Consider the following 57,671-nt stretch of genomic DNA (forward strand, 5'->3'; position numbering starts at 1 on the left):
AGAGGAATTTTAACATTAGATGATATAAGGCCTTATCTTTTCACGAATGATGAGGTTTCGGTAACCATTGCTCAGATTATGAAAGCTCCTCCGGCGGTTATCCATCCTGAAGATCAGCCACTGAATATTCTTCAAACTTTCGATGATACAGGAGTCTGGAATTTACCTGTTGTAGATAACAATAATCAATTTATCGGGTTTATTTCTAAATCTTCTATATTAATGAGCTACAGACAACTCTTGAAAGAATATTCCAGTTAATGAGTTTTTTACAAATGTCTCCATGCTAATCATCAAAAATCACCTTTGTTATGGAGCATCACAGAGATGAAATTCTTCAGGATTTTCCCAGAGATAATTTTCAGAAAAAATTATTATGCTGACGTTTTTCGAAGGCTTTAAGGATAAAACGGAAACCACATTGGGAAATATCAAAGCGAATGTCGATTTCTAATTTTGAGAGGAAAACTTCTGCAATCGTATTTTGCATTCTCCGTTGGGCGAGAAGCACCAAACCTTACCGATTAAGTTAAAAAATATTAAATCCTTATCATTGATGAGTATTTTTTGTCTTCGAAAGAAAATTATATTTACTTTTGGTAAAATTAACTCAACAAAAAAAATATGTTAACAGTTAAAAATCCGGTCTTGGGTATTTTTTGTGCAATCGGTTGCATTGTTGCGGATGGTTTGAGGGCACAAACTTCTGTTCAGGTAAAAAATGTCCTGGATTTTTCAAGAAATGAGGTCGTTTCAATTCCTGTTTCAGATTTGAAATCTTTTTTAAGCAAAAACAAAGAAAGCGATCTCAGAATCAAAGATCAGTATGGAAAATCTCTTCCCGTTCAATGGATCGATTATAACGGTGACGGAAAAAATGATGAGTTGCTTTTTCAAGCTGCTATTGATCCTAAAAAAACAAATACCTATTCCATTTTTACCAATGAAAAAACACCTGTTCCCGAAAGTAAATTAACAACCTATTCGAGACTGGTTCCCGAAAGAGCAGACGATTATACCTGGGAGAATGATAAAATTGCATTCAGGGTGTATGGTCCGAAAGGTCAGGCTGAAGCATTGGCGGGCGTAAAAGGCAGCACGTTATCGAGTGGTGTTGATATCTGGCTGAAAAGAACCGAAAAATCTGTCATCAACGAATGGTACAAAGGATATTTAACCGATCCGATGTATTATCATAAAGATACAAGAGGGGAAGGTTACGATCCGTATCATGTCGGAGACAGCCGCGGAACGGGAGGAATCGGAATCTGGAAAGATGAAAAGCTGCAGGTTTCAAAGAATTTTATCAGCTCCAAAACCATTGCAGAAGGTCCGCTGAGAACGGTTTTTGAATTAACTTATGCGCCATGGAGTGAATTCGGAGTGGCAGAAAAGAAAATCGTTTCATTAGATTTAGGTTCTAATTTTTCAAAATTTGAATCTGATTTTAAAGCTGAAAAGCCGGTTCCTAACTACACTGTCGGAATTACTTTGCATAAAAATGAAGGGAAATCAGAACTCAATGATAAGAACGGCTATTATCTTCACTGGGAAAAAATAGATGATGCTTTCGTAGGCGAAGGAATTGTAATTGATCCGAAAATTGTTCAGACGTCTATTGCTTTCAAATCTGAAACACCGGATCAAAGTAATTTATTGGTCGTGACAAAACCTCAGCAAAAACTGACGTACTATGCAGGGTTTGCGTGGCAGAAAAGTGGTCAGATTACAACAAAAGAAGATTGGGAAAAGATATTGCAGAAGCAGGCCCAAATCATTGCCAATCCTTTGGTGGTAAAAGTTAAATAATTTTTAAAAGATGAAACTAAAAATATATACATTCGCTCTTGGGTTAATGGCCATTAACCTTTCCGCTCAGGTAAAAGATACCTTAGCCGAAAAAATGATGGTTTACCAGCTTCCGAACGGAGGTTGGGGTAAACATACAAGCGATAAGCAAAACGTAGATTATACAAAGAAGATAGATCCGAAACTTTTAAAAATAATCAAAGCGACCGATAATGATTTTGCAACGATTGATAACAATGCAACTTCACGGGAAATCAATGGCTTGATTAAAGCTTATCAATCAACTAAAAACGCCGCTTATCTAAAATCAGCAGAAAAAGGAATTGGATATTTGCTGTCGATGCAGTATGAAAACGGCGGTTTTCCACAATATTTTCCGAACACAGGGCTGTACAGAAAGCAGGTAACGTATAATGACAATGCGATGATTAATGCATTAACGGTTTTATACAACACAGCAGAAGGAAAAGAAGGATTTGATGCAGTGGATTCAAAATTGAAAGAAAGGTCGAAAATTGCCGTACAAAAAGGAATTGATTGTATCTTAAAAACTCAGATTGTCCAAAATGGTAAACTGTCAATTTGGGCAGATCAATACGATGAAAATACTTTAAAGCCTGAAAAAGCGAGAGCTTTCGAACCTGTTTCCTTAGCAACCGGAGAATCAATCGGGATTATAAAATTTCTGATGATGCAGCCTTTAACGCCTGAAATTGAAAAATCAATTAAATTTGCGGTAAAGTGGTTTGATGAAAGCCGGATTCAAGGATACACGTATGCTGTTTCTAAAGTGAACGGAAAAGCAGTACGTACTTTAAGCAGGAAGGAAGGTTCGTCGGTATGGGCGAGATTTTATGATATTGCCACCAATAAACCTATTTTCGGAGATCGTGACGGAAGCGTGAAATTTAATTACGAAGAAATTTCCGAAGAGCGTAGAATGGGCTACAGCTGGTACAACGAAGCCGGAACAAAACTGATAGAAAGCGACTTCCCAAAATGGCTGAAGAAGAACAAAATTTCTCAGTAAAAATAAAATCCTGATGTTTTTGGCATCAGGATTTTTATGTAAAAAATTAAAAATTTTATTCCTTTCTTGAAATAGCAAAATAAATTACATACAACCACCCAAAAATTCCGTGAATGATTGCCCACAGTATAGACCTGTTTCTATCCCAGGAACATACGACTGCAATCACAGAACCCAAACCGATCCCTGTTTGGGTAACCGTATTTGTTATTTTATTGGTAGATTCTGCATCTGTATGAGTTTGTGCTGCAATAAAGCAGATTGCGAATAAAATGAAGGCAAATGAAAATACTTTCCTTGTCATAAATGTTTACTTAATGCGTAAAAATAAAAAAGAGATTTTAATTTTTCGAATGTTTTTTTTAAAATTATTTCACTTCAAACCTATAAACACCACCTTTCTTCGTTTCAAAATCAAAAACCTGAGTTTCCGGAACCGGATAACCTTTCAGTTCCGCTTTCTCTGAAACCAATGGTGTTTTAATGGAATTTACCTGATAATATTCGTTGGGGTTTTCGCCATTCGCCTCAGTTAATTTATTTTTAGATTTAAACTGGATATCCTTCGCCATTCTGATTCTGGCATTTCCGCCCAAAGTTGATCTTACCACTAATTTCGTAAGCTTAGAATTCTTCCAATCCATATCGATTTCAAAACCGCCTCTCGCCTTTAATCCTTTTACAGAACCTTCTGGCAGAGCATCAGGAAGAGCAGGCAGAAGGTAAAGGTAGCCGTCATAACTTTGCAAAAGCATTTCTGCAATCCCCGAAGTACAGCCGAAATTTCCATCAATCTGGAATGGCGGATGCGCATCCAGAAGATTAGGATAGGTTCCTCCGGATTCTCCTTTATTATCTAGCGGAGCGGGTGTTAATTGATCTGAAATCAATTTAAAAGCTCTGTTTCCATCCAATAATCTTGCCCACCAGTTTACTTTCCACCCCATCGACCAGCCCGTAGATTTATCACCTCTGTACGTCATCGAATTTTTTGCGGCTTCCGTTAAATCAGGATTTCTAAATGGCGAAATCTGTCCTGAAGGAAATAATCCGTACAAATGAGAAATATGTCTGTGCTTATCAGTTGTTTTGTCCATATCTTGCAGCCATTCCTGCAACTGTGCGTATTGGCCAATCTGCATCGGAGGCAATTTAGCTAAAGCCGTTTTTACCTCGTCCGAGAGGTTTTGATCTTCATTTAAAACTTTTGAGGCATTGATAAAATTGTTAAATACATCAAAAACCAACTGATTATCCATCGTTGTTCCCGCAGTAATTCCGACACCTTTGAGGTAGGTGTTTTCCGGTGACATGGACGGTGAAACCACCAGATAATTACCCGAAGGATCAGGCTGTAAAACATCCAGATAAAACAAAGCTGAACCTTTCAAAGCAGGATAATATTTTTTTAAAAACTCTTTATCTCCGGTGTATAAATAATGATTCCAAAGGTGCTGAGTGAGCCAGGCGCCACCCATTGGCCACATTCCGTAGAAACCACCGTCAACCACTCCCGTTATTCTCCACAAATCGGTGTTGTGATGCATATTCCAGCCTCTTGCGTGATACATTTCTTTGGCAGATTCCTGTCCGGTCTCTGACAGATCCTGAATCATATCAAACAAAGGTTCATGCATTTCGCTGAGGTTGGTATTTTCCGCAGGCCAATAATTCATTTCCGTATTGATATTGACTGTATATTTACTGTCCCAAGCCGGATTCAATTGATAATTCCAGATTCCCTGAAGATTGGCAGGCTGAGTACCCTGTTGTGAAGAAGAAATCAGGAGATAACGACCAAACTGAAAATACAAAGCCACCAAATCGGGATCACTTGAGTTCCCAAATTCGTTAATTCTTGCATCGGTTGTTTTTTGCGCCTGTTCTGTTGTTCCTAAATGTAAGCTCACACGGTTGAAATATTTCTGGTATTTTTCAACGTGGCTTTTGAGTTCATCGTTATATTTTTTATTTAAGGCTTTATTCAGATATTCAGCGACTTTTGCATGTGGATTACCGGAAAGATCATTGTATTTTTTGAAATTGGTCGCAATCGAAACATATAATACCACTTCATCTGCTCCCGAAATATTGAGTTTATCTTTTGTAGAAGTGAGTTTGCCACCTCTTACAACAGGAACCGCAACGGTTTTGAATTTAATTTTTCCAATTTTATTATCCACAGAACCACTTGTACCATTGATGATCAGTTGGTTTTTATCCGTGAAAACCGAATGGATCTTGTGTGGGGTAGAAGCGTTGACTGAAAAATTTAAACTTCCTTTTTTGCTGGAGGTCAGTTTAATCACAATTACATTATCTACAAAAGACGAGAAAATTTCGCGCTTGTAAGTTACGCCGTTTACCTCGTAGGAAACCGTGCTTACCGCTTTTTCGATGTCCAGAGTCCTTTTGTAATTTTTAAAATTGTCATGACCTTTGAAATCTAAAAACAAATCGCCCATGGTTTGATATGGCATCCCATAGTTCAGATCTTTCGGAGCCTGTCTTGGGTAGGTTATATTAGATAGGTTTTGGGCCTCCTCAAACTTTCCGTCATTCAAGAGTTTCCGGATTTTCTGTATGCTGTCGAATGTATTTTTCGGGACATTATTTCCCGGTTCTCCTGCCCAAATTGTTTCTTCATTCAGCTGGAGGTGCTCCTGAATGGCGCCTCCAAAAACCATAGCTCCTAATCTTCCGTTTCCGATGGGTAAGGCTTCGTTCCAGTTTTCTGCGGGTTTGTTGTAGATTAATTTTAAATTCTGCTGGGCGTACGCTGAAACCGAAATAATCGTTCCGCAAGCCAATAAAAAGATTTTATGTTGAATAGTTTTTATCATTTTTATTTTTTTTGAATGATTTTTTTTAACCGTAAAAGTTTTAAAAGATTTCTTCATGCTTTTCTTTTGAATCTTTTGTGGTAAAAATAATTTTTAGATTTTAATTAAAGATCTTTATTCATTACCAATTACTTATTGCTAATAGTTTTAAGCCAGTCTGCGCACACTTTTTTCCAGTTGTCCGTCAGTTCGGTTTTATTGGTAATTCCGATACTGTGTTCTCCCTTAGGGAAAATAAATAACGCCCCTTTTACTTTATTTTTAATCATGGCTTCATAATACAACATACTGTTAATGACAGGTACTGCATTGTCATTTTGAGCATGAAATAAAATTGTAGGTGGTGTTTTTTCTGTTACCCGATTCTGCATGGAATACTCTGAAATCTTCTGTTGCGAAGCATTTTCTCCCAATAGATTGTCACGGCTTCCTTTATGAGCAAATTCTCCCAAATCAATAACCGGAGAAACCAGAATTGCAAAATTTGGAACTGTGGAAATTGTTTGCCAATCACCCTTTAATTCCGTATAATCTGTAGAAATATTACTCACCATTGCTGCTAAATGTCCACCTGCAGAAGTTCCCAAAACTCCAATCTGGTCGGGAGAAATTCCATATTGAACGGCATTTTTTCTGATTAATTTTATCGCAGCCTGAATATCCTGTAACGGTCCGATTTCTCTTTGTTTTAAGTCGGGAGAAGTAGGCAAACGGTAATTCAGCACAAAGGCGGAAATCCCTAAAGTATTGAGCCATTTTGCGTAAGAATATCCACCCAAATCGTAGGTTAAATGTCTGTAACCACCGCCGGGAATGACAATGACTGCCATTGGTTTTCTTTCTTCTTTGGCGGGTAAAAAAGCAAACAGCTCAGCTTCCTGAATCTGAGTGATTCGACCTTCTTTTTCTTCAATGGTATTTAATTTTAAACCTTTAGAATTGGGCATTTCTCCTTTCGGCCAAACTGTAATTTTCTGTTGGGCAGAAATTTGGCTGAAAAGAAATAGTATGATGATGAAAGTTATCTTCTTCATTGAAATTAAATGGTTTAGGTTAAATCGCAAAGGCGCAATTTTTTTTTTTGATAAAATACTGTTGTTAAGGCGCAAAACACTTCGACAAGCTCAGTGTAATAACATTATTAATTACTTAAAGCATTTTTAAAATTACTCATTACCCATTATTTATTACTGATGGTTTCAAGCCAGTCTGAACACAGTTTTTTCCAGTTTTCGCTCAGTGCATCTTTATCGGTAACAAAAAAACGATGTCCACCTTTCGGAAAAATGAATAATGAACCCTTCACTTTATTCTTTGTCATGGCTTTATAGTACAGAATACTGTTCATTGGCGGAACAGCTGTATCATCTTGATTATGAAACAGAATTGTGGGTGGCGTTTTTTCAGTCACTCGGTTTTGCATGGAATATTCCGTGATTTTTTCTGCTGAAGCATTTTCTCCAAGCAAACTTTCACGGCTTCCTTTGTGAGCAAATTCGCCAAAATCAATCACCGGGCAAAATAAAACGGCAAAGTCAGGAATCGTGGAAATTGAAGCCCAATCACCTTTTAAATCGGTATAATCTGTGGAAATATTGCTTACACTTGTTGCTAAGTGACCACCAGCGGAAGTTCCCACAACTCCTACAAGATTAGGAGAGATATTCCATTGTGCCGCATTTTTTCTGATGTATTTAATCGATGCCTGAATATCCTGCAACGGAGCGATTTCTCGTTGGGTTAAATCGGTTGAAGTAGGTAATCTGTAATTGAGAACAAACGCTGAAATTCCCAGCGTATTCATCCATTTGGCGATCTGAAATGCACCTTCATCATAAGTCAGTTTTGAATAGCCGCCACCGGGAATGATGATCACCGACATTTGCTTTCTTTCTTTTACAGGAGGAAAAAATGCGAAAAGTTCTGGTTCTTTCAATTCTGCAAGGATTTTCTTTTTCTTGGTTTTTGAAGCTAAAATTTTCGAATTAGGCATTTCGCCCTTTGGCCAGAACATTAGTTTTTCCTGAGCCGAAATTTGCACGAAAAAGAAAATGAGAAATAAGAAAATGGCTTTTTTCATAACTTTAAATTTATTATTTTAAAGTGTATTAAAAAAAACCTAACAGGTTTTTAAACCTGTTAGGTTTGAATATTTGTGAATTAATCTTTCAAAAAATCCTCTCTGAATGGGGTAAAAGCATCGATCAATTTTCCCGCTTCTAAACATTTTACTCCATGAAAAATATTGGGTTGGGCAAAAAATCCGTCACCTTGCTGTAATATTTTCGTTTCACTATCAATGGTGACCTCAAATTTTCCTTCTGCTACATAGGTTATTTGCGAATGAAAATGTTGATGCAGAGTTCCGATGGCATCTTTTTCAAATTTTACAATCACCATCATGACCTGAGAGTTGTATCCTACAAACTGTCTGGAAACACCGTCTCCTAAATCTTCCCACTCGGAATTACCGTCGAAAAATGGTTCTTTTTTAAAATTCATTTTTATTTTATTTGAATTTTTTAAATTAAATTATTTATGCTCACTGTCATTCTGAGCAAAACGAAGTGGAGTGAAGAATCTATTTTATCATTTAGATCATTTTATTTGTTGAGATTCTTTGAACTTCGTTCGCATCCCTTCAGGCTGTGTCAGAATGACAAAGTAACGTTTATTTTATTTCTCGCAGATTTAACAGATTAAGCAGATTTTTTAAGTTCTCATCTGCTTAATCTGTTAAATCTGCGAGAGTTTTTATTATTTAATATATTTCTCCAAACCTGTTTTCAGTTTTTTCAAATCTTTTACCGCCAATTTTGCAACAGATTCTGCACCTAATCTTGATAAATGGGTGTCATCTGCTTTATCTTTATCATAAAATGGATTTTCCCCTGCTTTGAAATGTAAATGAAGCAGTTTTGATTTTTCCGGACCGTAAGAAATTTCTAACTGTTCAGTTAATAACTGCATGTCCACGAAAGCAACTTTCATATCGTCAGCAACCATTCTTACCACTAAAGGATATTCCTTATGCGTGTCGATTAAAACTCCGTTTTCATTAAAATTTCTTCGGGTAATGGACGTCATTAAAATAGGTATTGCGCCTTTTGCTCTGGTTTCATTCACATATCTTTCCAGATTGGCTCTGTATTGAGTGTAAGGATTGGTAAATTTTGTAGAATCTTTGAATTTCTGATCGTTATGCCCGAATTGAATAATGACAAAATCACCTTTTTTCAATTGTTTTTCCACTTTATCCCATCTTCCTTCCGTTCTGAAGCTTTTTGAACTTCTGCCGTTCATGGCATGATTTTGAATTTCAATTCCTGTGGTGAAAAACTGTGGTAAAACTTGTCCCCAACCGTGTTCTGGATTTTTATCGGGATTTTCTTTGTTTGCCATTGTAGAGTCGCCGATGAGGAATAAGGTTGGTTTTTGCTGAGCAAGAATTAAAGTTGAAACTGCTATGCTAAATAGTAAAAGTATTTTTTTCATTTTAAATAAATTTTTATTAATGTTCTTTTGTCTTAAAACAAAAGAACCAAAAGTTCAAGACTTGGAAACTTCCGCTAAGAATAAATTCTGTTCTCTAAAAATTCTAAAATTGACTCTCTTCGTTCGCCGAACCACTTTGTTAGGTTTCGCGCGAATTTTATATTAGTTTTTCGTCTCAATATTTGTGTCGCGCTCAGACAGTAGAATTTTTTTAACGTTCACAGAATTAATTTTCTTAACGCTCCATTTTCCTAGGTCGATTTATTGAGGTTATCATTACTCATTACCGATTATTTATTACTCATGTTCGGGTCCCAATCATTAAAAATCTTTTCTAAAGTATAATTTTTTAAATCTTTTTTCGTCAATTGATGCGACCAGCTCACACGTTTTGAAATGTTTCCGCCTTCTCCTTTACTTCCGAATTCTCCGTAATAAGCCGTTTTTTCTTTATCCGGGAACATTTTATCGCCTTTCCACGGATTCCAGCCTTCGGGAACAATGTGTTTTCCCATTTCTGTGTTGATGAAAACTGTTTTTGCATAAGATCGCCATGGTCTTCCTAAATATACTTTTGTGATGCCTTCTTTTGCAATTAATTTACAATCAAAAAATACAAAACCATATTGTCTGTCGGCTTCTGTTGCCGCTGCGGTGATATAAGAATCGGCTAAGCTTTTAATAATACAATTTTTAAAAACAACCGTTGCCTGTCCGAAAATAAAATCGGTTGTTCCTTCGATATAGCAGTTTTCAAAATATTGTCTGCTGTGATTGGTTGCCGAATAAATTGTATCCTGACAACCTAATATATTTGAATTTTTAATCACAAAACGGTCACCTTCTACATGGAGAGAAACCGCCTGCCCTTCGTTGCAGGAAGAGTTTTGAATCGTTAGATTACTAACTTTAATATCGTCACCCATCACCAAGAAAGTGTAAGAATTGAACGTTGTCATTTTTTCATTAAATGAATCCAATTTCCCTGAAAAATCATTGTTGGTAATGATCGTGTTGTCTTTATTTTCACCTTCTAATGTGATTTTATGTTTTGAAGAAGGAATTACCACTTTTTCATTATAGATTCCTGATTTAATAAAAACCAAAGCTTCCGCAGGACCCAAATCTCTGATTGAATTAATCGCCTTCTGAATTGATGTAAAATCTCCGCTACCATCTTTGGCAACGGTAATTTTAATATACGGATCATTTCCTGCAAAGAGAAAATTAGCCATTGAAATGAGAACAATTAAAAATAATTTTTTCATAAAACTTTTTTTAAATTAGCCTTAACCTTAATCTCAACCTAAATTTATTTTAAAACTTTATCTAAAAAATCAACAGTCAAATTTAAAGTTTCTGTAAACCAAGGTTCTGCTGACCAGAATGAATGCGGCGTATCTTTGATTTCATGAAACTCTGTTTGAATATTATAACCCTTCAATTTTTTCATCATATCATCTCGACCTGCGTGAAAACGGGGTTGTGAGCTGTTGATGAAAAGGGTAGGAGGGGTATTTTTATCCACATATTCCAAAGGTGAAGCCTTGGTCCAGTTTTTTAAATTACCCTCTTTGTCGCCGTCAAGCCAATACGCAGCGTAGGTACTTTCCTCGGCTTCAGGATGAATAAATGAAACGATTCCGTCTACATTGACGATAGCCTGAATTTTATTCTTTTTCTTCACACCAACCAAAGTCGCAATTTGTGCTCCTGCAGATTCACCCAAAACGACCATTTTCTTTTTGTTTAAAGAATACTTTTTATGGTTTTTCTTCAGCCATTGAATGCCGGTTTCAATATCTTCAACTCCGGCAGGATATTTTGCGACATCGGCTAATCGATAACCGATTGCGATCACCACGTACCCTTTTGAAGCCAGTTCCATTGCCATGAATTTTTCATTTTCCTTGCTTCCTGAAATCCAACCACCACCGTGAACCATTGCAATTCCCGGATATTTTTTCGATTGATCAGACGGATAAAAAACATCTGCTTTTAAAGAAAGTCCGTTGATATTTGCATATTCCACATCTTTATCAACTTTGATGTTTTGCGGAACTGATCGGTCAATTGGGGTAATAAAAGGATACTTTTTCTTGAATTTTTCGAACGTACCTTCGTTCGTGTAAGGAGTGGCATTCGGTCTTTTTATCTGCCCGAATGCCATTGTCCCCACAAAAAAAATAGAAATATAAGTATGTTTTCTGTTAAAAATCATTCGCTTATGGAATTTTTTTAATACTGCTTTATTTTTTGTTGTTGGTTTTTCGCAAAGACGCAAAGCAATTTACTGTCTTTATGTTTTAAGGCGCAAGGACTTTATCTTTGATAAAATTTAATACTCAATACTTTGCTGAAAATCTTTGATTTTCTTATGTCTTAAAACAGTGTTTAAATCAAAAAAACTTTGTGTCTTTGCGATTAACCAACTATTTAACTGCATTTTTCGCTACATCCGTTCCGATAGAAAGTGAATTTTTATCAGATGTTACTTCTTTCGGCAACAATATTGCTCCCGTTTTATTTCCTAATATTTTTACTATAGGTTTACCTGCTGATTCAAACTTTACTGTTGAAAGGTTGATATTTTTGCTGTTGTAAACGGTTGCTCCCGTTCCTTCAGCATATTTCAATTTTACGTTTTTCAATTGAATTCCGTCTGCATCTACGATGGTTAAGGCTTTTCTTGTATCAAACTGAGAATCTTCGATTATAATATTTTTTAGGTTCATTTCAGCTAAACCGAACAATGTAATCGCTTCATCAGAATTTACTGCATTGATATTTTTAAAGAAAATATTTCTGAAAATCGGAGTTTCTTCTGTAACCGGATAAATCTTTTCAGGTGTTTTATTGCCTTCCTGTTTCTGTCCGTCTTCCAAAACAGGAGATGCACCTTCATAGAACATATTGAAGCCGATAACCTGAGTCGGAATATTAATCATATCAATATTTTTGATGTAAATATTTTCAACAATTCCACCTCTTCCGCGAGTTGTTTTGAAACGAAGACCGATATCCGTCCCGATAAAAGTACAGTCGGAAACATGGATATTTCTCGCTCCACCAGACATTTCACTTCCGATGACAAAACCTCCGTGACCGTGGTAAACCACGTTATTTTTAATAATGACATTCTCAGTCGGCATTCCTCTTTTTCTTCCATCCTGATCTTTTCCGGATTTAATACAAATCGCATCGTCACCAACGTCGAAAGTATTATCGTAAATCAAAACATTTTTACTGGATTCCAAATCTACACCGTCGCCGTTTTGAGAAAACCACGGATTTCTAACCGTAAGATTTCTTAAAATCACGTTGGAACACATCAAAGGATGAAGATTCCAAGCCGGAGAATTCTGGAAAGTCGGACCGTCTAACAATACTTTGTCACAACCCACCAAACTTACCATTACCGGACGAAGGAAATCCTTAACCGTAGTTAATTCATCCTTAGAAATTTTATCAGGAACATTAAAGCTTGAGCTGCTTTCAAATCCTTTTTTATAGCTTTCCGATGGGAACCATGTTTTACCGTCTGCAGATAATAATCCGCCGGATTTTACGATGTTTTTCCATTCAGATTCTGAAACTTTGCTTTTTTTGATGGCTCTCCAAGCATCACCGCTTCCATCGACTACACCTTTTCCTGTGATGGCAATATTTGTTGCATTTTTTGCTGAAATAGGAGATTGGCAACGGATTGTATTTAATCCTTCAAAACTTACATCCACCAAAGGATAATCATTTTTATCTTTACTGAAGATAATCATGGCGCCTTCTTCTATGTGAAGATTAATGTTGCTTTTTAACTCAATAGGACCTGTTAACCACATTCCACGAGGAACAACCAGTTTACCGCCACCTTTTTTACTTAAATCTTCAATAGCTTTTTTGAAAGCTTCTGTATTTTTTACATTTCCGCCCGCAACACCGCCGTATTGTGTGATGGAAACGATATTGGCTGCAAATGAAGTTTCTGCAACCTGAGGCATTTTAAACTCAATGTTTTTATAAATATCAAGGTTCTGAGCATAGATTTGCCCTGAAAACATCATTGCTGCTACTAAACCGATTACTTTAAGAGACTTCTTCATTTTATTTTTTGAGTTTTAATTATTCTTAATTTTATTCGAAATCGAATGCTTATTTTTTCTCTTGCAGATTGAGCAGGTAACGCAGATGATTATAGATAACTTTTTTCATCTAAATTAAAAATCTGCGTTATCTGCCCAATCTGAGAGAGCTTTAAATCTTAATTTTTAGTAATTCTAAACCAATCAAAATCGACATATCCGCCGCGAGGTGCTTTTTCTGTGCTTACACTGTATAAACCGACTTTAGCGCCGATCCATTTTCCTGGTTTTGCCTGAAAAACATCGCCTACTTTTGTGAAACTTTTTCCGTTTTCGCTGTAGCTGAACTGGCATAAACCGTTTGGTTCGTTTACATTCACTTTTAAATAAGCTTCGTTTCCTTTTAATTTAGTTTCAAATAAAACCTTTTCTTCGCCGCCTTTATCTGCTTTTTCGGCTCTTCTTAATTGAAGATAAAAGCCGTCGGGTTTATTGGTGATCACGATTGATTCATGATCTAATCCCATCACCAAAAGTCCTGCGATCTTTCCTTCTTTAGCGTCTTCGGGTGTTAATTTAACTTTTGTTGAAGCTGCAAAATTCGGAGCCGGGAATTTTTGAGTTAATAAATTAGGAACGTTCCACAGATTTTTTTCACCTTCTGGAACTTTTATCGAAAATAATCTTAAAAATTTCTGTCCAGGAAGTTTAGATGACCAAACGATATTTTCGTTAGCGCTCCATTGCCATTGTAACCCTAATTTTTCACCATCGAATTCATCTGTTTCAGGAGGAGTGACGATAGAATAAGCTTTTCCTACATTTGGTTTTTTGTATGTTAAAACCGGTTCGCCGATTCCGTTTTTATTATTGTCAATGCCGATAACAGGCCAGTCATTTTCCCATTTCATTGGCTGTAAATGAACAATTCTTCCACCCGCATCTACGTCCTGAAAATGATAGAACCAATCTTCTCCGGAAGGCGTATCTACCCAAGCTCCCTGATGAGGTCCGTTGATTTTTGTTGAGCCTTGTTCTAACACAACTTTCTCTTCGTAAGGACCGTAAATATTTTTTGATCTTAATACCAATTGCCAGCCTGTTGCTACACCTCCTGCCGGAGCAAAAATGTAGTAATAGCCATTTCTTTTATACATTTTCGGACCTTCAACTGTTGGATGGGATTCGTGACCGTCGAAAACATGAACACCTTTATCGAGAACTTTTGTTCCTTCAGGATTCATTTTATTAAGAGATAAAATACTTTTTACTCCGGCGCGGCTTCCTGCCCATCCATGAACTAAATAAGCATTCCCATCCTCATCCCAAAACGGACAGGAATCGATCAAGCCTTTTCCTTCCATCACCAAAATCGGTTCTTCCCATTTTCCGAGCGGATCTTTGGTTTTAACCATATAAATTCCATAATCGGGATCTCCCCAATAAATGTAAAATTCTCCTTTATGAAACCGGATGGAAGGTGCCCAAACCGCATCTCCTCTTCTTGGAACTGAAAAATGTTCTTTAGGTAAAATATCCTGAATCGCATAATTCACCAATTTCCAGTTCACCATATCTTTTGAGTGAAGAATGGGTAATCCCGGAGCTTCATTGAAACTTGAAGCGGTCATATAATAATCTTCACCCACACGAATCGCATCCGGATCAGAATAATCTGCGTAAAGGATCGGGTTTTTGTAAGTCTTTCCCTGATCGGCAGTCCAAACTTCGGAAACGTAGTTTTTTTCCTGAGCATTTAAATAATTTGATGCAATTGAAAAAACTGTGATCGAGAGTATATTTAAAATGTTTTTCGTCTTCATAAATCAGATTTTTGGTCTGGCTTGTATTGATTTTTAACGTAAAGGGCGCAAAGGTTTCTTTTTCAAAACGTGATATATATTTTAAGTTTGCAAAGGCGTTTGACTTCGTCGAATCTTTGATTTCACTTAAATAAGATCTCAAAGTTTCTTTATTACAGATATTTATTTTTTAACCATTAAGATTTGATTTAAGGAGTTTAGAAAAATTAAGGTGAGCTTCGCTTTAAGTAATTAACTTAATAAAATCATAAATTTTAAACTAAATGAATCTTAACTTCTTAATTCTTCTTAATGGTTTTAAAGTATTATTTTTCAAATTCCAAACTTGCCAAAATGAATGGTCCTGTTCCTTTTCCGTCGTTGGAACGGATTTCTTCGTTTACATAATATTCATATGAACCGTCTCTGTAAGGTTTTCCTCCTAATCCGGCAACGGCGCAGCATTTATTTAAGTTTACCACTCCGTTTTCATCTACTGTAATTAAATTTTTGATAATTCCGTCATACCCTTTTTTAGCAGCAGCTTTGTACGATTTTGGAAGGTAACCTTCGTTAACAGACTTAATGATGGTATAAACAAACATTGCGGATGCTGTTGCTTCTTCATAGTTTCCTTTTTCCAAAGGCTTGTCCAGAATCTGATACCAAAGCCCTGATTTTTTATCCTGAACTTTAATTACTGCATCGGCGTAAGATTTTATATAAGAAATTAATTTTGCTCTTCCCGGATGGTCTTTTGGTAAATAATCCAGAACGTCTACCATTGCCATTCCGTACCAGCCCATTGCTCTTCCCCAGAAATTAGGTGAAAGCCCGGTCTCCTTATCTGCCCAAGCCTGCTCTTTACTTTCGTCCCAGCCATGATAAAGAAGTCCGGTTTTTTTATCTAACATATTTTTCTGAACAGACTCAAACTGGAAAACAATATCATCATACGCTTTCTGAGCATCTGCACCCTTTACGAAATCTTTTGTATAATGCGTGTAGAAAGGCATTCCCATGTACAAGCCGTCCAGCCAAACCTGATACGGATAGATTTTTTTATGCCAGAAAGATCCTTCTTTGGTTCTTGGTTGTCCGTCGATTTGTAAACGTAACGTTTGAAGTGCTTTTAAATATTTATCTTTTTTCTCTTTTTCATATAAATAAAGAAGAACGTTTCCGCTGTTCAGCATATCGATGTTGTACTTATCAAGGTCGTAGGTAAGAATTGTTCCGTCTTCTTTAATCAAATCTTTACCAAAATCGCTGATATAGTTGTAATATTCTTTTTTGCCCGTTTTGGCATATAATTTTTCTGCGCCATCCAAAACAATTGCGGATGGATAGGTCCATTTTGGACTTTTACTGAAATCCAGCATCCAGGCTTGCGGAAAACGGTGCATTTCAGAAAGCATCATTCTTTCAGACCATTTTAAGTTGGTTGGAACTACTTTTCCTGACTTGGAAGTTTCTGTCGCCGGTTTTGAAAAGGCTGCTGTTTTTGTCTGGGCACAAGCCAAGAACATTCCTGAACCTAAGATTGCAACAGCGTATGCTTTTATTTTATGATTAATGAAATTCATTTGTTTTAATTTTAAAGTTGATTGTTTTATCTAAAATTGTTCAAGTTTCATATTATTTATCTAATATAACTGATGTTTACAAATAAGTTTTCATGGTTATTATTTATTGTTTTTCAGTTATATTGTTAACAATATCGTTAAAATATACTTCAATATTATCGTAATTTTTATCTAAATCTCGCCCGTTAGCATTAGCTACTTTTGGATTTAATTGATGTTTAATTTCCCATTCATCAGGCATTCCGTCGTTGTCAGAGTCGGGTAGAGGTATTCCTTGTTTTAAGGTGGGAAAACCGCCGACATCATTTTGAGAATCGATGATTCCATTGGTACTTCCTTTCGAACCTTTGTATGTAAAACCTCCGTTTTTTACATCTTTTAAAATATTGTAATCGATTGCATCTCTTATAAAACTTGCTCCTCCGATCTGCAAAATCTTATCATAAGCTTCTTTGGGAGAATCTGTTTTTACATTATTCTGAATATCGTGAGGCTGATTTATTTTTATTGAATTTTTGTCTTTTTCCGTTACATTATAGGAAGTTTTCATTTGTGCAAAAACTCCCTGCGTCCAGTTGTCTTTTGATATTTCAGGATTTCCTTCGATTACATTTCCACTGATGTAATATTTTCCCCATATATTATAAACTTCTGTGTCAGGCTTTTGATTTTTATCAATAGCTGCAATTCTTTTTTTATTTAAACTTGCCGGTCCCGGTTTATAATAATTATTGATAATATTTACATTCATCCCTTCGCCGCCATAAATATTGTTGTGTCCCCAATTGTAAATGACATTATTTCTAAAATCCGTTAAATCAGTCAACGCAAATTTACTTCCTGCATACTCTCCCAATCGTGGATTTCTACTGTCATGGTTTGCATAAAGGTTGTGGTGGAATGATGCAAATTTTCCACCTGCGATTCCGCCATATCCATGAGCGCCTTTCTGATGAACTGAATTTCGAAGACTTTCTGCAATCACACACCATTGAAGCGTCGTATTTTCGTTGGCATAAATGGAAACAGTTTCGTCTGTTGACCAGCTCATCGAACAATGATCGACCATCAAATTCTTAATGAATCTTGCGCCTAATGCATCTCCTTCGAAATTCTTCTGATCACCCATTCTGAAACGCATATAACGTATGATCACATTGTCTGCGCCTACAAAAGTTTCGTAATTGGCAACGGTAATTCCGTCTCCGGGAGCGGTTTGTCCGGCAATGGTAACATTGCCTTCTTTTATTTTTAAAGGAGATTCTAAATAAATAGTTCCTCCTGTTTTAAACACAACGTATCTCGCTCCTTTTTGTTCTAAAGCATACCTCAAAGTTCCTTCCGAACTATCATCTGTCAATTTAGTTACAAAATAAACCTTTCCGCCACGACCACCTGTCGTATATCTTCCGAAACCTTCTGCACCAGGAAAACTTAACACATTTTGAGCGTTAATAATTGTGTAAATACCACATAAAATTCCTATCGTGAAGAGCTTTGTGAAGTGTTTTTTCATGATTGAAAATTTTTTGGTGTTGTTGAGGTTTAGATTAAATTTATTTCAAACTTTTTTTGATGTTCCAGTTGTCTTTTCCTTTAAGAATATTGTTTATCGTGTATTTTTTTCTTTCTTCTTTTGTTAATTGATGCGACCAGGAAACTCTTTTTGAAATATTCGCTCCGCTTCCTTTTGAATTATATTCTCCATAGAAAGTTGTCTTTTCTGCATCGGGTTTGCTCCAATTGTGCCAACCTTCCGGTTTTATTGTTGAATTGATTTTACAGTCGATGTAAACGGTCTTTGCAAAAGGTCGCCAAGGTCTTCCCAAATAGACCGAATTTTCCTTTGCATTACCAATGATTTTAGAATTAATAAAAACAAATCCAAATTCGTTTTCCTGTGGAGTAGAAGCGGCTGTAACGTAGCTTGCCGTTTCTTTTGAGTAAATTGTGCAGTTTTCGAAAACGGCAGTTCCGGCTCCGAAAATATAATCGGTGGTGCCTTCGATGTAGCAGTTTTTAAAATAGTTTCTTGAAGCTTTTGTTTTGTCTGGAGAATCTTGGACGCCTTTCAAGTATAAAGTATCTTGATTTCCTAAAAATCGGCAGTTTTCAAAAGCAATTCTGTCGCCTGAAGTCAAAACAGCAACGGCTTGTCCGACTCTTCCTGAACTGTTTTCAAACGAAATATTTTTCGCGGTAAAATCATTAGAGTAAATAAAAATTGTTGAAGAACCTGTTGTTCCGATATCTTTTCCTTCAGAATTTTTTTTTGAAGCAAAATCATCAAAAGTAATGATGGTATTTTGAGGATTTTCTCCTTCCAGTAAAATTGCACCTTTAGTTTCGGGAATAGTAATTTTTTCTTTGTAAGTTCCAGATTTAATTAAAATTTTTGTTCTTGTAGAAGAACTGTTTTCAACCGCATCAATGGCTTGTTGTACTGTTGTGAAGTGGCCTTTTCCGTCTTTTGAAACCACGATCGTTTTATCAGCAGTTTTAAAAGAAAGAATACTTAACAAAATGATTGAAAAGATTGAAAGTGATGTGAAATTTTTAAGAAAAGCGGAAGTTTTCATTGAAAAATTTTTAGTTAAAATACAGACTCCTCTTTTTACGGAAGAAGCCTGTATTCCTTTGATATGAATGTGAAATTTTTTATCTAGTAACCATAATCCTGGGTAAGATTGTAGTTAGAATTTACAACATCTAATGCTAATGGAAGCAATTCCTTTTTATTAGGCTGGAAATAATAGGCATAGCTCTTTACCGGATCACCACTGATGTACGGTTGAGTCATTGCCAATCTCCAGTTGACCTTTGTGTAACCAGAAGGTGTCGTCACACTCTGATTCGGGCTGTAGAATACGTCTGCCTTTGCAACTCCTGTTGTTGTGTAGAAATCGATGTCCGAAACGTTCTGTTGAGCCGTTTTTGTCTTGTCGTACGCTACTTTTTTATAGAAAATATATTCAGGAACGTTCGCATAAGCTCCTGTACCGTTCATGAACTGGGTAAGCTTTGTTCTTGTTTCATTGATTTTAGTTTCCAGTAAATTCCAACGGATAAGGTCATATTTTCTAAGTCCTTCACCACCAAACTCCAACTGTCTTTCTTTTACGATGTAATTGAAGAATCCTGTTTTATCTGTAGGAATCGTTCCCACTTGTCCTAAATTGCCTGCGTAAGCTCTCTGTCTTACCGACATCACGGCGTTGATGGCATCTGCGGAAGGTCCGTTGTGAAGTTCGTTATCTGCTTCTGCAAACATAAGAAGAATGTCGGAATATCTCAGTAAAGGCCAGTCGATACCCAAGTTCTGAGAAGTTCCTGTAATATTTGACCAAGATTTTCTGAATTTACCGTCATTCCAGTTGATAGAGGTCTGAAGTTCTTCCTGTTTAGTTGTATTTACTCTGAAGATAGCGATGTTAACGTCTCTTCTTAAATCATATTTCGTAAACTCATAGAAATATACAGGAATTGCGTTGATTCCTCCTGAAGATTTCCAGTCTGTATCATCGTGTCTCAAACCGTTGTAGTAACCGATTTTACTGTCCGTTCTTGAGTTTCCTCCGAATGCTCCAATGGCATAAATCACCTCATTTGTTGCATCCTGGGAATTGGTATGCAATGATCTGAACAATCCTTCGTAGTTCGGGTTTAGCTGATGCTGACCAGAATTAATAATATCTTTACACTCATCATAAGCGATCTGATAATATTTCTGAGGATTTGAACCCTGCAACATTTGCTGTGGAGCTCTTCTCAATGAATATCCTGCTCTTGCCAAAGCAATTCTAGCTCTTAAACCTTTTACAGCTCCTTTTGAAATTCTCTGAGCGGTTGTACCACCTTCAGATCTCCATGGAACAAGACTTTCTGCTTTTAATAAATCATCAAGAATTTGTTCATAAATTATATCTCTGTCTGTTTTTGGAAGATATAAATCCGTCAAGTCTGCCGAAGGAACGATCTGAAAAGGAACGTCTCCCCAGTTTTTAATTAGATCATAATAAAACTGAGCTCTTAACGTTAAAGCTTCTCCTAAATATCTGTTCATTAAAACCTTATCAGCTGCAGAGCCAGTTTGCATAACTGGTGAAAGCGGGATGTTTTTAATCACAAGATTCGCTCTTTCAATACCTGCATAAGTATCAAGAAAGGGTCTTAGAAGTTCTGTATTTGTTGGGATAGCCCCAAAACAGCTGATTCCTCTTCTGTCATTGGCATTATAGTCGCCGGAAGTTCTTAAATCGTCTCCGGATTGCGTAAGGATAAGGTTCATTCTTTGCCCGTAGGTATTGTCTCCCATGCTGGCATTGTAAACTCCCACCAAAGCTGAAAAAGTATCGGAAGCGGAGTCGAATTGCTGTGCTTCAGCAGTATTTGATAAACTTTCTACATCCAGATATTGTTCGCATGAATTTAAAGATATTAATCCTGCAATGGAAAATAGAATAGCTAAAAATTTATTTTTCTTCATAATATTAGGGTTTAAAAAGTGATATCAACTCCGGATAAGATAAATCTGCTGCGAGGATATGCAGCGTAATCTACTCCAGGTGTTAAAGGATTTCTTCTTGTATTGGCTTCCGGATCATATCCAGAGTATCCGGTAATTGTAAATACATTGTTCATCGTAAAATACAATCTGAAATTTGAAAGACCTAATTGCTTGGTAAAATCTTTTCCTAAAGAATAACCGATGGTTACGTTATTTAATCTTAAAAAAGAACCGTCTTCAATAGCATACGAATGTAAGAAATAGGCACCTGCAGGCGGAGTCCATCCTGTTGTATTGGCATTCAAGGCTGCAAGGGCAGTCGGATCGTTTACTTTCTGTCCGGCGTCATCAAACCATCTCCATCTGTCGGCAACTTCCGCCAACATGTTATTGTCTCTGTATAAATATTGTGTTGAATATTCGATTTTATTGGCATTATACACCTTATTTCCAACCGAGAAATTGAACATCATACTCATATCCCAGTTTCTGTAACGGAAAGTCTGGCTGAAACCACCATAGAATTTAGGCTGAGCATTTCCTAAATCTGTCATATCCTTATTATCAATAATTCCGTCACCATTCAGATCTGCAAGTTTAAGATCTCCCGGTTGTATTGCTTTTGCTCCGTTTGCCGCAGATGCAGAACTTGGAATACCTGCTTTCAACGTATAAACCTGTGTTGTAGGATTATAATCGAAATCACTTACTTCATATCTCCCGGCAGTTACATATCCCCAGAAAGTTCCTACTGGTTTTCCAACCTGTACCAGGAAATCATTCAAACTGTTTTGCCATCCGGAAGGATATAGGTAAGAGAAAGCACTTGGAGAAGCGCTATTTCCTAAGCTTTTGATGGTGTTTTTGTTGGATGAGATATTGGCATCCATTTTCCACGTGAAATTATCTTTGTTGATAATTGCAGTCCCAATTGAGAATTCAATCCCTTTATTGGTTGTACTTCCAGAGTTTTGATACTGATACTCGTAGCCTCTGTCTTTAGGAATTTGTGCTAAAAGTAAAAGATCTTTGGTGTCAGTCTGATATAAATCGATTGCACCATAAACTCTTCCTTTAAACAATCCGAAATCCAAACCAATATTTTTTGAAGTGGCTTTTTCCCAGGTTACATTTTTATTAGCCAAAATATTTCCTGTTGTAGCACCCGGTGTTACATTAGTTCCGAACGCATATCCGTAATCGGATGATGTTATAAAGAATGTATCATACAAGAAAGATCCGATCCTGTTATTTCCGGAAAGACCGTATCCTAAACGAAGTTTTAATTCGCTGATTGTCTGGCTGTCTTTTAAGAAATTTTCCTCAGTAATTTTCCACGCTGCAGAAGCTGCCGGGAAGTATCCCCATCTGTTTCCAGGTCCGAAAACACTGGATCCATCGGCTCTCATGGAAGCGGTAAGGATGTATTTGTTTTTGAAGATATAGTTGGCTCTACCAAAAAATGAAGCTAAACGATCAGGGTTTCTTCCGGCTCTCGGCGCATCCTGTACCAATCCGGCAGGCGGAGATGCCGACTGAATGTTAGCAAATGCTTCTTCCGCAGTTATAGATTTTGGAAACCATTTGATAGTCATTGCCGTTGATTCACCATCAGTTTTTACAATTTCCTGACCGACTAATAGATCCAATTTGTGATTTCCAAATGTTTTTTTGTAATTTAAAGTATTGGTATTTGTAATTCTTCTTGTCTGAGCTTTGCTTAAAAATACAACAGGCTGATCATTATTCTGTCTTGCAACAGACGTCACTGTTCCTGAGAATTGATTGATGAATTCATCTCTCTGCAAATATCCAATCACACTTCTGAAAGTAAAATCTTTGCTGATTTTATATTCTAAAGTTCCGTTTAATAACAAGTCATTTCTTCCATTTTCTTTAATCTCATTATTCGCTAAAAGAACCGGATTTACAAGATTGGTTTCATTGGCAAATAGAGGATCGAAATCATCTACGTTTACATTAGACCCTCCTTCGAATGGCTGATACCTCACAGCATTTCTCAATCTGTTCGTTCCCTGTGAACCAGTGGAAGAAGTTCCGGCTCCGAAAATCGTCTGTCTGCTGTATCTGGCGTTCAGGCTCATGCTTACTTTCTTCGAAAGGTCGTAATCATACTTGAAGTTTGCCATATTTCTTTTAAAACCGGAACCGATCATAATTCCGTCTTCCTGTACATTATTCAATGATAATGAAAATGATGAATTATCAGATCCTCCCGTTATGGCAAGATTGTGCGTAAAGTTGAACGCTTCTCTTCCGAATACTTCATCCTGCCAATCTCTCTTTTTTACATCTTTGTATTTAGAAAGCTCTTCATAAGTTCCATATCTGGCTTTGAAAGCATCAATGTCTGTCTGCACGCCACCTTTGTTGTACACCTCGTACTGGTAAAGAACATATTGATAGGGGTCTAATACATCAATCGTGTTCTGTATTTTTCTTACACCTAAAAATCCATTGTAGTTGATGGATGTTTTGGCTCTTTTACGGCCTCCTTTTGTAGTGATCAGAACCACCCCGTTTGCTCCTCTCGCTCCGTAAATGTTAGTAGAAGAGGCATCCTTCAGCACCTCAATAGATTCGATCTCTTTGGGTGATAAAATAGAAAGGGCATTATCCATCTGTACTCCGTCCACGATATAGAGCGGTGCATTACTCCCCGTGATCGAGTTACCTCCCCGGATGACAATATCCACATCAGCTCCCGGCGAACCTTCACTCAGCGAAACCTGTACTCCGGCCATTCTTCCCTGTATAGCTTCAGCAGCATTTGTGGATGGCATATCTTTGATAGCGTCTGCTTTTACGGAAGCAACGGAATTGGTAACGTCTTTTTTGGAAACTTTGGTATATCCCACCAGAACCACCTCGTCGATCTTGGTTTCTTTTTCCTTTTTGGTCTCTTTTTCTTGAGCCATTGCAAGGACAGGAAGTAGAAAAACAGTTAAATATAACCACTTTATTGACTGTACTTTTTTATCCATTTTGTATCCTTATAGTTTTAATTTTGGTTGAAAGTTTTTTCAATCTTTGTCTTTTTGGTGGATTTAAGTATTCTTTAGATTTTAGTGGAAAATATTTTCAAAATCTACACAATTCAAAGTGCAATCGATTGCGTGATTTTTTATTATAAAATATCTTGGCTCCTAAACTAATATTATTTTTTATTACACAAAGAAAAAAATATTATTTTTTCATTAATTTGGTGACTTAAAATTGTTTTTTTTGTAAAACTTACGTTTGTTAGATTTTTGTAATTAATTGAAAATTAATTGTTTGAAATTTTTTAAATTGTTGAGTGATATTGTTGATAAATTTTTAATTTTAACATTAAATACACATCAAAAACTTAAAAATTTCTTAAAAAAATCTATTTTTTCTTGTTGAAAAATTCCCCAAAATCTCATTCAAGAAGAAAAAACGGTTCGGTTTCCTGATTTTTGTCATCTTTTTGAAAGTAATTTCGGCTCAATTTTTTAATCGATAATAAATAACTGCAATATATATGGTATGTGTGGGAATTGTTAATTATTTTTGCTAAATCAACAGTGCATTTTTCTCCACTTTTTGGCACGATTTTATATTTAAAGTAGAGTTAAGTATTAATTTTGGTTAATATATATCCTCAATTTATTCTAAAAATATTCTTGTTTTTCATCCTGTTTTAATTTTTATGATTTGATTTTCAGTTAATTATTAATTAAAATTAATTTTTTGTTAAGTAATTGAAGAATAATTATATATTTAACCCACAGGTATTCTATTATATTTTAGTGTAATTTTATGCAATCGATTACGCAATATTTAACAGGTTTTGGTAAAACCGCAAAAAGAAAAAGTAGTATGACAAATTCAGAGTTTCGTTTCGCTCATCATCCGGAAGATGTAAAAAAATATACAACCGAGGACTTAAGAAGAGATTTTCTGATCGATAATTTGTTTAATGAAGAGCAGATTAACGTTGTATATTCTATGTACGACAGAATGATTGTTGGTGGTGCAATGCCTGTAAAAAGCGCATTAAAACTGGAGCCGACAGACGATCTGAAAGCTGAAAATTTCTTAGACCGAAGAGAATTGGGAATCATCAACGTAGGTTCGGCCGGAAAGGTAACCGTTGATGGTGAAGTTTTCGAACTGGGAAATAAGGAAGCTTTGTATATCGGAAAAGGAGCAAAGGATGTTGTTTTTGAAAACGGAAATGAAGGTCAGGCTTTATTCTATTTCAACTCTGCACCGGCTCATCATTCTTATCCTACAAAGAAAATCACCAAAAACGAAGCTGAAATTGTAGAATTAGGCGAAACAAAATACGCAAACAGAAGAACAATTAATAAACTGATAGTGAACAGCGTACTGGAAACCTGCCAACTACAAATGGGAATGACCGAACTGCACGAGGGAAGCGTTTGGAACACCATGCCTTCTCACACGCATACCAGAAGAATGGAAGTTTATTTCTATTTTGATCTGGAAGAAGGTCAGGCGGTAAGCCATTTCTTAGGTCAGCCAAATGAAACACGTCATATCTTTATGAAAAACAATGAAGCGGTATTGTCTCCGGAATGGTCGATTCACTCAGGTGTTGGAACTTCCAACTACACCTTTATTTGGGGAATGGCAGGAGAAAATATGGATTATGGCGATATGGACGCTGTTAAAACAAACGAATTAAAGTAATTTTTTCACATGAATTTATTCGATTTATCCGGTAAAGTTGCCGTTGTTACAGGCGGAACTCACGGATTAGGAATGGCAATGGCTGAAGGTCTTGCCGCTGCAGGAGCTGAACTGGCCATCACAAGTACAACACCGTCAAAACTAGACGAAGCGCTTGATTATTATCATTCTAAAGGATACAAAGCAACAGGATATATTTTTGACGTAACCGACGAACTGGAAGCCGCTCAGAAAGTAGCCTTAATGGAAGCTACTCATGGAAAAATAGACATCCTTGTTAACAACGCAGGGATCATCAAACGTATTCCGGCAATCGATATGGAAGTTGAAGACTTTAGAAAAGTAATCGATGTAGATCTTACAGGACCTTTCATCATGTCCAAATTAATTGGAAAACACATGATCAAAAGAAAATCAGGGAAAATCATCAATATTTGCTCAATGATGAGTGAGCTTGGTCGTGACAATGTAGTGGCGTATGCTTCTGCAAAAGGCGGTCTGAAAATGCTTACCAAAAATTTAGCAACAGAATGGGCGAAACATAATATTCAGGTGAACGGAATCGGTCCCGGATATTTTGCAACGTCGCAAACAGAACCAATCAGAGTGGACGGAAATCCGTTCAACGAATTTATCATCAGCAGAACTCCGGAAGGAAGATGGGGAAATCCTGAAGATCTTGCAGGTACAGCTATTTTCTTAGCTTCAGACGCAAGTAAATTTATCAACGGACAGATTATTTACGTTGATGGAGGAATTTTGGCAACCATCGGAAAGCCTTCAAACGAGTAACATTAGAATCAAACGACAATGAAATCTTTTATCACAGATAACTTTTTATTACAGAATAAATACGCTGAAGAATTATACTTCAACTACGCAGAAAAGCAGCCCATCATCGATTATCACAATCATTTGATTCCTAAAGATATTGCAGAAAATACCGTTTTCGAGAATATTTCTAAGGTTTGGATTGCCGGCGACCATTACAAATGGAGAGCAATGCGTACGATGGGCGTGAACGAAAAGTTCATCACCGGAGATGCTTCAGACAAAGAAAAATTCGAAGCTTGGGCTAAAACGGTTCCTTATACTTTGAGAAATCCTTTGTATCACTGGACTCATTTAGAATTGAAAAGATATTTCGGAATTGATGAATTGTTAAATGAAAATAACGCTTCAGAAATTTACGACAACATCAGCGCCCAGCTTCAGACTCCGGAAAAATCGACAAGAGGTTTGCTGGAAATGATGAATGTAGAATCTTTGTGCACAACGGAAGATCCTATCGATATTTTGAATTACCATCAGGATTTGGCAAAAAGTGACTGGAAAGTTAAAGTAAGTACCGCATTCCGCCCTGATAAGGCGATTATAATTGAAAACCACAACTTCGGAGATTACATTGCTAAATTAGGCGAGTCAGCAGGAATTGAAATCAATTCTTACCAGACTTTGTGCGATGCTTTATTAAAAAGGATCGAATATTTCCACGAAAACGGATGTAGGCTTTGCGACCACGGATTGAACAATATTTCTTTCGAGGAAGCTACAGAAGCTGAAGTTTCAACAATTTTCAACGATAAAATTTCAGGAAAAGTGATTGCTGAAAAGCAGGTAAATCAGTTCAAGACTGCCATTTTATTATTCTTAGGAGAAGCTTACCACAAATTCGCTTGGGTTCAGCAGTTCCACTTGGGAGCGTTGAGAAACAACAATGAAAGAATGCACAGAATTCTAGGTCCGGATACGGGTTGGGATTCTATCGGTGATTTTGTTCAGGCTGAAACTTTGTCTAAATTGTTAAACGCTTTAGACGGAAAAGATAAATTAACAAAAACAATTCTTTATAACTTAAATCCTGCCGACAACGAAATTTTTGCCACCATGATTGGAAATTTCAATGATGGAAGCATTAAAGGAAAAGTGCAATTCGGTTCAGGATGGTGGTTTTTAGACCAAAAAGACGGAATGATCAAGCAGATGAACGCCCTTTCAAACATGGGATTAATCAGCTGTTTCGTTGGAATGTTGACAGATTCCAGAAGTTTCCTATCTTTCCCGAGACACGAATATTTCAGAAGAGTATTGTGTAATCTTTTTGGCGAAGAAATGAAAAAAGGTGAATTGCCTGATGATATGGAGCATGTTGGAAAAATTATTTCCGATATTTGTTACCATAATGCCAAAAATTATTTCGATTTTTAAATTTAAATAAAATTAAATCTCTCGCAGATTGAGCAAATTTTGCAGATTTAAAATAATCTGTGTCATCAGCTAAATCTGCGAGCGATTCAAAATATTTTTAAACCATTAAGGATTATTAAGAAGTTAAGTTTTGATTAAGGTAAAATCAAATATTTTAATTCAGCAAAACGCTTAAAGCGAAGCTCAACTTAATTTTTCTAAACTCCTTAATAAAATCTTAATGGTTTAGATAAAAATAATTGAATATCTAAAAACTCTTTGTGGTCTTATTTAAGTGAAATCAAAGATTCGACGAAGTCAAACGCCTTTGTGAACTTAAAAATATACATCAAGTTTTAAAAAGAAAATCTTTGCGAACTTTGCGTTAAAACAACAGCAGATATTCAAAAAATTAAGGTTAGTAAAAACTTATGGGTAAAATACTTACTTTCGGTGAAATCATCATGCGACTTTCGCCTCCAGGGAACAGAACCATGAAGCAAAGCCATGAAATGGAATTTTTCTTCGGCGGTACTGAGCTTAATGTCGCTTCCTCATTGGCAACAATGGGTTGTGAAGTAAAGCATGTAAGCGCTGTTTCGGATGATTTTGTGGGAGAATCGGCTTTATCTTTTGTCAAAAGCTTTGGAATTGACACTAATTTTATTTCTAAAAATGAACATCCTTTAGGTCTGTACTTTTTAGAAGTAGGATCGTCGGTTCGTGCGAGCAGAATTGCTTACAACAGGCTGAACGGTTCTTTTGCCAACATCGAAGCAGAAAAAATCGACTGGAAAAAAGCTTTGGAAGGTTGCGACTATTTTCACTGGACGGGAATTAGTCCGGGAATTTCGGCATCAGCTTATGAAAGTTTGAAAGAAGGTTTGCAAACCGCCCGTGAATTGGGAATTGAAATTACAACAGATCCGGCTTACCGTTCCAACCTTTGGAAATATGGCAAAAACGGAAATGAAGTTTTGAAAGAATTGGTTTCTTTATCAACCATTTTCATCGGTGGTGTAAATGAAATCAACGAAATCTTAGGAACTCAGTTTTCACCAGACAAAAACGGATTTTTAGAAGCTTGTGAAGAGTTGAAAAAACAATGTCCATCCATTCATAAAATTTTCGACAAAATAAGAATCGGTGTTACCGCAAGTTCTCAGCAAACGCAGGGAAGAGCTTTGATTAACGGGAACTATTTTGAAACCAAATTTTTAGAAATAGACCAAGTTGTCGACAGAATCGGAACAGGTGATGCATTTGCAGCAGGTTTAATTTATGGCTTAAAAAACTTCGATGATGAAAAAGCCTTACATTTCGCAAACGCCGCCTGTGCCATCAAACACACCATTTTAGGAGACATCAACTATTGCAGCGCAGAAGATGTTCTCGAAGTAATGGCTGGAAATTCTGGTGGAAGAATCAAAAGGTAGTTGGCTTCTGGCGGATGGCTTCTTGCTAATAGCTTCTAGCAAATGCATATATTAAAGTTAGAAAATAGCGGACTTAGCTGAGTGAAACGCCTTTGCGAACGAAAAAAATATATCAAGTTTTAAAAGAAAATCTTTGCGCTCTTTGCGTTAAAAATTTATTCTTTATAAATATACAGCACACCAAAGGATAGACTTCATTCCATTAAAAATTATTTTTAAACAAGATAATTCAACAAAATGACAAAAATTCAAACCGTTACCAATGCCATCATCAATCAGGGGATTTTACCTCTGTATTACAATGCTGACGAAACGGTAACTATAGACATATTAAAATCGCTTTACAAAGCAGGAATCCGTGCGGTAGAATATACAAGCCGTGGCGAATCTGCGTTGAGTAATTTCACAAAAATGGTAGAAATCCGTAACGCGGAAATGCCGGAAATGCTTTTAGGAATCGGAACAATTAAAAATTTACAGCAAGCTGAAGAATATTACAAAGTTGGGGCAGATTTCTTTATCAGTCCGGGGTTTGTGCCTGAAGTGGCAGCATTTTTAATTCCAAAAGATGTTTTGTACAGTCCGGGTTGTATGACGCCGACTGAAATTATCACTGCAGAAGCAGCAGGAGTAACTTTCATTAAATTATTCCCTGGAAATGCTTTAGGCGCAGGATTTATGAATGCCATTAAAGATGTTTTTCCAAATCTGAAATTTATGCCGACTGGTGGAGTTGATACAACGAAAGAAAGCATAGAAAGCTGGTTCAAAGCCGGAGTTTCAGCGGTAGGAATGGGAAGCAAATTGGTAAGCAAAGATTTGATGGCTGCAAAAGATTACGCAACCATTGAAAATGAAACTAAAAAAGTGTTGGAAATTATCCGGACTTTAAAATAATAATTAAAAAGTTACGCAATAAATAGCTTCGTCGCCTTCGCTGAGTGAAATCGTAGATTCGACATAGTCAAACGCCTTTGCGACCGAAAAATATGCAGGAGTTTATTAAAAAAATCTTTGCGGACTTTGCGTTAAAAACAATAAAAAAGTAACTAAATTCTAAAATAAGTATGAGTTCGGTTAAGTCTCTTAAACCAAGTACATTCAGATGGACGATATGTTCGTTACTGTTCATTGCGACGACCATCAATTATTTGGATCGTCAGGTTTTATCATTAACGTGGAAAGATTTCATCGCTCCGGAATTTCACTGGAACAATAATGATTACGGAAATATCACGGCATTATTTTCCATTTTCTACGCAGTAGGAATGCTTTTCGCAGGAAAATTTGTCGATTGGATGGACACCAAAAAAGGTTTCCTTTGGGCCATCGGAGTTTGGTCTATCGGTGCGGTTTTACATGCATTCTGCGGAATTGCAACATCAGGAATTCTGACTGGAAACTGGTTTGCTGGTTTTCACGGTTCTAAAGAATTAATAGGAACAGTTTCCAATACCTCAGCGATTATCAGTACGAGTGTCACGTTGTTTATTTTTGCACGTTTCGTTTTGGCCATCGGTGAAGCAGGAAATTTTCCGGCTGCAATTAAAACGACAGCAGAATATTTCCCTAAAAAAGACCGAGCATTTTCTACCAGTATCTGGAACGCGGGAGCGACGGTTGGAGCTTTGGCGGCACCGGTTACCATTCCTTTCATTGCCAAATCAATGGGTTGGGAATGGGCGTTTATCATTATTGGTGCGTTAGGATTTGTATGGATGGGACTTTGGGTTTTCTATTACAAAAAACCTCACGAGCATCATAAAGTAAACGAACATGAATTAAATTATATCAATCAGGATCAGGAAGAGGTTGTTGTTGAAGAAGCTACACCTCAGACTGAGGAAAGAAAATTCACTTTCAAAGAATGTTTCAGCTACAGACAGACTTGGGCATTTGCTTTTGGTAAATTTATGACAGACGGCGTTTGGTGGTTCTTTTTATTCTGGACTCCGGCATATTTGAGCTCTGTTTACGGAATGGATTCTACGCAAAGCGCACTGCCGTTATTCGTATTGTACATGATTACTTTGCTGTCTATCATCGGAGGATGGCTTCCAAAATATTTTGTGGAAAAGAAAGGGATGAACGCGTATTCAGGAAGAATGAGAGCCATGTTGATTTTCGCATTTTTCCCGTTGTTGGCACTTTTAGCACAACCTTTAGGTGGAACAACGTACTGGATTCCTGTTTTGATCATCGGGATTGCCGGAGCTGCACACCAGGCATGGTCAGCCAATATCTTCTCGACAGTAGGAGATATGTTTCCTAAAAAAGCCATTGCAACGATCACCGGAATTGGAGGAATGGCAGGAGGAATCGGTTCTTTTATCATCAACAAATCTTCCGGAGTTTTATTCGATCATGCTCACAAAGCCTGGTCAACGGTTGACGGAACACCTTTATTGGAAAAATATCCTCAATATGTTAATGAAAGATTACCGGACGGATTCTTCGAGCAATTGGAAAAATCAGGAGTTGTAGTCGTAGATGGAATTGATAAAGGATACATGATCATTTTCTCAATCTGCGCCGTAGCATACCTGATCGCCTGGACAGTAATGAAAACATTGGTTCCAAAATATAAAGTGATTAAATAATTTTTAAACCATTAAGAACATTTTAGCAGTTAAGAAATATTAAGAATTTGCGAGCAAATTAAAGGCAATCTTAAGAAATTTATTTCTCTTAACTAAACTTAAATACTTAATAAATCTTAATGGTTAAAAGTATAATAGAAAGTAAATAAAAAACTCTTTGTTGTCTTATTTAAGTGAAATCGAAGATTCGACGAAGTCAAACGCCTTTGCGAACTTAAAAATATACATCGAGCTTTAAAAGAAAACTTTGCGTCCTTTGCGTTTAAAACAAACCAAAGTAATCGCAACAATATTAGAAAAGATGGAAAATCAGATAAAACAAAAATTGAATCGTGAATTAAACAATTCTCAGGAAAAACTTCCGATCAAAATAGTACAGTTCGGTGGCGGAAATTTCATGAGAGGATTCACAGATTATGTGATTGATAAATTAAACAAAGAAACCGACTGGAAAGGCGGAATTGTCAATTTACAGGCAACACCCAACGGCTCTATTCAGAAGATGGAAGAGCAGGACAATTTATATACACTTTTCACAAGAGGAATTAAAAAGGGTGAAATCCATGATGGAAAGCAGGTCATTTCTGCGATTCAGAAATCGGTAAATCCTTATGCAAACTACGATGAATTCTTAGCTTTGGCGAAAGAAGAAGAACTGGAGTTTATATTTTCAAATACGACAGAAACAGGAATTGCTTATGATGAAGCGGAAACTTCTTATGAAGGTCCGCACAAGAATTTCCCTGCGAAAGTGGCGGTTTTACTTCATGAAAGATTCAAGCATTTCAATGGAGCCGCAGATAAAGGTTTAAGAATTATTCCTTGCGAATTAATCGAAGACAACGCCTTTACATTAAGAGACATCATCATCAAATATGCACAACTTTGGAATTTAGAAGAAGGATTTGTGCAATGGATTGAACAAAATAATTATTTTCATAACACCTTAGTAGACAGAATCGTTCCGGGTTATCCGAAAGACGATGCAGAATCTTACGAAGACCAGTTGGATTACGAAGATCAGCTGATGGTTGTTTCAGAGTGTTTCCTACTTTTTGTAATTCAGGAAGCCGGAAATTTAAACGAAAGAATTCCATTCAACAAAATTAACGAACAGATTTTAGTCGTTGATGATATTCAGCCGTACCGTTTAAGAAAGGTTAGAATCCTGAATGGTGGTCATACTTTAATCTTGGCTCCTGCGATTTTGTCAGGAAAAGAACTGGTAAAAGAAGCGATTGATGACCAGTTTATCGGAACTTTTTTAAGTGATGCTGTTTTTAATGAAGTCAATCAGACTTTAGGTTTGGATATGACTGAATTGAAAGATTTTGCGGGAGAAGTTTTCGACCGTTTCAGAAATCCTTTCATTAAACATCATTTGGCGAGTATTGCTTTGTATTTTGTTTCTAAATTTAAAGTAAGGGTATTGCCAAGTTTATTGACTTACGTTGAAACTAACGGGAAATTACCGGTTAATCTTACGTTCTCTTTGGCAAGTTTAATCAGATTCTATCAGGGAAGTTATGGAGAAAAAGCTCTTCCATTGAATGATGAAGCAGGAATTATTGCTAAATTTAAAGAAATCTGGGCAAATGAAGATTACGAAAAAGTAGCTGAATTAGCACTTTCAGAAAAATCTTTCTGGGATACAGATCTGACCCAAGTGGAAGGCTTGAAAGATGCAGTGGCAAAAGCATTGTACGAAATCGATCACAATGACATGGAAACTGCGTATAACAATTTTGTACAATTCAATTCTTAGAAAAAAATGCAAAAGAAAGTACTGAAAGTAAATCCTAAAGACAACGTTATCGTAGCGCTGTTGGATTTGCCTGCCGGAGAATCGGTACATCTTGACGGTGCAGATTATACGGTTGTAAAAGACATTAAGGCTAAACATAAGTTTGCTGCCGTAGATTTTGAGGATGGCGACCATATTATCATGTATGGCGTAATCGTTGGAAAAGCAAACCAATCCATCAAAAAAGGTGAAGTCATTACAACTGAAAATGTAAAACACCAAAGTGCAAAAGTAGAAGGTAAAACTGAAACTTTAGGCTGGACTCCACCGAATGTTGATAAATGGAAAGACCGTACTTTCAACGGATATCACCGTGAAGACGGACAAGTGGGAACAGAAAACGTTTGGCTGTTCTTTCCTTTGGTATTCTGCGAAAACAAGAATATCGAAACGCTGAAAGATATTTTTGAAAAAGAATTACTTCACGATAAAGCCAGCAAACATCAATTGTTGTTAAGATCATTATTAAATGGCGGAGCTACTGATGTTGTTGAAGAAGAAAAAGAAGAAGATACGAGAATATTTAAAAATATCGACGTAAGATTCATCACGCACCAGGGTGGTTGTGGTGGAATTCGTCAGGACGCCGAAGCATTGGGAAGACTGTTTGCAGGCTATGTGAACAACCCAAATGTTGCAGGAGCAACGGTTTTAAGTTTAGGTTGCCAGAATCTTCAGGTGCAGATTTTTATGGATGCACTTCACGCTTTGGCTCCGAATAACAAAAAACCAATCGTCGTTTATGAACAGCAAAAATCGGGAACGATCGACGAAATGCTGACCGGCGTTATCAAAGATTCTTATGAAGGCATTAAGCAGGCTAATAATATTGAAAGAAAACCTGCGCCCATCACAAAACTGAACATTGGTTTGGAATGTGGTGGTTCAGACGGTTTCTCAGGAATTTCTGCGAACCCTGTTTTGGGTGAAGTTTCTGATATTATGGCGGCAGTTGGCGGAAAAACCATGCTTGCCGAATTCCCTGAATTGTGTGGAGTAGAACAGGAGTTGGTGAACCGTTGCATCAATGATGAAGATGGCGTAAAATTCCTTCAATTGATGAAAGATTTTGAAAAATCTGTCGTGGCAGCAGGATCAGGTTTTGATATGAATCCGTCTCCAGGAAACATCAAAGACGGTTTAATTACCGATGCCATGAAATCCGCTGGAGCAGCCAAAAAAGGTGGTGCAGCCCCGATTGTAGAAGTTCTTGATTTTACAGAATATGCTACAAAACCAGGTCTGAATCTTCTGTGTACTCCCGGAAATGATGCCGAATGTACAACCGCTTTGGTAGGTTCTGGAGCAACAGTGGTTCTTTTCACGACAGGTTTGGGAACTCCGATGGGAAATCCTATTTCTCCGGTGGTAAAGATTTCTTCGAATACGGTTTTGGCAGAGAAAATGCCGGATATTATTGATTTTAATGCAGGAACGGTCATCAGCGGAGATAAAACGATTCCCGAAGCAGCAGATGAGTTGTTAGAATACATCATTAAAGTAGCCAGCGGCGAGGTAAAAACCAAAGCCGACCTACTCAATCAGAATGATTTCATTCCATGGAGACGAGGGGTCTCTTTGTAATGGGTTAATTATATTAAATATTAGGGTTGAAAATGCTTCTTGCTGCGGTGGGGAGCATTTTCTTTTTAGATCTTAAACACAAAGATCACAAGTGTTTTTCATAAATACTTATATCAATAGGGATGAGCTTTAGCCAAAAATTACTTTTTAATAATTTCTAAATTCATCAGCTTTATCTTTGATTGCTTTTTGGAAATTATTTAATTGTTCTCTACTAAGAGCAATTTCTTTTAAATCAAAAACATAAGTCTTTTTTTGATCTGCACTGACCCATTTGCCAACGATTCTTTGTTTGTCAATTGTTCCTAAAAAAGTTCCCGTGAAATTTGCAGACGACATTTCTACCAGACTTATATTTCCATCATTATTCCTGTAGCCGTTTAGCAAAATATAATCTTTCATACTGTCATATTTATAACTGCCAATAATCGGATCTGCGTGTGTACCTTCGTCTAAACCTTGTAAATACAAAGTTATTTTAAAAGTATTATTGATGGTGCCTTTATAAAGTCGGGTTGACTGAGCAAATGTTTGACTGAAAATGCTCAGCATGAGAAGTGTACATATAGTTCGCATCGTTTTACAAGATTTAAATAGTGATGAATGTTTATAAAAATAATGACTAAGATATGTATCTTCTTTTAATGATGAATTAGATTAAATATTAAGGTTGAAAATGCTCCTCGCTTTGGTGGTGAGCATTTTCTTTTTTTGACTTTAATTGGTAAAGGGAAAGCGGAATATTGTTTATTTCCATTCGTTTATTATGTATTTTAAAAAACTATAGATTGCAAATCCATGACATCTATTCATACTTAGAGATGTTTACTTTTCTGATTAATAAAAAGTTTTAAAAGAAATCATTTGTATTGTAAAAATCACTAAATTAGGATTAATTAAAGCGGAATCCGAAAAGCTTATCAAAGAGTAGGAAAAAAAATATTATTTAATGAAAAATTTAAAGAAAATTTCGAGAGAACAATTAAAATCTGTACAAGGTGGAATATATAAAGCACCTGACTATATGTATGCCTGTGCAAATATTACATATTGTTATAATAAAGAAGGTGATGTTATGGGAGGTACTGAAATACCTACTTTTTATTATGGATCAGATGTTCCTGAAGGTGCAACTAATGTTAGAGTATGTGGATTTGAACTAATATTGCCAATTCCTGCTGGTTGCTAATGAGATTCCTGATTCAGTATTTATTACCTCATTAGTAGTGCTGGCATCATGCTCATCACAACAAAAAAGGGAATACTTTAATCAGTAGATGCAAGGTATCTCTTTTAATTTTGAGGGTAATTATATTAAATATTAGGCATGAAAATGCTCTTTGCTTCGGTAGGGAGCATTTTCTTTTTGTGCGGTAGCTCGGATTTGATAGTAATATTTAATTTCAAACTAAGATTTATAGAATAAAAGACTGTCTTTTCTAGACAGCCTTTTGGGTGATTTTATTATAGATTTTTTAGAACTGAAATTATTTCAGATGGCTTTGGTCTTTTTTATAGTCTTCATTTACTCAATCCGTGACTACAACTTAATACTGCAGTTTTGCCATCCATATCAATGATTTATCCCATAAAAACCACAAAAATATCCAAAGGATTATCGAAGTCTGCATAATTTCGTGCACTACTGAAGTAATAATGCTCAGGTTCTGTCACTATTTTCTGTTTCACAGGATTTTGATGAATGTAATTTATTTTTTCTTTAATCCATTTGTTTGAAAAAACTTCCTCGGCATGATATCCATCTTGCCAAACTTTGAATTTTTGTTCCCGAGATAAATGTTCGCAGGATTTTTTAAAATAATCCAACATCCATTCTTTTCGGCTGTCAGGTTCAGATTGTATGGTTTCAATAATTTTTTTCGAAGTAAATTTCTTAAAGTCACGCATGATTTCAGATAACGTATATTTTCCATCTGCTCTGCAGAAAATATGCAGGTGATTTGACATTAAACAGTATGCAAAAATAGAAAGATTTTTTTGTGCCTGACAGTATTTTAATGAATCTATAATTACCATTTTTTGTGATAATCTGGTAAATACATCAATCCATCCTACCGTAGTAATTGTGATAAAGTAAGCCTGATCAATATCTAATGCTTTGTATTTCGTAGACATTTGTGTTTTTGTTTAAATGTACAAAATATTTTTCTTTTAGATTCTATAGCTCGGGTTTGTAATTCGATATTTGTAATTCGATAGCGCGGATTTGTAATCCGTGCTTAGGATATCGTATATTGTAGAAAGTCACGGATTGTAAATCCGCGACATCGTTTGTCTAGTTGAACAATGAATTGGTTTTCTAGATTTTTACCTCCCGAAAATAAGTGTTAAATTCATTTTTTGCTCATCACTCAAAAAAATAATTTTATCTATGTATTGGTTAAGATTGTTGTTCACTATAAATCATTTTTAGTTTAAAATTATAAAAAACTATTCATGTAATACAAATTTGTGACATTTAACGATTATCAATGATATGTATTTTAAAATGATCTGAAAGCGGTCACAAGCGAGACGCTTTCGCCAGCAAAAACCCATCCTGCCACGTTCCCAACCCCAAATTTGACGTTTCCAACCTCTCCCGATACATGCAACACCCATCAGAATACGTTCTGCACAGGTCACGATACGTTGCCTAACCTATCCCGACACGTTCATCACATGTCCAGTGGGGTTATTGATGTCTCCGACGGGGTGATATATGTCTTCAGATACGTTATGTAGCCTATCCCGATAGGTTAAAAAGGGTTCCAGATGGGTAAAAGACCGCTCCAGGCCTTTCCCTGACGTATACTGAATGGTAAAAAACCTCATCAGACGATTAAAGAACGTCTTCGGGTGATTGAATGACGTGCCCGGACCTGTAGCAAACTTCTTTGGATGATTAAAGAACGTGAACTTATCATTAGAAAAGGTATATCAACAACTGAAAGAGAGGAAGAAGCTATAAAAATACCCCTCCGTAGAATGGGGAGGGGTAATTTGTGTATTGCTGTTTTACTTTTTCTCTTCAGGCGGGAGCGTAGAAGTGGAATTTTTTACAAAAAACTGCTTCAGATCTTTGTATTTATTTTCAAATCCCGGTGCTGAAGTTCCCGCTTTATAAGTGGTGTACGAATAATCCATCAATGCCGACTGATAATTGTCGTAATCATGCAGCGTTTTGGCATTATTCATTCTCGTAATCAGGCTTTCGAGTCTGCTGATCATGGTTTCCATGCTGTTTCGTGAGCTGTGGTCTTTGTTGAATTCTGCCCAGTCTACTTCGGGTGAGCTCAGATTAGCCTGACTCTGGTTGTAGTCGTAGACTTTGTTCACGAAGAGCTTGTTTTGCTCATTGATGCTTCCGTAGCGTTTACGGTCTTCAGGTGAAAGGTTAATAGCGATTTCAGCAAGCGCTGTTTCCAATGCCGCGATGGCATCCTGTGCGGCAGTGATCTTTGCACTGCTCAAATGGGTGGAGTTCAAATTTGTTAATCCCATCATTTTTGATTTTAAAGGTTAATACTTATTTATATAAAATCGTGTGTTTTTATTTTGGGAAAAACTAAGGTAGAAAAAAATTCAATACATGGGGAATAATAATTGAATTTTTTTAAATCGGTGATATCAGTAGAGTATTTTTATTTTATTGATAGTTACACAGACTTTTAATTCTTACTTACAAACTTTTACCGCTGGGATCAATTAAGATACTTCTTACTGCTTCGGCGATATCTTTTGCATAGATTGCTATATTATCGGCAGCTGACCATGAATCGGGTTTTTTCTCTACTAAAATGGGTGAAATTTTTATAGCAATTTCTATTACAAGTTTTTTAAACTCTTCGTCTGTTAAATGTTTCTTTTCCATATTTCAAATGTACTAAATATTGTTATTTATTAAATATTAAACAAAAGTAATCTGTATGGAGTACTTTTCATGAATACATCACAATTACAAATCTATGACATTGAAGAACATTAATTGTGAGTAGTTGTTGCTATGCTAATCCCAACTTTTCATTTCCAAAGGAGTCAAAATTCGCTTAGGGGTTTGAGAATTTAAATCGTGTACAGCTTGCAGATTGATATAATCAACAGAACCGTCGCCAGAGATTTTAGAAGCATATAATTTGCCTTCTTTGGTCGCAATAATCCTGTTTCTGTTGTCTACATCTGCCCATGTAATGTCATTGATTTTTATGATTTCTGTCTTTTTTACCAAATAAAAAGTATCAAAATTTTTTCGGTGTTCGGAATGATAAAACGTAATCATGTATAGTGAGACGTTATTTGAAATACTTTTTTTCCAGAGTTTTGGATGTATTGGATCTGCATTTTCATGATCTTTTTTTGACTAATCTTCACTGATCTTTTTTGCTGTTGTTTGCGCAGTCTCTTTTTGAACAAAATCTTCATCATCATGTTCTGTCCAACCGTTCATAAAATTTTGGCTTACAACAGTATCATTAAATTGTACTTCTAATCTTACATTCAAAAACAAGAGTATTTTTGCTATATCTTTATTTTCTAAAAAGTAAAATCCGCAAAAAAACAATTCTTTACGTATTTTTTATTGATGATCAATTTGATTTTTTAAACTTAAAGCTGTTTTCGCTTTGAAGACTTTCGGATATAGATTTGCGGGGCCAAAACTACCTTTTTCTCGGTAGACACTCCTGAACCATTCTCTTTTACACCTTCCAAAAATACCTGTCCTGCCATTTTACCCATCGTGACGGGAGTCTGGTCTACAGAACTGATCGGAAGCTCCATGAATTGGGTAAAAGGTTCGTTTGAGAAACCGATTACAGCTACTTGCTCAGGAACTTTTATTTTGCGCTTTTTCAGTTCCTGGCAGGCACCCAACGCTGCAAAATCACTGGAAGAAAAAATAGCATCGGGAACAGATTTTTGATTCCAAAGGGTTTTAATGGCTTCAATTCCTGCATCGATCGAACTTCCTGTTGTAATGATATTATCATCTTTTAGCGGTAAATTATAATCAAGAAGTGCTTGTTTATAGCCGTTTAAACGGTTCTGATAAATTTCAAGGTTCAGATCGCCGGAAAAATGACAAATGTTTTTGTACCCTTCTTTAATTAAATGTTCTGTTGCAATATATCCGCCCTGGTAATCATCTATCGTTACCGTACTGATTCCCTTGATATCCTTTTTACGGTCGAAAAAGATAATGGGGGTATTGGTTGTATCAAGAATGTGCTGAATATGATCTGTATTCAGTGTGGTTTTGGAAACTGACATGAAAATTCCGTCTACCTGAGCATTTAATAATGTACTCAGATGCTTCTTTTCAATCTGTACATCTTCGTGGCTCTGGCAGATGATGACATGGTAGCCGTGCGGAGAGAGTTCTTCCTCTATGCCGCGAATGACGGATGAAAAGAAATTGGTATTAACGAAAGGAACAATGATTCCGACGTTTTTAGTTTCCCCACTTTTAAGCGCTTTGGCAAGGTTATTCTGCTTGTAGTTCATTTCTTTTGCTGTTTTTACCACAAGTTCTTTGGTTGCCTGGCTGATTCTCGGATGATTGTTCAGTGCTCTGGAAACGGTCGCCACACTTACGTTCAGCTTTTTTGAAATATCATAAATAGTGGCATTTTTTTTTGTCATAGGTATCTCTGGAATAACATTAATTTCCCTTCAGCAATCCTTTTCGGGATAGATGTAAATTTAATCAAATTAAGCAAACGGGAAACTCCAAAATCATATTTTTATTAATTATTTGTAAATTTTATAGAAATGACAGCTGAATGAAGTTGAATCGTAATTTTACGACACTAAATCGTAGAATTACTACAAATTTGTAAAAAGTTATCAGAAAATTTTGAGAATTATTTTCTCTCGTTTTATCTTTGGAAAACAAAAATCAACAAATATTAACGAATTAAAATTTACGTATCATGGCATTAAATTCAAGAGGAATCTTAAAATTCAACGGCGGCGAAGGGCAGAAATTATTAAAGCTGAACTACAGCGTATCAAGATCTACGGATGTATCGGGTAGAGTAGCATCTGATCCTTCCAATGCAATCATTAAATTAACCATTGAGGCTACGGAAAAATCTGATATCCTTGAGACATTACTGAACGGAAAATACAAACCGACTACAGGTGAAGTTACTTTCAACAAATCTCACGAAGAAGGTACTTTGATTACTTTAAACTGGGAAAACGGTTATGTAATCCAGCATGAGGTAGACTTCGACGCAGTAGATGAAAACTCAATGCTAATCAGCTTTGTTGTTAGCGCAGAAAAAATCAATTATGGTAATTCTGCTTACGAGGGTATTTGGCCTACAAGCTAATATTGAATTATCTTTTCAGTATTATTATATACAAAGAAGACTGTCTTTAGGGGCAGTCTTTTTTCACAAAATGAGTGTTTTGATTCTGTAGCTGTAATAGTTTAGTATCAAAAAATCATCAATATTATTTTGCACATAAGATTTATTTGTCTAAATCCCTTGATGTTGAATAATATTTTATACATTTATATTCCAAACACAAAAAGCACACTTATATGAAAAGTTTCGAAAAATCGGAAGGGTTAATATTTCGGCCTTTCCAGAATGCATTGGCTGTTTCCGACAGTCAGCACCACGGGATCAACCGTTTAGTTAAGCTATCTTTGGTTGTCGAGGGAAAAGTAATTAAATATTACAAGCATTTCAAACTGACCCAAAGTACCCAAAAACATCACGAATTTATACTCACTTTAGCTCATGATACATTAGGTGAACGGCAAACCCATACTTTAGAGGAAGCTAATAAATTTTTAGGAAAAAAGATTAACAGTTGTCATTTCGTATAAAGATATTGAAAACAGCCCTGAGCGTACTTTTGTTGGCGTCATTACCGGAGTAGGATTCAGTCAGGAAAAAATGAGTCTGGGAGATATTGTTCTTTCGGGTTACAGTCCGACTATCTTGTTAGACGGAGCTCCGCATGTTCAAAGTTTTGGGGGAAATCAGGCCGTGAATATGGGAATCATTGCCGAAGAAGTCATTAAACAAGGTTTAGATAAAAGCAATTTTGATATCAGGATTGATACGAACGATCATTCCCAGATTATTTACAGCAGTCAGTATGACGAGACCCACTATAATTATCTGGCGAGAATGGCCGAAGCGTATGGCGAGCAGTTCTATTATGATGGTGAAGTTTTGCATTTCGGGAAGCTTCCCCCTGCTAATACTCCTATTAAATTAGTATATGGAAGCAGTGTCAATAATATTAAAGTTGCATTAAAAGCGACTCATATCAAGCCTCAGTTTTACGGCTACAACAGCAGTAAAAATGAAAAATTGACTGCAGATCTTACACCTATTCAGCATGTGGGAGATCTGGCAAAAATTGCTTATCAGCACAATGACAGCATCTACAAAACACCTTCTTTAAGAGTAGCACCGATCAAGGCAACCACTCATTTGGATGTTGAGTATTCACAAAAAAGTGCCTCAGGAAGTGAAGCGATGAATGTCTTTACTCTTTCTGGTTCTACAACCATTCCTTTTTTACATCCGGGATGTTCTGTAGATGTTGAAATGCGAAAGATTGATACCAACGAAACCTCGTATTTTACAAAAATTATGGTTACCGAAACCACCCATGAAATTGATACGATAGGACATTATACCGGAAGTTTTAGCGGAATTGCTTCTGATACCGGCTATTTGCCTAAACCCGAATTTACAATGCCCATTGCGCAACCTCAGATGGCAACCGTCATTTCAAATACTGACCCTGAAGGGCAGGGAAGAGTTCAGGTAAGATTCGATTGGCAGACCCATGATACTACTCATTTTATCAGAATGATGAGTCCTGATGCAGGAGGGACGGATCAGATCACTCAAAACAGAGGTTATGTGGCGATTCCCGAAGTTGGAGATCAGGTGATGGTGAATTTTGTACACAATCATCCGGACCGGCCGTTTGTCATGGGCGGAATGTTTCATGGAGGTGTGGGACTTGGCGGTGGGATCAACAATCACATGCGGTCTATCCAAACCAAAAGCGGAATTAGGGTTTTAATGAATGATGATGAGAAAAGTGTGACCATTTTAGATCCCAGCGGAAATACTTACTTCATGGACGGAAAAGGAAATATTACGATAACGGCTCCAAAAAATATGACTTTTAATGTGGGTGAAAATTTAGATATTAATGTAGGAAAAAATATGAATACTTCTGTGGGAGCCGACCAAAGTAATATCGTAGGAATGAATAAAACTGAAAGTATTACCATGAATAGCTCAGAGAGTGTAGGAGCGATGAAGATGACTTCGGTGATTGGTGATGCAAGTATGATGATTAGCGGAAAACTGACAGAGTTTATTGAAGGGGATGTACATAGTGAGACCAAAAAAGAAAGAAATGAAGTAAGTGAGGGCAAAATAGTAACGCACAGTATGGGTACTCATGAGCAGCATTCTGAAAAAGTTGTTCAAAATAACAGTGGAGAGAAAAGTAATAACTTCTAAAATTTTTATCCATGAGCAGAGTAAGAATTGTTAAAGGAAATATTACAAAAATTATCGGCGGAAATTATAGAAGGTACTCTAATGATAATATTGAAAATATTGGTTCTAAGGTAATACAAACCGGGAAAGATGGTGTATGGTACGGCGTAAACGGAGAACCACCAAAAGCTCCTATGCTTAATTTTCAGGAACCCATTTTAAATGGTGATGTAATTTTTTGTAATGGCTATCTGAGTAGTCCTAAAAAAAATCCGGGTTCATACCTTAATGTTATAATGGATAAAGTACCAGATGATATCACTCAGAATCCTTTGCGAGGGGTAAATATGAACGAGAAAAAACTGACAGATGATGTTGACATTTATACAAATGATGAGTTAGAAATGGATAACCGCCGGGGTGGTGGGACATTATATAGTGATCCAAACTATGAAACTACAGAGAATTATCGTTGGATTTTTGCGGCAAAAGAAAAATTTGAAGGATACTGGGAAGGGTACGATAATGTTACCAAGAAACGATATTCTCAGGTGTTTAAAGAATATTTTCATGCATTGGGAAATGCACATTTTATTAATGGTTCGCATGGTCTTCAGTCTTCAGGGGCGCATCGCGTCGAGCACGGAATTGCACAAGGATATTCCTGGGCGCAAAGAAAATGGAATATAAAAGAGAAATCAGTAATTGAAGATGTAAAAGAAAAAAATCCCGGAGCCCTTAGTTATTCACCACAGTATAAACCTGTAACAGTAGTGGGGCATAGTCAGGGAGCGGCAATTGCAGCAGGGGTAGCTATTGGAATTATTTATTACGCACATGAAATGGGATGGGACGAAATACCTATTAACATATTATTTTTAGGCACTCACCAACCGCAAGGTCTTTATGGGGCAGACTATGATCAGTTTAAGAAATATTATTTCGAAGATTTTATTAAAGAATGGGTGTTGGAGTGGATTGGGGATATATTTACTAAAGAGAAATTATATCAGAATCAGGGAATTTACGAAAAAATGAATGAGCTTCTTGGAAATAATTCTTGGGGTGGTCTCATCGACAGATCCGTACAATTTACATTTCCAAACGATAGGGCTTTATTTGTAACCCGAATGGGGGACATCCCTAATGTGAAAAATGCCTGCAGTGAAAAAGATAATCTCTATATTGAAAGTTGGGGATTTTATGCAGGAGCAAGTAATAGCGAAGCGTTTTTCTCTGAAGAGGGTTATCATTTCCCAAAACGCCTTTTAGACAAATCTTTCAACCCTGATGGAAGTATCAATGAAAATGCACCTACATTTAGAGAATGCGTAAAATCTTATTGGAAAATTTATCATCAGTATACAACTTACCGAGACTATATTAAAGCGAATCCATCTAAAAAATATGCAGCAGCCAAATACAAAATTCCTGTAATAAGCAAAGTTTTGCCGGATTGGTTTCATACGATTTTAGATCAGGCAATTTCAAAAGCGGAAGGAGCCAAAAAAGAATTGTATATGAAAAGTGAACTGTACCGTCTTAGGCTTAATGCCTTGGTAGCGTTCGAAAAAGTACATAATATGGAATTACAGGCCCATTTTGCTCCTGTAGGTTTGATGTTTAATCAAGGTGTGCTTTCGGATTGGGATCAATATCAGGATCAAACCATTTGGGACAGAATAAAGGATACGGGTAAAGATTTATTTTACAGGATAGACTATTCAACGACTACAGATATTAAACAAAAACGTAAAGAAGAAAAAGCATTTGTTGAAGGTGTGGGTAAAAGTAGGATGATAAAGACCAACATCGCCAATACTGCAGGAATAAAAAAATGGATCGACCAAGCTAAAGAAGAACTAAAAATTACAGAACACTGGTATTCTAATATTTTAGAGTGGTGGAAAGGAAATAAAGAATATGAAGGATCTGGTTGGGCACATGGTGCAAGGTAAAGTTTAGCTAAAGCTATTGGTTTTACAGATGGAAACATAGATAATCTTTTTGAAGCGGGAATTTATTCTATGCTGCAAAGTGGTGAGGTAGATATTAGCAAAAGCCAGAGATTGATTAAAATGATTAATGAAGATCCTCAATTTGTTGAATATGAAAAGGAAATTGCAAAAAAAATTGTACATCATCCAAAATTTGGAAAAGAGTTTTTTGAAATTATCGATCTTCCATTAAGAGGAATACAACTCGGAGGTAAAAGAGCAAAAGGAAATATGTTAGATCAATTTAAACATCCATTCAGTGTAAAATACAGGGATACATGGAAAGTTGCAGCAAATGAATTAACTTGGTTATTAAGAAGTATAGGTGTAATAACTCTGGTTGTTGTAGAGAAAAGTGGGAATGTGAGAATTCAACATAAATTTCAAGATACTTTCGATTTACGAGCATCTGAAGATGGCTCAAGGAGTATTGAGTATGATGTGGTAAGCATTATATCAGGTTTTTTATATCATGATATTGCAGGAGGAAATGATTTAATGAAAGTAAGAGGAAATTGGATTAATCAATACTCTAAAAAAGATATTGAATGGAAAGCCAATGGCGACAAAATAATTGAAGAAGGTATGAAAAAAATGAAAGAAAAATTAGAGCAAGATCGTTTAAAGTGGATTCGTGATACACAATAAAAAATTATGAAAAAAATATTTTTATTAATTATAATAATGGCAGCTTTATTCGGTTGCCGAAAAACTGAAAAAATGAAAGAAAAATTATTTCCGGAAAGATCTTATGAAGATGCTCAAATAGATAATTTTTATTGGTCTATTGAAGGTTGGGATTATTCCGTTATCCCTTTAATTAAGCCATTTCAATTAATAAGATTGCAAGGTGATTATGTGTGGCAACTTTCGACTGGATTTAATAAATTTGATGAAATTAGTGTAAGTCCAATTAATGATTTTAATTTAACAAATAATTACATTTATGGTCATAAAGTTGAAGAGACTCGAGATTTTGACAATCGTAAAATAATTGTTCCAGCTTTTTGGTTCATTATTGACATTAAAAAAGGTGTCAAAGAGGTCTCATTATCTAAATTTAATTCAGAGCAAGAACTCAAAGCTGAACTCAAAAAACTCAACCTCCCTGAAACGTTTCTGAACCCAGATGAGATCTATGAACAATATAAACAAAATCCTGTTTTGCCATGGTTTCCGGAGGATATTAAAAAACAGCTGGAAGAAGTAAAAGCTAAACAAGGGAAATAAACACCAGCTAAAAGGATGATAAATCATATTAACTTCATTAGTCTTTTTTATCATATATTATTGATTCTTTCAAAAATGATGATGATTTTTTTGTTGTCCTATTAATTATGGGAGTCATTTTTTTTGCTATCGTAGTAATTGTTGGTGTAGTCTTATGTTTACTATTTATTTTGTTGCTAATTGGGCTTATAACAGCAGGTATTTTATCAACCTCTGTTTTGATAGGTATTCAACAGAAATCTATTAGTAAAGGTTTCAAAACGTTTTTCTTGGGAGTTTCAATGGTAGGCTGCACCATTATAGCTATAATCTTTTTTTGGTTTGTTAATTCTGTTAAAGAATGGTGGGATACTAATATTTCCATAATTATTGGAATATTTTGTGGAGTTTTAAGTGGTTACATTTTAGGTTTATTGATGTTTGTAGCTTTGAAAAAAATAATCTCATTATTACAGAAGAAATACCAAACTATTCGAAGCGTTTCTAAATCTTGACGAAGTGCAGTATAAACAATATCCTGTTTTGCCATGGTTTCCGGAGGATATTAAAAAACAGTTGGAAGAAATAAAAGCTAAGCAAAGAAAATAAATTATTTAATAATGTCAAAAAAGTCAATAAATCAGACATTTCTGATTTTATAAGGAAGGTGTTTTTCGAAAAATGGTATTTTCCTGTTGGATTTTTTTACTTTTTATTTTCTTCAATTTAATGGTGTTGTTACGAATGACCAATTAATATCTACTGTAAACATGATTTCCCTTATATGACTGATCTTGTTTTCTATTGTTCAATTTTATAAAAGAAAGTGGATTGCGGGTTGTCTTGCTTTGATAGCTGCATTGTTATATATTTTTATAGCAGTTGTATTTGGGATGTTAATCTTATTTATGGATAATAGATAGTCATTTTTTATAATTAGTATTAGAAATATTCTGATGTCAAAGTTTTATCAAACAACAAAATACAATATGAAAAAATTGATGCTGTACATTATTTTATTTCTTCTGTCTGCTGAGGCAGATTTGTATTCGCAAAAGATTGTTCATAAAGACAATTATACATTTCAGGTACAAAAAGAAGTTGGAGATTTAAATAATGATAAACAGGATGATAAAATAATGGTGGAAATGGATGTAGATGACGAAACCAGACCCCTGAGATTACAGATATTCCTGTCCCAACCCGATAAGAAGCTTAAATTAGTAGTTTCTTCTACAAAAATCATTGAGAGTCAATATCCGGTTGATAAAAAAGGGGAGCACAATGGTAATCCGATTCCTGCTTTTTTTATTGAGGATGGTAATTTAAAAATGCTTACTGACATTAATAATCGGAAAAGCAGTTACGAATTCAGGCTGAAGCAAAATAATTTTGAATTGATCAAAATATCCAGAGTGATTTGGGATGGAAAAGAAACTACCTCCGAAACAGAAATAGATTTAATAAAAGGAACTAAAAGTGAATATGACAGAGATTTTAGCCCACACAAAAAGAATATAAAAAACACTCAGCTAAAACAAATCAAAGCTCTGCCTAAAATACAGGATTTAAGATTTTCAGATTTAGAAAAATTATAAAACCTCAAGATCATTAAACACCTCGATAACGGCTTCAATAAGCCCTTTATCCACAGCCGTTTCCGAAGAAGAGTCGGGAAGAAGTGCCCGTAATTCACCTGCATCATCTCTTTCAAAGATAACTTCATAGCCGTTGATATCCACAGAAAGTTTGTAGCCGTACGTAAAAGTGGCAAGCCGCCCGTTGAAAAGGTAATCTTTACCCTTATGGGTTACCGGCAATTCAAATTGTTCCATTAATTCTTGTTCGAAATTCTGGGCAAAGGTCGGTATTTAGATAGATATATTCCTATAATAAATTCAATGTAAACGATTTTAGAGTCTGTTTAAACTTTATTTCAAATCGAAATTTTAATGGAATTTTTTGTTTACCCCAATCCTAAAGGGCGAAAAATTCCATTAAAAATTAAGCAAAATTATTCCCTTTAGGGTCGGGGAAAATAATTTTAGTTAATTTTTAAACAGGCCCTTAAAAGCTATTTTATCCTCAAAACAAAAGAGCATCGAAAAAAACCGATGCCCTTTAACTAACTATTGATGTGAAAAATATTTATTTTTTCCAAAGTTTTTCAATTTCCTCCAAAGATTTTCCTTTAGTTTCAGGAACCATTTTCCAGACAAAAATCAGTGATAAAACGCTCATTACTCCGTAAAAACCGTAAGTAAAAGCACCACTGAACTCCATCATAAACGGATAAGTGGAAGAAATTAAATAATTGGCCGCCCATTGCGCAGCAACAGCCACAGCAATTGCCGCTCCTCTGATTTTATTCGGGAAAAGCTCCGAAATCAATACCCAGCAGATCGGTCCCCACGACATCATGAAAGATGCAGTATAAATAATGATAAAAACCAAAGTTGCAATCCCGATAATCTGCAAATAAGAGAAAATAGCAATCGCAAACATGCCAATCGCCATTCCGATGGAACCAACGATTAATAGAGGTTTTCTTCCCCATTTGTCAACCGTGAAGATTGCTACCACTGTGAAGATCACATTCACCAATCCCATGACAACCGTCTGAAACATTGAGGCATCTTTATGAACGCCCATGCTTTCAAAAATCCTCGGAGCATAATACAATGCCACATTGATTCCTACAAACTGCTGAAATACCGAAAGCAGTATTCCGATGATGATCACTGTTTTACCAAAGGCAAAAATTTCACTTTTATGTTCTGCAACGGTTCCTTTGATTTCATTAAAAATCTCTACGCCACGGTTTTGACCATTAATTTTGGTTAAAATTTTAAGCGCTTCCTCATCTTTTTTTATAAGGGTTAAATATCTCGGTGTTTCAGGAACAAAAAACAGCAAAATTCCGAATAATGCAGCAGGAATCGTTAATGATAAAAACATATAACGCCATCCGATGTCATTAATCCATTCGATGGATTTTCCGTCTGCAATTCCCCAGTTTACAAAATACACCACCAGCATTCCGAAGATAATGGCGAACTGATTCAGAGAAACCAATCTTCCACGAACTTCTGCAGGCGCGATCTCACCGATATACATCGGGCAAACGGCGGATGCCAGACCTACTCCGATTCCTCCGATAATTCTGTAGAAATTAAAAGCCAGCAATACCCCCATGGAATGTTCCCCATGTTTAAAGAAGAGAAATTCCGGATAAGCAGCCCCCAAAGCACTGATAAAAAACAAGAAAGCCGCCAGCATCAAAGATTTTTTTCTTCCCAGTCTGGAAGAGAAATACCCTGATACCGCCCCTCCGATAATACAACCGATCAAAGCACTGGAAATAGTAGCTCCGTGTGCCAGAGAACTTAGTCCTAGCGGGATAATCAGATATTCCTGGATCGATTTTTCTGCTCCCGAGATTACTGCTGTATCATACCCAAACAAAAGTCCGCCTAAAGTGGCTACCAAAGTAAGCACGGTGACGTAAGTCATATTAATTTCCGCTTTCGTCTCTGAGGAATAATTCGGTCCAGAATCTATTATTTGCATAGTGTGATTTAGTTTTGATTGTTGTTATTTTTTGTTTTACGCAAAGGCGCCAGGATACTTGAAAAGTTTGTAAATTTTAAAAACTTTACGCCGCCTCTGCGTTTAACCAATATTATAAATACTGATTGATTAAGCTTTCCAAATATTCCTGCTTGCCGCTTTCTCTTCCTACTTCCCCAAGATTTTCTGCGTGTGAAGCAAGATCGGCTAAAGAAAGTTTTCCGTCTTCAAAATCCTTCCCTTTTCCACTGTCGAAAGAAGAATATCTGTTGGTTCTGATTTCAGAATATTTAGATTTTTCTAAAATAGCATCTGCAGCCAGGAAAGCTCTCGCAAAATTGTCCATTCCGCTGATGTGAGCGATGAAAATATCTTCAAGATCTGTAGAGTTTCTTCTGATTTTAGCGTCAAAATTCACACCTCCACCCTGGAATCCTCCGGCCTGAATAATCACCAGCATGGCCTGAGTCATTTCGTATAAATCAACCGGGAACTGATCTGTATCCCAGCCATTCTGATAATCTCCACGGTTTGCATCGATACTTCCCAACACATTATTATCAGCAGCAACCTGAAGTTCATGTTCAAAAGTATGCTGAGCCAAAGTAGCGTGGTTTACTTCAAGATTCAATTTAAAATCTCCTAAAAGATCGTACTGACGAAGGAAATTAAGACACGTTGCTGCATCAAAATCGTATTGGTGCTTAGTAGGTTCCATCGGTTTGGGCTCGATGAAGAAGGTTCCTGTAAAGCCTTGAGAACGGGCGTAATCTTTAGCTAAATGTAAAAATTTCGCCATGTGCTCCTGCTCACGTTTCATATCGGTGTTCAGTAAAGACATATAACCTTCGCGGCCACCCCAGAAAACGTAATTTTCTCCGCCTAACTTAATGGTTGCATCCAGCGCATTTTTTACCTGACCTCCTGCGTAAGCTAAAACATCGAAAGAAGGATTGGTAGCCGCACCGTTCATGAACCTTGGGTTGGAGAAACAGTTGGAAGTCCCCCAAAGTAATTTTACCCCCGAAGCAGTCTGCTTTTCTTTTGCATAATCTGTGATGAATTCTAATCTTTTTGTTGATTCCACGAAACTATCGGCTTCATCAATCAAATCATAATCGTGGAAACAGTAATATGGAACCCCTAATTTTGTGAAAAACTCAAAAGCGGCATCCATTTTTTCTGTTGCTCTTTGTTTGGCATCAGAAGCAGCTAACCAGTCGAATTGCTGTGTTCCAGCTCCGAAAGGATCTCCTCCTGTTGCGCAGAATGTATGCCAGTAAGCTGTCGCAAACTTGAAATATTCTTTCATTGTTTTTCCGCGGACAACTCTTTTTTCGTCATAAAATTTAAATGCCAAAGGATTATCAGACTCTCTTCCTTCAAATTCAATTTTCCCAATACCTTTAAAGTATTCCTTATTACCAATTGTGATAGCCATTGTATATTTATTTTAAATTTTTTTGTGTAATCGATTGCATTTCAAATTTGAGATTTTCTGAATTGTAAGGCAAAAAAACTTATGCCTTTTGAAACCTATAGACATCATAAATCTTTAATGCTAATTATTAATTAAAATTGATATTTTGTTAATCTTTGAAAGTTTCTAAATGTAACAATTTTATGTAATATGCAATGAAAATTTTATAATATCTTATTTTGTATGATAAGGGTGTGTCTATTTCTTTATTTAATAAGATGTTGATCGATTTTATTTGATTTTATTTTTAAGATAATTTTGAAAAAAACAGGATGAGAAAGCAATTTTATTTCCCCGAAAAATGCTCCTGAAAAACAATTCCGGTTTTTATATGGTTTATTTAAATAGTTTTGTAATTTCTAAACATGTTTTTTATACCATGAAATCGCAAGTGAAAACATTATCTACTTTTTTAATTGTACTATTCTTTTCGGGAACCCTTTTTTCTCAGGATCAGCTTTCTAAGTTTAAAGACAAAATTGATTTTTATGTATTAGATAATTTTGTTTCTAGAATAGATAATGATTCTGTTTTTGTTAGTAATTCATACCAGTATGGGGCCAATAATTATGACAAGGATGGTGATTTTTATTTTTGTGATAATAAAACGAAAAATAGAATATTTCCTTACGGGTTTGAAATAGCTTATCCGTTTGTAGGAAAAACGGCTGTTGTAAAATATAAAGGTCGATGGGGATTAATTGATCGAAACGGAAGATTCATTTTTTATTCGGTTACCACTTATCCAATAAGATTAACATCCTATGAAAAATATGCAGTGTTTGATAATAGCATTATGTATGATCTAAGATCCGGAATTTTACAGGAACATTCTATTTATTGTGCTGAGCCGGCAGGTCCTAATTATTTTATATCAAAAAGCAAGTCTGGAAAATACAATTTGATTGAAGTAGAGAAAGGTCCAGTTTTTAAAACAGAAATGGATTCTATTATTCCAAATCAGAATTTAATTTATAAAGGTAATTCCAATCGAAGTTTACTGATTTTAAAAAAGAATAATAAATACGGACTGTATCTTTCCAATGGAACCGAGATCCTCAAAATAAAATATGAAAAAGCCAAGTTCTTAGGAAATTATTTCATGTTGTATGAAAACAATAAGTGGAATTATTATACTTATGAAAATAATAAACTGAATTTAATTCTTTCAAGTCCATTCGAATGTATTACTCCGGCTTATCAGACAAAAGTCATTGGCACATTTAAAAAAGATAACCAATACAATCTCTTAAAAATTGACGGGGAAATTTTACCCGAAAACTTCGATTTTATCAGTGATAATGCTGCGTATGGAGTAAAAGATAATACTATGGTTATTTTCAATTCTGATGCAAATTATTACACTTACACCGAAAAATAACTTCTACATTTGGACATGAACAACAGAAACCGAGGCAAAAATACAGGTGACGATGCAATATTTGGCACAGAAAAACAGATCGACAAACTGAAATTAGCTGTTCAGGATATGCAGTATTTGTTGAGCAGGAATTATGCGGAAAAAGCTTCTTCAGATTTAGTAGGAAATCATTATCGTTTAAAAACCCGACAAATTCAGGCGTTGCGTGGTGCTTCGGCTTCGGACCTTCAGATTCAGAACAGAAAATCTAAGGAACTTGAAATTTCAGATTTAAAAAATAAAATAATTTATCTCGATGGTTTTAATGTTTTGATTTTATTGGAAAGCCTACTTTCGGAAGCTTATATTTTTGAAGGTTTGGATGGCTGCTTCCGTGATCTTTCGGGTGTTTTCGGAACGTATAAAAGAGTCAATCAGACTCAAAAAGTGATAGAACTAATCGCTGAATTTTTTCAAAAATCTCAGGTAGAAAAAATAATATGGATTTTCGACAAACCTGTTTCCAATAGCGGAAGAATCAGGCAGATTATTCAGGATTTTGCTGAAGAAAATAACCTCAACTGGGATGTTGACTCGGAGTTTAATCCTGACAAGTTCTTAGCTGAAAATGCTGAAATCGTCGTTTCCTCTGATGCCTGGATTTTGGATCATTGTAAAAACTGGTTTAATCTGGTTGGATATTTGATGAAAGAGGAAAATCTTTCCGCTAATCTTATCAAAATGTTTTAATAATGAATTTTGAAAAGTTAATCCCGTTATTTTCTGACGAATGGAAAGAAAAATATCAGGCCATTTTAGCGGAAGAACATCTTAAAAGTTTAGATGATAATATTCAGAGATTTAAAGATCAGACTTTAGATTGGGATTGTCCTTTCTTTAATGAAGAGGTTAAAATAGATCGTCCTGAAAGTTTTAATATATTTATCAATATTCTCGAAACTCAAAATTCTGACGAGGTGAAAGCAAAACAATTAGAGGCAATTCCTTTTGAATATTGGCTGAATATTTTGGGACAACGTTTGACTTCAGCAAGTCTTCGTGATGAAAATGCGATTCCACCCTTAAAAAGTTTGCTTATTGAAGCCTGTGAAAAACCTTTTAATCATGAAATTACCACCGCTCAAAGAGCTTGGGAAAAACACGTTGGAAGGCTAGACGATCCGTTTTGGGGAGAAGTAAAAGGTAATAATCAACAGAAACAGCGAGTCGTGATGGAGAAAATTAATTACATTTTGGATCATAAAACCTGGTGGAATGTGTTCTTTCATTACAAACACGAACTGGTTTTCGAAGTCAGAGAAAAAGAAGGTCACGGAATCCGATGGAGCCACGGCGGAAAACAACTGATCGGCTTTCTAGAGTTTTTTATTAATGAATAACTAAAACTTACTTATCATTTGACTGTCAGAATTGAAATCAAACTTTAATCTTCCAGCCTCCAACTTCTAACTTCCAGCATTTAAAAAACTTTTCTCTGCGTAAAAACATTGCGTACTCCACAAATAATTTTGTCAAAGTAAATAAAAAGCAATGGATTTTTCTACTCAGAACTTTACGCAAACCGAATGGGAATCATGTTTGAAGGTATTAAATGCCTTAAAAGATGAGCCATTTCTTAATCCTGATAATCAGACTTTTTCGGGCTTAATTACAAAAATTCATAAGAACGCCAAAAAGCAGAACCGTCAGGAAAATTACTTTCAGATGAAGTCTCATGATTTAGAGGTGAATTCTGAATCTGTACTGATGAAAAAAGCGTTGGCAGGAGTCTCTGCTTTTTATGATGATGAAAAAAACGAAACCCAGCTTACAAAATTACAACTTCCTAAAAACTGCTACTGCTGTAACCAAAGCTATCAATATGCGCATTCTTTTTACACAAGATTGTGCCCAAAATGTGCCGAGGAAAACTATGAAAAACGTTTTTTATCAACAGATTTGGCGGGAAGAAACACAATCTTAACCGGTGGACGAGTAAAGGTAGGTTTCGCGACAGCCTTGAAACTGTTGAGAAACGGTGCTAATTTGGTTTTGACGACCCGTTTTCCGGCGTTGGCATTGGAAACTTTACAGCAGGAAGCAGATTATGATGAATGGAAAGACAGACTTTGGGTATACGGTTTGGATCTGAGAAATTTGAAGGCCATACAGGAATTTATAGATTTTTATAAAACTAATTTTGAAACGCTTGATATTTTAATCAATAATGCAGCCCAGACGATTAAATATCCGGATCAATATTATTTACCCATCATCAGACGTGAAAACGAAATGCTGGTTGAATTTAAGAACAATCAGAAATTAATTCCGAACTCAACAGCAATTTCCTCCGAAATCGGAAAACTGGAATATGCGGAAAATGAAGAAGCAAATATTTCTTTAACACGTTTCGGGCAACCTGTAGATAATCGTGATAAAACGAGCTGGAATTCCACGTTGGAAGAAGTTTCGATGTATGAATTGGTTGAAGTGAATTTAATTAATCATATTGCGCCCTATTTCCTGATCAAAGAATTGAAGTCATTCATGAAAAACTCATCTTTTAAAGAAAAGTTTATCGTTAATGTAACGTCTTCGGAAGGTATTTTCAGTTATAACAACAAAACGATTTTCCATCCGCATACGAATATGACGAAAGCTGCGCTGAATATGATGACGCTCACTTCTGCAAAAGAATTTGAAAAAGATCAAATCTACATGACTGCGGTTGACGTGGGGTGGATTTCCACGGGTGCGAAGGAAAGTCTGAGAAAGAAACAGTTTGAGCAGGGATATATTCCGCCACTGGATTCTGTGGATGGTGCTGCGAGAATTCTGCATCCGATTGTGGAGGGAATCAATGGAAATTATTACAGCGGAGTTTTATTGAAAAATTATAAAGTGAATAGCTGGTAAAATACAGAAAGCGTGAGTTCAGCAGGAAGAATACCGCCCTGTCACGGCGGAGGTCGTGGGTTCGAGTCCCACACGCTTTCCAAAACGGAGATAATAGTTTAATCGGAAAAATTTATTCCCTGCACGGAATGGATGCGGGTTCAAATCCCGCTTATCTCCCCAACAGAAACGGTAGCTCAATGGAAGAGCATTAGCCTGCCACGCTAAGGGTTGCGGGTTCGAATCCTGTCCGTTTCACAAGGAGTACATAGTTCTAAGTGGAAGAACACTGACCTCACTGATCAGAGGTTGCAGGTTCGACTCCTGCTGTACTCCCAAAACGGAAGCAGTAATTTAAATGGAAAAATATCTCAAACCTCGAGAAATTGCGAGTTCAAATCTTGCCTGTTTCCCTTTTTAAAATTAAAACCATGGAAGAATTACAATTAATACTAAAGACAATACTTAAAGAAAAACAAGGATACATTACTTTCCTTACCGGTGCCGGAATTTCTGCGGAAAGCGGACTTCCAACCTATCGTTCCATCGACGGAATCTGGATTAAAGGAACTAAATATCATAAACCTGAAGAATTCGGAACATACAAATACTTTAGCCAAAATCAGGAAGAAGTCTGGCAATACAATCTTTTTTGGAAGAAAATGATTGCGGAAGCTAAACCCAATTTGGGACATTTTGCCATCACAGAAATTGAAAAACTTTTGGGAGACAGATTTAAATTAATCACTCAAAATGTAGATGGACTGCACCAAAGATCCGGAACACAAAAAGTGTATGAAATTCACGGGAGCAAGCAAAAAGTACGCTGTTCAAAAGAATGCAGTGAGCCTTTTGATTTTCCTGAAAATATTAAGTATAAAGAATACATGGAAGACTTAACTCCAGATGATATAGATGATCTGAAATGTAAGAAATGCGGAAACTGGCTTCGTCCTCATACGTTGTGGTTTGATGAAAGCTATAATGAAAAATATTATCATTTTGATACTGCTTACCACATTGCTGATCATACGGATATTCTTTTTGTAATAGGAACTTCAGGATCTACAGCTTTGCCTGTAAATATTGTTGAAACCGTAAAAATCCGAGCCAAATGGATTGTACTCATCAATCCTGAAAATGATACGTATTTCGATTATATTTTAAAAGGAAGTAAAACATTGCATTCCATTCAGGAAAGCAGCTCC

At 36.0% G+C, this 57,671-nt stretch carries 48 protein-coding genes, 4 tRNA genes and 1 pseudogene (2 of these 53 running past the window's edge); 28 read left to right on the forward strand and 25 right to left on the reverse strand.

Annotated elements, in window-relative coordinates; translation table 11 throughout:
* The 3 genes from BUA89_RS11270 to pelA all read left to right on the forward strand — a co-directional run.
* Positions 1-261: the 3' end of a chloride channel protein gene (locus tag BUA89_RS11270; protein ID WP_228420555.1), read on the forward strand. The gene continues 1,515 nt to the left of window position 1, outside the view; 261 of the gene's 1,776 nt are visible here — the last part of the coding sequence; its start codon lies off the left edge, out of view; it ends in the stop codon at positions 259-261.
* A 363-nt stretch (positions 262-624) separates the two neighbouring features.
* On the forward strand, positions 625-1,809 hold the full coding sequence (locus BUA89_RS11275; protein WP_072957498.1) for a DUF4861 family protein: 1,185 nt from the start codon (positions 625-627) through the stop codon (positions 1,807-1,809).
* 10 nt (positions 1,810-1,819) lie between these two features.
* The gene (pelA, locus tag BUA89_RS11280) at positions 1,820-2,839 is read left to right on the forward strand and encodes a pectate lyase (RefSeq protein ID WP_072957501.1); all 1,020 of its coding nucleotides are present in this window, start codon (positions 1,820-1,822) and stop codon (positions 2,837-2,839) included.
* Positions 2,840-2,894: 55 nt separating this feature from the next.
* Here the strand turns inward: pelA and BUA89_RS11285 are convergent, their stop codons facing one another.
* From BUA89_RS11285 to BUA89_RS11360, 15 genes are all read right to left on the reverse strand, one after another.
* Positions 2,895-3,143 (reverse strand): hypothetical protein, encoded by a 249-nt coding sequence (locus tag BUA89_RS11285; RefSeq protein ID WP_072957505.1) that lies wholly within the window; start codon positions 3,141-3,143, stop codon positions 2,895-2,897.
* A 64-nt stretch (positions 3,144-3,207) separates the two neighbouring features.
* Positions 3,208-5,682: a glycoside hydrolase family 95 protein gene (locus tag BUA89_RS11290; RefSeq protein ID WP_072957966.1), complete on the reverse strand. Its 2,475-nt coding sequence runs from the start codon at positions 5,680-5,682 to the stop codon at positions 3,208-3,210.
* A gap of 128 nt (positions 5,683-5,810) precedes the next feature.
* Positions 5,811-6,716, reverse strand: a complete 906-nt coding sequence (locus tag BUA89_RS11295; protein WP_072957508.1) for an alpha/beta hydrolase — start codon at positions 6,714-6,716, stop codon at positions 5,811-5,813.
* A gap of 146 nt (positions 6,717-6,862) precedes the next feature.
* Entirely contained in the window at positions 6,863-7,762 is a 900-nt protein-coding gene (locus BUA89_RS11300) for an alpha/beta hydrolase (RefSeq protein ID WP_072957511.1), read from the reverse strand.
* 80 nt (positions 7,763-7,842) lie between these two features.
* Positions 7,843-8,184 (reverse strand): cupin domain-containing protein, encoded by a 342-nt coding sequence (locus BUA89_RS11305; RefSeq protein WP_072957514.1) that lies wholly within the window; start codon positions 8,182-8,184, stop codon positions 7,843-7,845.
* 255 nt (positions 8,185-8,439) lie between these two features.
* Positions 8,440-9,177, reverse strand: a complete 738-nt coding sequence (locus BUA89_RS11310) for a rhamnogalacturonan acetylesterase (RefSeq protein ID WP_072957517.1) — start codon at positions 9,175-9,177, stop codon at positions 8,440-8,442.
* Positions 9,178-9,467: 290 nt separating this feature from the next.
* Entirely contained in the window at positions 9,468-10,445 is a 978-nt protein-coding gene (locus BUA89_RS11320) for a pectinesterase family protein (RefSeq protein ID WP_072957523.1), read from the reverse strand.
* A 44-nt stretch (positions 10,446-10,489) separates the two neighbouring features.
* Positions 10,490-11,398: an alpha/beta hydrolase gene (locus BUA89_RS11325; RefSeq protein WP_072957526.1), complete on the reverse strand. Its 909-nt coding sequence runs from the start codon at positions 11,396-11,398 to the stop codon at positions 10,490-10,492.
* Between the two features lie 211 nt (positions 11,399-11,609).
* The gene (locus BUA89_RS11330) at positions 11,610-13,277 is read right to left on the reverse strand and encodes a glycoside hydrolase family 28 protein (protein ID WP_072957530.1); all 1,668 of its coding nucleotides are present in this window, start codon (positions 13,275-13,277) and stop codon (positions 11,610-11,612) included.
* 158 nt (positions 13,278-13,435) lie between these two features.
* Positions 13,436-15,079 (reverse strand): glycoside hydrolase family 43 protein, encoded by a 1,644-nt coding sequence (locus BUA89_RS11335; RefSeq protein WP_072957533.1) that lies wholly within the window; start codon positions 15,077-15,079, stop codon positions 13,436-13,438.
* A 305-nt stretch (positions 15,080-15,384) separates the two neighbouring features.
* Positions 15,385-16,644, reverse strand: a complete 1,260-nt coding sequence (locus tag BUA89_RS11340) for a glycoside hydrolase family 88/105 protein (RefSeq protein WP_072957536.1) — start codon at positions 16,642-16,644, stop codon at positions 15,385-15,387.
* A gap of 103 nt (positions 16,645-16,747) precedes the next feature.
* Positions 16,748-18,160 carry a pectate lyase family protein gene (locus BUA89_RS11345; protein WP_072957539.1) on the reverse strand — a complete coding sequence of 471 codons (1,413 nt, stop codon included), beginning with the start codon at positions 18,158-18,160 and terminating at the stop codon, positions 16,748-16,750.
* Positions 18,161-18,200: 40 nt separating this feature from the next.
* Complete coding sequence (locus BUA89_RS11350) at positions 18,201-19,223, reverse strand: pectinesterase family protein (protein ID WP_072957542.1); 1,023 nt, start codon at positions 19,221-19,223, stop codon at positions 18,201-18,203.
* An 83-nt stretch (positions 19,224-19,306) separates the two neighbouring features.
* Positions 19,307-21,130, reverse strand: a complete 1,824-nt coding sequence (locus BUA89_RS11355) for a RagB/SusD family nutrient uptake outer membrane protein (protein WP_072957546.1) — start codon at positions 21,128-21,130, stop codon at positions 19,307-19,309.
* Between the two features lie 11 nt (positions 21,131-21,141).
* On the reverse strand, positions 21,142-24,156 hold the full coding sequence (locus BUA89_RS11360) for a SusC/RagA family TonB-linked outer membrane protein (RefSeq protein ID WP_072957549.1): 3,015 nt from the start codon (positions 24,154-24,156) through the stop codon (positions 21,142-21,144).
* Between the two features lie 859 nt (positions 24,157-25,015).
* Here BUA89_RS11360 and kduI point away from each other — a divergent pair.
* From kduI to BUA89_RS11400, 8 genes are all read left to right on the forward strand, one after another.
* Positions 25,016-25,852, forward strand: a complete 837-nt coding sequence (kduI, locus tag BUA89_RS11365) for a 5-dehydro-4-deoxy-D-glucuronate isomerase (RefSeq protein WP_072957968.1) — start codon at positions 25,016-25,018, stop codon at positions 25,850-25,852.
* 9 nt (positions 25,853-25,861) lie between these two features.
* Positions 25,862-26,644, forward strand: a complete 783-nt coding sequence (locus tag BUA89_RS11370; RefSeq protein ID WP_072957552.1) for a gluconate 5-dehydrogenase — start codon at positions 25,862-25,864, stop codon at positions 26,642-26,644.
* An 18-nt stretch (positions 26,645-26,662) separates the two neighbouring features.
* Positions 26,663-28,060 (forward strand): glucuronate isomerase, encoded by a 1,398-nt coding sequence (gene uxaC / locus BUA89_RS11375; protein WP_072957556.1) that lies wholly within the window; start codon positions 26,663-26,665, stop codon positions 28,058-28,060.
* Between the two features lie 410 nt (positions 28,061-28,470).
* A complete protein-coding gene (locus BUA89_RS11380) occupies positions 28,471-29,475 on the forward strand; it encodes a sugar kinase (protein ID WP_072957560.1) in 1,005 nt (334 codons plus the stop codon).
* 237 nt (positions 29,476-29,712) lie between these two features.
* Entirely contained in the window at positions 29,713-30,372 is a 660-nt protein-coding gene (locus BUA89_RS11385; protein ID WP_072957563.1) for a beta/alpha barrel domain-containing protein, read from the forward strand.
* Between the two features lie 170 nt (positions 30,373-30,542).
* Positions 30,543-32,075: an MFS transporter gene (locus tag BUA89_RS11390; RefSeq protein ID WP_072957566.1), complete on the forward strand. Its 1,533-nt coding sequence runs from the start codon at positions 30,543-30,545 to the stop codon at positions 32,073-32,075.
* Between the two features lie 301 nt (positions 32,076-32,376).
* Positions 32,377-33,840, forward strand: coding sequence for a tagaturonate reductase (locus tag BUA89_RS11395; protein WP_072957570.1), 1,464 nt, complete (start codon positions 32,377-32,379; stop codon positions 33,838-33,840).
* 6 nt (positions 33,841-33,846) lie between these two features.
* Positions 33,847-35,463, forward strand: a complete 1,617-nt coding sequence (locus BUA89_RS11400) for a UxaA family hydrolase (protein WP_072957573.1) — start codon at positions 33,847-33,849, stop codon at positions 35,461-35,463.
* Positions 35,464-35,610: 147 nt separating this feature from the next.
* On the opposite strand, the gene BUA89_RS11405 is transcribed toward BUA89_RS11400, so the two are convergent.
* The gene (locus tag BUA89_RS11405; RefSeq protein WP_143152329.1) at positions 35,611-36,039 is read right to left on the reverse strand and encodes a hypothetical protein; all 429 of its coding nucleotides are present in this window, start codon (positions 36,037-36,039) and stop codon (positions 35,611-35,613) included.
* Between the two features lie 373 nt (positions 36,040-36,412).
* Here BUA89_RS11405 and BUA89_RS11410 point away from each other — a divergent pair, with 373 nt between their 5' ends.
* On the forward strand, positions 36,413-36,652 hold the full coding sequence (locus BUA89_RS11410) for a bacteriocin-like protein (RefSeq protein WP_072957580.1): 240 nt from the start codon (positions 36,413-36,415) through the stop codon (positions 36,650-36,652).
* A gap of 392 nt (positions 36,653-37,044) precedes the next feature.
* Here the strand turns inward: BUA89_RS11410 and BUA89_RS11415 are convergent, their stop codons facing one another.
* The 6 genes from BUA89_RS11415 to BUA89_RS11435 form a co-directional block, all read right to left on the reverse strand.
* Positions 37,045-37,599, reverse strand: a complete 555-nt coding sequence (locus tag BUA89_RS11415; protein WP_072957583.1) for an REP-associated tyrosine transposase — start codon at positions 37,597-37,599, stop codon at positions 37,045-37,047.
* 882 nt (positions 37,600-38,481) lie between these two features.
* Positions 38,482-38,967: a hypothetical protein gene (locus BUA89_RS11420; protein WP_072957587.1), complete on the reverse strand. Its 486-nt coding sequence runs from the start codon at positions 38,965-38,967 to the stop codon at positions 38,482-38,484.
* 178 nt (positions 38,968-39,145) lie between these two features.
* A complete protein-coding gene (locus BUA89_RS11425; protein ID WP_072957590.1) occupies positions 39,146-39,337 on the reverse strand; it encodes a hypothetical protein in 192 nt (63 codons plus the stop codon).
* A 135-nt stretch (positions 39,338-39,472) separates the two neighbouring features.
* Positions 39,473-39,742, reverse strand: coding sequence for a hypothetical protein (locus BUA89_RS11430; RefSeq protein ID WP_072957593.1), 270 nt, complete (start codon positions 39,740-39,742; stop codon positions 39,473-39,475).
* Between the two features lie 81 nt (positions 39,743-39,823).
* The gene (locus BUA89_RS22960; protein WP_143152330.1) at positions 39,824-40,024 is read right to left on the reverse strand and encodes a hypothetical protein; all 201 of its coding nucleotides are present in this window, start codon (positions 40,022-40,024) and stop codon (positions 39,824-39,826) included.
* Between the two features lie 44 nt (positions 40,025-40,068).
* Positions 40,069-41,103, reverse strand: a complete 1,035-nt coding sequence (locus tag BUA89_RS11435; RefSeq protein ID WP_072957597.1) for a LacI family DNA-binding transcriptional regulator — start codon at positions 41,101-41,103, stop codon at positions 40,069-40,071.
* 290 nt (positions 41,104-41,393) lie between these two features.
* On the opposite strand from BUA89_RS11435, the gene tssD reads away from it, so the two are divergent.
* From tssD to BUA89_RS11470, 7 genes and pseudogenes are all read left to right on the forward strand, one after another.
* Positions 41,394-41,798: a type VI secretion system tube protein TssD gene (tssD, locus tag BUA89_RS11440; protein ID WP_072957600.1), complete on the forward strand. Its 405-nt coding sequence runs from the start codon at positions 41,394-41,396 to the stop codon at positions 41,796-41,798.
* A 215-nt stretch (positions 41,799-42,013) separates the two neighbouring features.
* Positions 42,014-43,973 (forward strand): annotated as a pseudogene (locus BUA89_RS11445) (type VI secretion system Vgr family protein).
* An 11-nt stretch (positions 43,974-43,984) separates the two neighbouring features.
* Positions 43,985-45,910, forward strand: coding sequence for a hypothetical protein (locus BUA89_RS11450; RefSeq protein ID WP_072957603.1), 1,926 nt, complete (start codon positions 43,985-43,987; stop codon positions 45,908-45,910).
* Between the two features lie 120 nt (positions 45,911-46,030).
* Complete coding sequence (locus tag BUA89_RS11455) at positions 46,031-46,597, forward strand: hypothetical protein (protein WP_143152332.1); 567 nt, start codon at positions 46,031-46,033, stop codon at positions 46,595-46,597.
* A 6-nt stretch (positions 46,598-46,603) separates the two neighbouring features.
* Positions 46,604-47,179, forward strand: a complete 576-nt coding sequence (locus tag BUA89_RS11460) for a hypothetical protein (RefSeq protein WP_072957611.1) — start codon at positions 46,604-46,606, stop codon at positions 47,177-47,179.
* A 107-nt stretch (positions 47,180-47,286) separates the two neighbouring features.
* Positions 47,287-47,673, forward strand: coding sequence for a hypothetical protein (locus tag BUA89_RS11465; RefSeq protein ID WP_072957614.1), 387 nt, complete (start codon positions 47,287-47,289; stop codon positions 47,671-47,673).
* Positions 47,674-48,114: 441 nt separating this feature from the next.
* Positions 48,115-48,756 carry a hypothetical protein gene (locus BUA89_RS11470; protein WP_072957618.1) on the forward strand — a complete coding sequence of 214 codons (642 nt, stop codon included), beginning with the start codon at positions 48,115-48,117 and terminating at the stop codon, positions 48,754-48,756.
* Here the strand turns inward: BUA89_RS11470 and BUA89_RS11475 are convergent.
* The 3 genes from BUA89_RS11475 to xylA all read right to left on the reverse strand — a co-directional run bounded on the left by BUA89_RS11475 (position 48,751) and on the right by xylA (position 52,169).
* Entirely contained in the window at positions 48,751-48,993 is a 243-nt protein-coding gene (locus tag BUA89_RS11475) for a hypothetical protein (protein ID WP_072957621.1), read from the reverse strand. The two genes, BUA89_RS11470 and BUA89_RS11475, sit on opposite strands and share 6 nt — an antisense overlap.
* 313 nt (positions 48,994-49,306) lie before the next feature.
* Positions 49,307-50,728 carry a D-xylose transporter XylE gene (xylE, locus tag BUA89_RS11480; protein WP_072957624.1) on the reverse strand — a complete coding sequence of 474 codons (1,422 nt, stop codon included), beginning with the start codon at positions 50,726-50,728 and terminating at the stop codon, positions 49,307-49,309.
* Positions 50,729-50,840: 112 nt separating this feature from the next.
* The gene (gene xylA / locus BUA89_RS11485; protein ID WP_072957627.1) at positions 50,841-52,169 is read right to left on the reverse strand and encodes a xylose isomerase; all 1,329 of its coding nucleotides are present in this window, start codon (positions 52,167-52,169) and stop codon (positions 50,841-50,843) included.
* Positions 52,170-52,587: 418 nt separating this feature from the next.
* Here xylA and BUA89_RS11490 point away from each other — a divergent pair, with 418 nt between their 5' ends.
* The 9 genes from BUA89_RS11490 to BUA89_RS11530 all read left to right on the forward strand — a co-directional run.
* A complete protein-coding gene (locus tag BUA89_RS11490; protein WP_143152333.1) occupies positions 52,588-53,589 on the forward strand; it encodes a hypothetical protein in 1,002 nt (333 codons plus the stop codon).
* Positions 53,590-53,604: 15 nt separating this feature from the next.
* Positions 53,605-54,318, forward strand: a complete 714-nt coding sequence (locus tag BUA89_RS11495) for a DUF434 domain-containing protein (protein WP_072957634.1) — start codon at positions 53,605-53,607, stop codon at positions 54,316-54,318.
* A 2-nt stretch (positions 54,319-54,320) separates the two neighbouring features.
* Entirely contained in the window at positions 54,321-54,968 is a 648-nt protein-coding gene (locus BUA89_RS11500; RefSeq protein ID WP_072957637.1) for a hypothetical protein, read from the forward strand.
* 151 nt (positions 54,969-55,119) lie between these two features.
* Complete coding sequence (locus tag BUA89_RS11505) at positions 55,120-56,484, forward strand: SDR family oxidoreductase (protein WP_072957640.1); 1,365 nt, start codon at positions 55,120-55,122, stop codon at positions 56,482-56,484.
* 7 nt (positions 56,485-56,491) lie between these two features.
* Positions 56,492-56,562, forward strand: a tRNA-Asp gene (locus BUA89_RS11510).
* A 9-nt stretch (positions 56,563-56,571) separates the two neighbouring features.
* A tRNA-Ala gene (locus tag BUA89_RS11515) sits at positions 56,572-56,646 on the forward strand.
* Positions 56,647-56,649: 3 nt separating this feature from the next.
* Positions 56,650-56,721, forward strand: a tRNA-Gly gene (locus BUA89_RS11520).
* An 85-nt stretch (positions 56,722-56,806) separates the two neighbouring features.
* A tRNA-Val gene (locus BUA89_RS23135) sits at positions 56,807-56,876 on the forward strand.
* A gap of 18 nt (positions 56,877-56,894) precedes the next feature.
* Positions 56,895-57,671: the 5' portion of an SIR2 family NAD-dependent protein deacylase gene (locus BUA89_RS11530; protein WP_072957644.1), read on the forward strand. 51 nt of this gene lie beyond the right edge of the window; 777 of the gene's 828 nt are visible here — the first part of the coding sequence; its start codon is at positions 56,895-56,897; the stop codon falls past the right edge of the window.

The sequence above is a fragment of the Chryseobacterium arachidis genome, from assembly GCF_900129245.1.
Taxonomy (GTDB): Bacteria; Bacteroidota; Bacteroidia; order Flavobacteriales; family Weeksellaceae; genus Chryseobacterium; species Chryseobacterium arachidis.

Coding starts and splice junctions, on each gene's coding strand:
- BUA89_RS11275 (WP_072957498.1), top strand. CDS start 625: ATGTTAACAGTTAAAAATCCGGTCTTGGGTATTTTTTGTGCAATCGGT.
- pelA (WP_072957501.1), top strand. CDS start 1,820: ATGAAACTAAAAATATATACATTCGCTCTTGGGTTAATGGCCATTAAC.
- BUA89_RS11285 (WP_072957505.1), bottom strand. CDS start 3,143: ATGACAAGGAAAGTATTTTCATTTGCCTTCATTTTATTCGCAATCTGC.
- BUA89_RS11290 (WP_072957966.1), bottom strand. CDS start 5,682: ATGATAAAAACTATTCAACATAAAATCTTTTTATTGGCTTGCGGAACG.
- BUA89_RS11295 (WP_072957508.1), bottom strand. CDS start 6,716: ATGAAGAAGATAACTTTCATCATCATACTATTTCTTTTCAGCCAAATT.
- BUA89_RS11300 (WP_072957511.1), bottom strand. CDS start 7,762: ATGAAAAAAGCCATTTTCTTATTTCTCATTTTCTTTTTCGTGCAAATT.
- BUA89_RS11305 (WP_072957514.1), bottom strand. CDS start 8,184: ATGAATTTTAAAAAAGAACCATTTTTCGACGGTAATTCCGAGTGGGAA.
- BUA89_RS11310 (WP_072957517.1), bottom strand. CDS start 9,177: ATGAAAAAAATACTTTTACTATTTAGCATAGCAGTTTCAACTTTAATT.
- BUA89_RS11320 (WP_072957523.1), bottom strand. CDS start 10,445: ATGAAAAAATTATTTTTAATTGTTCTCATTTCAATGGCTAATTTTCTC.
- BUA89_RS11325 (WP_072957526.1), bottom strand. CDS start 11,398: ATGATTTTTAACAGAAAACATACTTATATTTCTATTTTTTTTGTGGGG.
- BUA89_RS11330 (WP_072957530.1), bottom strand. CDS start 13,277: ATGAAGAAGTCTCTTAAAGTAATCGGTTTAGTAGCAGCAATGATGTTT.
- BUA89_RS11335 (WP_072957533.1), bottom strand. CDS start 15,079: ATGAAGACGAAAAACATTTTAAATATACTCTCGATCACAGTTTTTTCA.
- BUA89_RS11340 (WP_072957536.1), bottom strand. CDS start 16,644: ATGAATTTCATTAATCATAAAATAAAAGCATACGCTGTTGCAATCTTA.
- BUA89_RS11345 (WP_072957539.1), bottom strand. CDS start 18,160: ATGAAAAAACACTTCACAAAGCTCTTCACGATAGGAATTTTATGTGGT.
- BUA89_RS11350 (WP_072957542.1), bottom strand. CDS start 19,223: ATGAAAACTTCCGCTTTTCTTAAAAATTTCACATCACTTTCAATCTTT.
- BUA89_RS11355 (WP_072957546.1), bottom strand. CDS start 21,130: ATGAAGAAAAATAAATTTTTAGCTATTCTATTTTCCATTGCAGGATTA.
- BUA89_RS11360 (WP_072957549.1), bottom strand. CDS start 24,156: ATGGATAAAAAAGTACAGTCAATAAAGTGGTTATATTTAACTGTTTTT.
- kduI (WP_072957968.1), top strand. CDS start 25,016: ATGACAAATTCAGAGTTTCGTTTCGCTCATCATCCGGAAGATGTAAAA.
- BUA89_RS11370 (WP_072957552.1), top strand. CDS start 25,862: ATGAATTTATTCGATTTATCCGGTAAAGTTGCCGTTGTTACAGGCGGA.
- uxaC (WP_072957556.1), top strand. CDS start 26,663: ATGAAATCTTTTATCACAGATAACTTTTTATTACAGAATAAATACGCT.
- BUA89_RS11380 (WP_072957560.1), top strand. CDS start 28,471: ATGGGTAAAATACTTACTTTCGGTGAAATCATCATGCGACTTTCGCCT.
- BUA89_RS11385 (WP_072957563.1), top strand. CDS start 29,713: ATGACAAAAATTCAAACCGTTACCAATGCCATCATCAATCAGGGGATT.
- BUA89_RS11390 (WP_072957566.1), top strand. CDS start 30,543: ATGAGTTCGGTTAAGTCTCTTAAACCAAGTACATTCAGATGGACGATA.
- BUA89_RS11395 (WP_072957570.1), top strand. CDS start 32,377: ATGGAAAATCAGATAAAACAAAAATTGAATCGTGAATTAAACAATTCT.
- BUA89_RS11400 (WP_072957573.1), top strand. CDS start 33,847: ATGCAAAAGAAAGTACTGAAAGTAAATCCTAAAGACAACGTTATCGTA.
- BUA89_RS11405 (WP_143152329.1), bottom strand. CDS start 36,039: ATGCGAACTATATGTACACTTCTCATGCTGAGCATTTTCAGTCAAACA.
- BUA89_RS11410 (WP_072957580.1), top strand. CDS start 36,413: ATGAAAAATTTAAAGAAAATTTCGAGAGAACAATTAAAATCTGTACAA.
- BUA89_RS11415 (WP_072957583.1), bottom strand. CDS start 37,599: ATGTCTACGAAATACAAAGCATTAGATATTGATCAGGCTTACTTTATC.
- BUA89_RS11420 (WP_072957587.1), bottom strand. CDS start 38,967: ATGGGATTAACAAATTTGAACTCCACCCATTTGAGCAGTGCAAAGATC.
- BUA89_RS11425 (WP_072957590.1), bottom strand. CDS start 39,337: ATGGAAAAGAAACATTTAACAGACGAAGAGTTTAAAAAACTTGTAATA.
- BUA89_RS11430 (WP_072957593.1), bottom strand. CDS start 39,742: ATGATTACGTTTTATCATTCCGAACACCGAAAAAATTTTGATACTTTT.
- BUA89_RS11435 (WP_072957597.1), bottom strand. CDS start 41,103: ATGACAAAAAAAAATGCCACTATTTATGATATTTCAAAAAAGCTGAAC.
- tssD (WP_072957600.1), top strand. CDS start 41,394: ATGGCATTAAATTCAAGAGGAATCTTAAAATTCAACGGCGGCGAAGGG.
- BUA89_RS11450 (WP_072957603.1), top strand. CDS start 43,985: ATGAGCAGAGTAAGAATTGTTAAAGGAAATATTACAAAAATTATCGGC.
- BUA89_RS11455 (WP_143152332.1), top strand. CDS start 46,031: ATGATTAATGAAGATCCTCAATTTGTTGAATATGAAAAGGAAATTGCA.
- BUA89_RS11460 (WP_072957611.1), top strand. CDS start 46,604: ATGAAAAAAATATTTTTATTAATTATAATAATGGCAGCTTTATTCGGT.
- BUA89_RS11465 (WP_072957614.1), top strand. CDS start 47,287: ATGGGAGTCATTTTTTTTGCTATCGTAGTAATTGTTGGTGTAGTCTTA.
- BUA89_RS11470 (WP_072957618.1), top strand. CDS start 48,115: ATGTCAAAGTTTTATCAAACAACAAAATACAATATGAAAAAATTGATG.
- BUA89_RS11475 (WP_072957621.1), bottom strand. CDS start 48,993: ATGGAACAATTTGAATTGCCGGTAACCCATAAGGGTAAAGATTACCTT.
- xylE (WP_072957624.1), bottom strand. CDS start 50,728: ATGCAAATAATAGATTCTGGACCGAATTATTCCTCAGAGACGAAAGCG.
- xylA (WP_072957627.1), bottom strand. CDS start 52,169: ATGGCTATCACAATTGGTAATAAGGAATACTTTAAAGGTATTGGGAAA.
- BUA89_RS11490 (WP_143152333.1), top strand. CDS start 52,588: ATGAAATCGCAAGTGAAAACATTATCTACTTTTTTAATTGTACTATTC.
- BUA89_RS11495 (WP_072957634.1), top strand. CDS start 53,605: ATGAACAACAGAAACCGAGGCAAAAATACAGGTGACGATGCAATATTT.
- BUA89_RS11500 (WP_072957637.1), top strand. CDS start 54,321: ATGAATTTTGAAAAGTTAATCCCGTTATTTTCTGACGAATGGAAAGAA.
- BUA89_RS11505 (WP_072957640.1), top strand. CDS start 55,120: ATGGATTTTTCTACTCAGAACTTTACGCAAACCGAATGGGAATCATGT.